The sequence below is a fragment of the Paraburkholderia sp. Ac-20342 genome (assembly GCF_017104985.1).
Taxonomy (GTDB): Bacteria; Pseudomonadota; Gammaproteobacteria; order Burkholderiales; family Burkholderiaceae; genus Paraburkholderia.
In genome coordinates, this window is the sequence record NZ_JAAGPQ010000015.1 from 1 (window position 1) to 56,091 (window position 56,091).

The 56,091-nt window shown below is 64.9% G+C and carries 56 protein-coding genes, 1 tRNA gene and 1 riboswitch (1 of these 58 only partly in view); of the genes, 30 read left to right on the forward strand and 27 right to left on the reverse strand.

What is annotated here, in order from left to right:
• Positions 1-727 (reverse strand): FAD binding domain-containing protein (locus tag G3N58_RS08325; protein WP_205998911.1); only part of this gene is annotated, 727 nt, incomplete at its 3' end.
• A 92-nt stretch (positions 728-819) separates the two neighbouring features.
• Positions 820-1,650 (reverse strand): alpha/beta hydrolase, encoded by an 831-nt coding sequence (locus G3N58_RS08330; protein WP_167043364.1) that lies wholly within the window; start codon positions 1,648-1,650, stop codon positions 820-822.
• Between the two features lie 658 nt (positions 1,651-2,308).
• Here G3N58_RS08330 and G3N58_RS08335 point away from each other — a divergent pair.
• The gene (locus G3N58_RS08335; protein WP_205998912.1) at positions 2,309-3,370 is read left to right on the forward strand and encodes a porin; all 1,062 of its coding nucleotides are present in this window, start codon (positions 2,309-2,311) and stop codon (positions 3,368-3,370) included.
• A gap of 84 nt (positions 3,371-3,454) precedes the next feature.
• Here G3N58_RS08335 and G3N58_RS08340 read toward each other — a convergent pair whose 3' ends face one another.
• Complete coding sequence (locus G3N58_RS08340; protein ID WP_205998954.1) at positions 3,455-4,417, reverse strand: LysR family transcriptional regulator; 963 nt, start codon at positions 4,415-4,417, stop codon at positions 3,455-3,457.
• A 115-nt stretch (positions 4,418-4,532) separates the two neighbouring features.
• Between G3N58_RS08340 and G3N58_RS08345 the strand changes: the two genes are divergently transcribed.
• Genes G3N58_RS08345 through G3N58_RS08370 form a run of 6 tightly spaced genes read left to right on the forward strand, consistent with a single transcriptional unit; the run spans position 4,533 to position 12,268 of the window.
• The gene (locus G3N58_RS08345; protein WP_205998913.1) at positions 4,533-5,384 is read left to right on the forward strand and encodes a fumarylacetoacetate hydrolase family protein; all 852 of its coding nucleotides are present in this window, start codon (positions 4,533-4,535) and stop codon (positions 5,382-5,384) included.
• 29 nt (positions 5,385-5,413) lie between these two features.
• Entirely contained in the window at positions 5,414-7,516 is a 2,103-nt protein-coding gene (locus G3N58_RS08350) for a hydantoinase/oxoprolinase family protein (protein ID WP_167043370.1), read from the forward strand.
• Positions 7,513-9,300: a hydantoinase B/oxoprolinase family protein gene (locus G3N58_RS08355; RefSeq protein ID WP_167283230.1), complete on the forward strand. Its 1,788-nt coding sequence runs from the start codon at positions 7,513-7,515 to the stop codon at positions 9,298-9,300. Before G3N58_RS08350 ends, G3N58_RS08355 begins: the two co-directional genes overlap by 4 nt.
• A gap of 8 nt (positions 9,301-9,308) precedes the next feature.
• Positions 9,309-9,698 carry a hypothetical protein gene (locus G3N58_RS08360; RefSeq protein ID WP_205998914.1) on the forward strand — a complete coding sequence of 130 codons (390 nt, stop codon included), beginning with the start codon at positions 9,309-9,311 and terminating at the stop codon, positions 9,696-9,698.
• A gap of 57 nt (positions 9,699-9,755) precedes the next feature.
• Positions 9,756-11,174, forward strand: coding sequence for an MFS transporter (locus tag G3N58_RS08365; RefSeq protein ID WP_167043376.1), 1,419 nt, complete (start codon positions 9,756-9,758; stop codon positions 11,172-11,174).
• Positions 11,171-12,268 carry a GTP-binding protein gene (locus tag G3N58_RS08370; protein WP_205998915.1) on the forward strand — a complete coding sequence of 366 codons (1,098 nt, stop codon included), beginning with the start codon at positions 11,171-11,173 and terminating at the stop codon, positions 12,266-12,268. Before G3N58_RS08365 ends, G3N58_RS08370 begins: the two co-directional genes overlap by 4 nt.
• On the opposite strand, the gene G3N58_RS08375 is transcribed toward G3N58_RS08370, so the two are convergent.
• The 7 genes from G3N58_RS08375 to G3N58_RS08405 all read right to left on the reverse strand — a co-directional run bounded on the left by G3N58_RS08375 (position 12,265) and on the right by G3N58_RS08405 (position 21,363).
• The gene (locus G3N58_RS08375; protein ID WP_241017037.1) at positions 12,265-13,614 is read right to left on the reverse strand and encodes a cytochrome c peroxidase; all 1,350 of its coding nucleotides are present in this window, start codon (positions 13,612-13,614) and stop codon (positions 12,265-12,267) included. The two genes, G3N58_RS08370 and G3N58_RS08375, sit on opposite strands and share 4 nt — an antisense overlap.
• A gap of 285 nt (positions 13,615-13,899) precedes the next feature.
• Positions 13,900-15,576, reverse strand: coding sequence for an alkaline phosphatase family protein (locus G3N58_RS08380; RefSeq protein ID WP_167043575.1), 1,677 nt, complete (start codon positions 15,574-15,576; stop codon positions 13,900-13,902).
• A gap of 291 nt (positions 15,577-15,867) precedes the next feature.
• Positions 15,868-16,947 carry a porin gene (locus G3N58_RS08385; protein ID WP_205998917.1) on the reverse strand — a complete coding sequence of 360 codons (1,080 nt, stop codon included), beginning with the start codon at positions 16,945-16,947 and terminating at the stop codon, positions 15,868-15,870.
• 73 nt (positions 16,948-17,020) lie between these two features.
• A complete protein-coding gene (locus G3N58_RS08390) occupies positions 17,021-18,400 on the reverse strand; it encodes an MFS transporter (protein WP_205988963.1) in 1,380 nt (459 codons plus the stop codon).
• A gap of 139 nt (positions 18,401-18,539) precedes the next feature.
• Entirely contained in the window at positions 18,540-19,592 is a 1,053-nt protein-coding gene (locus G3N58_RS08395) for an aldo/keto reductase (protein WP_205988964.1), read from the reverse strand.
• A gap of 28 nt (positions 19,593-19,620) precedes the next feature.
• Positions 19,621-20,103, reverse strand: coding sequence for an aromatic-ring-hydroxylating dioxygenase subunit beta (locus G3N58_RS08400; RefSeq protein ID WP_240159017.1), 483 nt, complete (start codon positions 20,101-20,103; stop codon positions 19,621-19,623).
• A gap of 3 nt (positions 20,104-20,106) precedes the next feature.
• Positions 20,107-21,363, reverse strand: coding sequence for an SRPBCC family protein (locus G3N58_RS08405; RefSeq protein WP_167043579.1), 1,257 nt, complete (start codon positions 21,361-21,363; stop codon positions 20,107-20,109).
• Between the two features lie 118 nt (positions 21,364-21,481).
• On the opposite strand from G3N58_RS08405, the gene G3N58_RS08410 reads away from it, so the two are divergent.
• The 10 genes from G3N58_RS08410 (at position 21,482) to G3N58_RS08455 (ending at position 28,950) form a co-directional block, all read left to right on the forward strand.
• Positions 21,482-22,426: a LysR family transcriptional regulator gene (locus G3N58_RS08410; protein WP_167043388.1), complete on the forward strand. Its 945-nt coding sequence runs from the start codon at positions 21,482-21,484 to the stop codon at positions 22,424-22,426.
• A gap of 127 nt (positions 22,427-22,553) precedes the next feature.
• On the forward strand, positions 22,554-23,555 hold the full coding sequence (locus tag G3N58_RS08415) for a 2Fe-2S iron-sulfur cluster-binding protein (RefSeq protein WP_205998918.1): 1,002 nt from the start codon (positions 22,554-22,556) through the stop codon (positions 23,553-23,555).
• Between the two features lie 55 nt (positions 23,556-23,610).
• Complete coding sequence (locus G3N58_RS08420; RefSeq protein WP_167043392.1) at positions 23,611-23,925, forward strand: non-heme iron oxygenase ferredoxin subunit; 315 nt, start codon at positions 23,611-23,613, stop codon at positions 23,923-23,925.
• A gap of 48 nt (positions 23,926-23,973) precedes the next feature.
• On the forward strand, positions 23,974-24,759 hold the full coding sequence (locus tag G3N58_RS08425; protein ID WP_205998919.1) for an SDR family oxidoreductase: 786 nt from the start codon (positions 23,974-23,976) through the stop codon (positions 24,757-24,759).
• Between the two features lie 59 nt (positions 24,760-24,818).
• Positions 24,819-25,064: a hypothetical protein gene (locus G3N58_RS08430; protein WP_205998920.1), complete on the forward strand. Its 246-nt coding sequence runs from the start codon at positions 24,819-24,821 to the stop codon at positions 25,062-25,064.
• Positions 25,065-25,118: 54 nt separating this feature from the next.
• Complete coding sequence (locus tag G3N58_RS08435; RefSeq protein ID WP_205998921.1) at positions 25,119-25,856, forward strand: enoyl-CoA hydratase/isomerase family protein; 738 nt, start codon at positions 25,119-25,121, stop codon at positions 25,854-25,856.
• Positions 25,857-26,035: 179 nt separating this feature from the next.
• Positions 26,036-26,530 carry a molybdopterin-dependent oxidoreductase gene (locus G3N58_RS08440; protein ID WP_167043400.1) on the forward strand — a complete coding sequence of 165 codons (495 nt, stop codon included), beginning with the start codon at positions 26,036-26,038 and terminating at the stop codon, positions 26,528-26,530.
• Between the two features lie 153 nt (positions 26,531-26,683).
• Positions 26,684-28,204 carry an aldehyde dehydrogenase gene (gene adh, locus G3N58_RS08445; protein ID WP_205998922.1) on the forward strand — a complete coding sequence of 507 codons (1,521 nt, stop codon included), beginning with the start codon at positions 26,684-26,686 and terminating at the stop codon, positions 28,202-28,204.
• Between the two features lie 65 nt (positions 28,205-28,269).
• The gene (locus G3N58_RS08450; RefSeq protein WP_167043404.1) at positions 28,270-28,659 is read left to right on the forward strand and encodes a DUF779 domain-containing protein; all 390 of its coding nucleotides are present in this window, start codon (positions 28,270-28,272) and stop codon (positions 28,657-28,659) included.
• Positions 28,660-28,686: 27 nt separating this feature from the next.
• On the forward strand, positions 28,687-28,950 hold the full coding sequence (locus G3N58_RS08455) for a hypothetical protein (protein WP_205998923.1): 264 nt from the start codon (positions 28,687-28,689) through the stop codon (positions 28,948-28,950).
• Here G3N58_RS08455 and G3N58_RS08460 read toward each other — a convergent pair.
• A tRNA-Leu gene (locus G3N58_RS08460) sits at positions 28,921-29,005 on the reverse strand. The two genes, G3N58_RS08455 and G3N58_RS08460, sit on opposite strands and share 30 nt — an antisense overlap.
• A gap of 356 nt (positions 29,006-29,361) precedes the next feature.
• Here G3N58_RS08460 and G3N58_RS08465 point away from each other — a divergent pair.
• From G3N58_RS08465 to G3N58_RS08475, 3 genes are all read left to right on the forward strand, one after another.
• On the forward strand, positions 29,362-30,171 hold the full coding sequence (locus G3N58_RS08465; RefSeq protein WP_167043406.1) for a phosphodiesterase: 810 nt from the start codon (positions 29,362-29,364) through the stop codon (positions 30,169-30,171).
• Positions 30,172-30,622: 451 nt separating this feature from the next.
• Positions 30,623-31,825: an MFS transporter gene (locus tag G3N58_RS08470; RefSeq protein WP_167043408.1), complete on the forward strand. Its 1,203-nt coding sequence runs from the start codon at positions 30,623-30,625 to the stop codon at positions 31,823-31,825.
• A gap of 51 nt (positions 31,826-31,876) precedes the next feature.
• Entirely contained in the window at positions 31,877-32,269 is a 393-nt protein-coding gene (locus G3N58_RS08475; protein WP_167283242.1) for a DUF1493 family protein, read from the forward strand.
• Here G3N58_RS08475 and G3N58_RS08480 read toward each other — a convergent pair.
• The 7 genes from G3N58_RS08480 to G3N58_RS08510 all read right to left on the reverse strand — a co-directional run bounded on the left by G3N58_RS08480 (position 32,236) and on the right by G3N58_RS08510 (position 35,906).
• A complete protein-coding gene (locus G3N58_RS08480; protein WP_167043412.1) occupies positions 32,236-32,649 on the reverse strand; it encodes a VOC family protein in 414 nt (137 codons plus the stop codon). The genes G3N58_RS08475 and G3N58_RS08480 overlap by 34 nt on opposite strands.
• 43 nt (positions 32,650-32,692) lie before the next feature.
• Positions 32,693-33,514: an aminoglycoside phosphotransferase family protein gene (locus G3N58_RS08485; RefSeq protein WP_205998924.1), complete on the reverse strand. Its 822-nt coding sequence runs from the start codon at positions 33,512-33,514 to the stop codon at positions 32,693-32,695.
• A gap of 43 nt (positions 33,515-33,557) precedes the next feature.
• Complete coding sequence (locus G3N58_RS08490) at positions 33,558-34,007, reverse strand: response regulator (RefSeq protein WP_205299260.1); 450 nt, start codon at positions 34,005-34,007, stop codon at positions 33,558-33,560.
• 14 nt (positions 34,008-34,021) lie between these two features.
• A complete protein-coding gene (locus G3N58_RS08495) occupies positions 34,022-34,654 on the reverse strand; it encodes a response regulator transcription factor (RefSeq protein WP_205988973.1) in 633 nt (210 codons plus the stop codon).
• Positions 34,655-34,863: 209 nt separating this feature from the next.
• A complete protein-coding gene (locus G3N58_RS08500) occupies positions 34,864-35,436 on the reverse strand; it encodes a ferritin-like domain-containing protein (RefSeq protein ID WP_205998925.1) in 573 nt (190 codons plus the stop codon).
• Between the two features lie 74 nt (positions 35,437-35,510).
• On the reverse strand, positions 35,511-35,672 hold the full coding sequence (locus tag G3N58_RS08505; protein WP_006052455.1) for a DUF1328 family protein: 162 nt from the start codon (positions 35,670-35,672) through the stop codon (positions 35,511-35,513).
• A gap of 57 nt (positions 35,673-35,729) precedes the next feature.
• On the reverse strand, positions 35,730-35,906 hold the full coding sequence (locus G3N58_RS08510; protein ID WP_167043422.1) for a DUF1328 family protein: 177 nt from the start codon (positions 35,904-35,906) through the stop codon (positions 35,730-35,732).
• A gap of 231 nt (positions 35,907-36,137) precedes the next feature.
• On the opposite strand from G3N58_RS08510, the gene G3N58_RS08515 reads away from it, so the two are divergent.
• From G3N58_RS08515 to G3N58_RS08525, 3 genes are all read left to right on the forward strand, one after another.
• Positions 36,138-37,679, forward strand: a complete 1,542-nt coding sequence (locus G3N58_RS08515; RefSeq protein ID WP_346778251.1) for a sensor histidine kinase — start codon at positions 36,138-36,140, stop codon at positions 37,677-37,679.
• Between the two features lie 223 nt (positions 37,680-37,902).
• Positions 37,903-38,040 (forward strand): entericidin A/B family lipoprotein, encoded by a 138-nt coding sequence (locus G3N58_RS08520; protein WP_167043424.1) that lies wholly within the window; start codon positions 37,903-37,905, stop codon positions 38,038-38,040.
• Positions 38,041-38,203: 163 nt separating this feature from the next.
• Entirely contained in the window at positions 38,204-40,243 is a 2,040-nt protein-coding gene (locus G3N58_RS08525; RefSeq protein ID WP_205998926.1) for an NADPH-dependent 2,4-dienoyl-CoA reductase, read from the forward strand.
• A 233-nt stretch (positions 40,244-40,476) separates the two neighbouring features.
• Here the strand turns inward: G3N58_RS08525 and G3N58_RS08530 are convergent, their stop codons facing one another.
• From G3N58_RS08530 to G3N58_RS08555, 6 genes are all read right to left on the reverse strand, one after another.
• Positions 40,477-41,406: an EamA family transporter gene (locus G3N58_RS08530; RefSeq protein WP_167043428.1), complete on the reverse strand. Its 930-nt coding sequence runs from the start codon at positions 41,404-41,406 to the stop codon at positions 40,477-40,479.
• A gap of 443 nt (positions 41,407-41,849) precedes the next feature.
• Complete coding sequence (locus tag G3N58_RS08535; protein ID WP_167043430.1) at positions 41,850-42,098, reverse strand: pentapeptide MXKDX repeat protein; 249 nt, start codon at positions 42,096-42,098, stop codon at positions 41,850-41,852.
• An 86-nt stretch (positions 42,099-42,184) separates the two neighbouring features.
• Positions 42,185-42,976: a molybdopterin-dependent oxidoreductase gene (locus G3N58_RS08540; RefSeq protein WP_167043432.1), complete on the reverse strand. Its 792-nt coding sequence runs from the start codon at positions 42,974-42,976 to the stop codon at positions 42,185-42,187.
• Positions 42,977-43,148: 172 nt separating this feature from the next.
• Positions 43,149-43,790, reverse strand: a complete 642-nt coding sequence (locus tag G3N58_RS08545) for a cytochrome b/b6 domain-containing protein (protein ID WP_167283249.1) — start codon at positions 43,788-43,790, stop codon at positions 43,149-43,151.
• A gap of 51 nt (positions 43,791-43,841) precedes the next feature.
• Positions 43,842-44,774, reverse strand: a complete 933-nt coding sequence (locus G3N58_RS08550) for a DUF1223 domain-containing protein (RefSeq protein WP_205998927.1) — start codon at positions 44,772-44,774, stop codon at positions 43,842-43,844.
• Positions 44,775-44,883: 109 nt separating this feature from the next.
• The gene (locus tag G3N58_RS08555) at positions 44,884-45,333 is read right to left on the reverse strand and encodes a hypothetical protein (protein ID WP_167283251.1); all 450 of its coding nucleotides are present in this window, start codon (positions 45,331-45,333) and stop codon (positions 44,884-44,886) included.
• 303 nt (positions 45,334-45,636) lie between these two features.
• Positions 45,637-45,755: riboswitch (TPP riboswitch) on the forward strand.
• 93 nt (positions 45,756-45,848) lie between these two features.
• Between G3N58_RS08555 and thiC the strand changes: the two genes are divergently transcribed.
• Positions 45,849-47,780: a phosphomethylpyrimidine synthase ThiC gene (thiC, locus tag G3N58_RS08560; RefSeq protein WP_167043440.1), complete on the forward strand. Its 1,932-nt coding sequence runs from the start codon at positions 45,849-45,851 to the stop codon at positions 47,778-47,780.
• Here the strand turns inward: thiC and G3N58_RS08565 are convergent.
• The gene (locus G3N58_RS08565; RefSeq protein WP_205998928.1) at positions 47,743-48,051 is read right to left on the reverse strand and encodes a hypothetical protein; all 309 of its coding nucleotides are present in this window, start codon (positions 48,049-48,051) and stop codon (positions 47,743-47,745) included. The two genes, thiC and G3N58_RS08565, sit on opposite strands and share 38 nt — an antisense overlap.
• Before the next feature lie 33 nt (positions 48,052-48,084).
• Between G3N58_RS08565 and G3N58_RS08570 the strand changes: the two genes are divergently transcribed.
• From G3N58_RS08570 to G3N58_RS08585, 4 genes are all read left to right on the forward strand, one after another.
• Positions 48,085-48,297 (forward strand): glycine zipper 2TM domain-containing protein, encoded by a 213-nt coding sequence (locus G3N58_RS08570; RefSeq protein ID WP_205988907.1) that lies wholly within the window; start codon positions 48,085-48,087, stop codon positions 48,295-48,297.
• Positions 48,298-48,528: 231 nt separating this feature from the next.
• Complete coding sequence (locus tag G3N58_RS08575; protein WP_205988906.1) at positions 48,529-48,984, forward strand: hypothetical protein; 456 nt, start codon at positions 48,529-48,531, stop codon at positions 48,982-48,984.
• 471 nt (positions 48,985-49,455) lie between these two features.
• Positions 49,456-51,054 carry an L-lactate permease gene (locus tag G3N58_RS08580; protein WP_167043448.1) on the forward strand — a complete coding sequence of 533 codons (1,599 nt, stop codon included), beginning with the start codon at positions 49,456-49,458 and terminating at the stop codon, positions 51,052-51,054.
• Positions 51,055-51,449: 395 nt separating this feature from the next.
• Positions 51,450-52,376, forward strand: coding sequence for a DMT family transporter (locus tag G3N58_RS08585; protein WP_205998929.1), 927 nt, complete (start codon positions 51,450-51,452; stop codon positions 52,374-52,376).
• Between the two features lie 612 nt (positions 52,377-52,988).
• Here G3N58_RS08585 and G3N58_RS08590 read toward each other — a convergent pair.
• Positions 52,989-53,135, reverse strand: coding sequence for a hypothetical protein (locus G3N58_RS08590; RefSeq protein WP_167043452.1), 147 nt, complete (start codon positions 53,133-53,135; stop codon positions 52,989-52,991).
• A 237-nt stretch (positions 53,136-53,372) separates the two neighbouring features.
• Positions 53,373-54,602, reverse strand: a complete 1,230-nt coding sequence (gene bamC / locus G3N58_RS08595) for an outer membrane protein assembly factor BamC (protein WP_167043454.1) — start codon at positions 54,600-54,602, stop codon at positions 53,373-53,375.
• 436 nt (positions 54,603-55,038) lie between these two features.
• On the opposite strand from bamC, the gene G3N58_RS08600 reads away from it, so the two are divergent.
• Both G3N58_RS08600 and G3N58_RS08605 read left to right on the forward strand, forming a co-directional pair.
• Entirely contained in the window at positions 55,039-55,488 is a 450-nt protein-coding gene (locus tag G3N58_RS08600) for a DUF2844 domain-containing protein (protein WP_167043456.1), read from the forward strand.
• A 41-nt stretch (positions 55,489-55,529) separates the two neighbouring features.
• On the forward strand, positions 55,530-56,091 hold the 5' end (the start) of the coding sequence (locus tag G3N58_RS08605; protein ID WP_205988904.1) for a DUF3443 domain-containing protein. It continues 707 nt past the right edge of the window; only the first 562 of its 1,269 coding nucleotides appear in the window; it begins with the start codon at positions 55,530-55,532; its stop codon lies off the right edge, out of view.

The window sequence follows — 56,091 nt, forward strand, 5'->3', positions numbered from 1 at the left end:
TCGTCGCCGCATCCGGCAGCGCGCCGCGCAGGATCGCTTCGGCGTCGACGAGTCGCGTCGGCCGGTCGGTCGCCGCGCCGACGATCACGCTCGCGTTGCCGATCCGCTCGCCCTGCATGTCGAGCACGACCGCGACGCCGAGCGCCGGCCAGTCGTGCGAGGCGCGCGTGGTCACTTTCATGTAGGCAGCCGGACGGCCGGCCTGCGCGGGCACCGTCACCTTCGAGATCAGCTCGTTGCGCGCGAGCACGGTCTCGTAGTAGCCGGTCGCGAGTTCCTCGACCGGCAGCGTGCGCTCGCCGGCGGGGCCCGTCACGGTGACGCTCGCGCCGAGCGCGCTCAGCACCGGCGGCATATCCATGTGCGGATCGGCATGCGCGAGATTGCCGCCGAGCGTCGCGACGTTGCGCACCCGCACGTTCGACAGCGTGCGCAGCGTGCGCGCGAGCAGCGGCCAGCCTTCGCGGACTTCCTGCGAATGTTCGAGCGCGGCGAGCCGCGTCAGGCCGCCGATCTGCAGTTCGCCGTTGCCGCCGATCGAAATCCGCGAATGCTCGGGCTCCACGTCCTGCAGGCTGACGAGCCGCGTCGGGCGCAGCACGCCGGCCTTCATCATCAGCATGATCGCCGTGCCGCCGCCGACCGGGCGGATGTCCGGGTCCTCGGGATCCAGAAGCGCGATCGCCTGCTGCAGCGAGCGCGGTGTAGCGAATTCGAATGGCGCCATTCGGCCCCCCTTCCTTAATGCAAATCCGGTTGTGATGCGTTTATGTGAGGCTCTGATGCGACGCGCTTATTTGACACACTTATTTGACGCACCTACGCGATGCGCTTGATCAGCGCGAGCAGTTCGTTCGCGACGAGTTCGGGCACTTCGAGCGGCGTCAGGTGGCGCGCCTTCGGCACCTCGGTCAGCGTCGAGCCGGCGATGCCTTCGTGCAGCGCACGCGCCATCGCAGGCGGCGCCGCATAGTCTTCCTCGCCGACGATCACGCAGGTCGGCACGCGCAGCTTCGCCATTTGCGCGCGGCCGTCGTAGGCGCCGAGCATCCGGCCGGTCGCGGCGAACGCGGCGACCTCGTTGCGCAGGAACGTATCGACGCAGCGCTGCACGACGTCCTTGTGGGTCGCGCGGAACTCGTCACCGAACCAACGGGTGGTCTGGAACTCGACCAGCCCGGCGAGCCCTTCCTTTTCGGCCTTCGAGGCGCGCACGTCCCAATCCTTCGGCGCGGTTTCGCCATACCAGGCCGTCGTGTCGATCAGGCCGGCCGCACGCGTGAGCTCCGGGTACGTGCCCGCGAATTCGAGCGACACGCAGCCGCCCATCGACGCGCCGGCGATCAGCACGCCGCCGAAGTCGAGCGCGGTCACGACGTCGCGCACGTCGGCGGCGAACTGTGCGACCGTGTACGGGCCGGCCGGCTTGTCCGACGCGCCGTGCCCGCGGCAGTCGAGCGCGAGCACCGCCGCATGCGGCACGAGGCGTTCGACCACCGGCTGCCAGAACGCGCGATCCATGGCGAGCGAATGAAGCAGCACGACGCGCGGCACGCCGTCGCGTTGTCCGTAGAGGCTATAGCCGATGCGCGTACCGTCGCGCACGCTCACGTGCGACGACACGGCATCGCGTTCGATTGAGGCAGTCATCGTGAGGGAATCCGTTCGGTGAGAGAGGGGAAAGTCTTCGTGGGCCTGATATTGCGGGCGCGAACCGCGCGCCGCAAACGACGATCTTTCATGGGGGGCATGAAAAAGTTTCATCGGGGAAGCGGGTGTGCCGGCGGCATCCGGCAGTTTGCTGCCCGCAACTTTCGTGGCGGGCGGCCGGTACACGAACCGTAAGCTTTGCGACGCAGGGTGAACGTCGGTCGCCAGCACGGGCCTGGCCGACGCAGCCGCCGGCAAGATGCCAGCAAGATTAGGGACGCCCGCAGCGCCCTCTCCGCCATCGAGCGCCGCCGCGCAAGCAGAACAGCCGGCTGATGCCAGCCATCTCCCCTCAGGCATATCTGACATCACCGACCTGCACCTACCCGCACGGCACGGTGATTCATAAACTGCTTTCGCTCGCCCATCGAGACGCGCATCCGGGACTCGCATGAGCGCCTGCATCAGCGCATGACCACTGCCATGCGCCGACCGGCCGTCCATCGCGAACCAGAAGACCGAACCGAAACAGACAGAGGACGCCGATGACCTCGTCGGCACCCCATCCCATCTGACGATGGCTGCCATTGCGCGAACGCTGATCCCCTTCGCGACGATGTCTTGCGTTCAAAAAATAATTAATCAGGAGACTGAATCGATGTACAGACTCGAACGAATCACGGCGCGCGGATTCAAGCGCGCAAGCTGCCTAATGGCCGCGTCACTGGCCTTGCTCAGTCATGCGGCGCACGCCCAATCCTTCTCGGGTGGATCGTCGTCAGTCGATCTGTATGGCCTGATCGGCATGTACATCGACCAGTCGAAAGTCAGCACGACACCGCATGGAACGGTTCAGGCCGGCGGCGGCGGACTGACCACGTCGTATTGGGGATTGCGCGGCCGCGAGGACCTGGGCGGCGGCAATGCCGCGATCTTCGTGCTGGAAAGCTTCTTCCGTCCCAACACCGGGCAAATGGGACGCAACGCCACCGATGGCCTGTTTTCGCGCAACGCCTACGTCGGATTCTCGACCCCATACGGCACGCTCAAGCTCGGCGAACAGACCACCCAGACCTACACCAATCAGATTCTCCTCAATCCGTTCGGCGCGTCGGTCGTCTTTTCTCCGCTCGTGGTTCAGTCGTACACCGCCGCGTACAACAATACGGTGATCGGCGATACGGTCTGGGACAATGTGGTCGGCTATTACAGCCCCTCGTTCCATGGGCTGACCGGCGCGGTGCAATACGGAGTGAGCAGCGTCACCGGCTCGCAGGGGCGCGACAATCTCGGCCTGCATCTGAACTACGAGAACGGCCCCGTGCAAGTCGCGCTCTCCGCGCAGCGTGTGCGCGCTGCGATAACCGCACCGGGCGCCGAGCAGTATCTGTATCTCGCCGGCGCGACCTACAACGCCAACTTCGCAAAGTTCTACGGCGCACTACAAACGACCAATACCACCACCGCGCAGGTCGGATCGCATACCTATCAGGCGGGCCTGTCGATTCCCGTGACCGCCGTGTCGGTGATTCTCGCCGAATGGGCCCTCACCAGACAGCGTGCGCCACATGACAACGACACGGTCCACAACACGGGATCGGTCGCCTACGATTACAACCTGTCGAAGCGCACGGACGTCTACGCGGCCTACTCGTACGACAAAATTTCGTCGAAGCCGTCCGGCAGCACCTACGGCGTTGGCATGAGACACACGTTCTGATCTCTCCGGGCCGGCGCCTCGTCTCCCACTACGCTGGAATCCTGAACAGTGCCGCCCGCGTCATTGCCGGCGGCCATCAGCCCTTCAGGAGCGAACCTTTTTGCCCTTACCGCGCTCGACGGATTGGCGCTTGACCGGCTCGGTGAGCTGGTGCTCCCAACTGGCAATGATCGATTGAACCGCGTCGGCCACCACACGGCAGGCCGCGGAAAATTTGCCGTGGCGCGGCAGCGCCAGCACGACATGGCGGCAAAGGTCCGGCTTGACGACCTGGCAGACCTGCAACTGCCCGCGCTGCACTTCCGCGGCAAAAGCATAAGGGCCGAGTACCGCATACAAACCCGGCGTATTAGCCACCAGTTCCTTCTGCGCGGTGAGCGAGTCGGCCTCGACCACGGCTTCCAGCCGGAAGCCGAGACCGCGCGCGGTTTCGTCCAGCGCCTGGCGCCACTGGCCGGGCCGTCTCGGCAAAACGAGCCGCAAATCGCGCAGGCGGATGAAGTCGAGTGTGGCCTCGCGCGTCAACGGATCGCCCGGCGCGGACACGAGGTAAGTGTGGGCCTCGCACAGCAGTTTCTCTTCGCGGCCACTCGGGCGCCGGAAACGGAACAGGATCGCCAGATCGACCGTGCCGCCGTCCAGCATGCTATCGAGCTCCGCCCCCTGGGCTTCCGCGATGCTCAGGCGAATCCCGGGATGCTGGGCCTGCAGCCGCGCAAAAAGACGTGTCATGAGCGGATGCGCGGCCGACGGCAGGATACCGAGCCGCACCTCGCCCATCACGTGACCGGCATCGGCCCGCATCTCTTCGGTCAACTGTTCCGTCTCGTGCAGCCAGATGCGCAGCCGGGCGGCCGCGCGCTCGCCGAGTTCGGTCAGCACGACGCCGCGGCCGGTGCGGTGGAACAGCCGCCCCCCGCAATTCGCCTCGAAGTCGGCAACCTGCCGGCTGATGTGCGACTGCACGGTCTGCCGGCGCGCCGCCACCTTGCTCAGGCTGCCGGCATCGGCCACTTCGAGAAACAGGCGAACGCTGTCGAGGTTCATCGGGCCCACCTTCATCGGATATCACTCTCCAAGCATATCTGTCATCTCCGATCTCTGTCTAGGCGGAAGACGGGCGGATTTTTATAGTGCTTCCAACACTACGAAGGAGACAACCTTGAAACTCGCCAGCTTCCTGCTCGACGGCCGTGCCACCTATGGATGCGTAGAGGGCAGCGACCACCTCGTCCCGCCCCAATCCTTCCTCGACCGGCACCCCGACCTGCGCGCCGTGCTTCACAACGATGCACTGCAAGCACTCCAGCAATGCGCCACCGGCCAGGGCCGCCGCGTGGCCGCCAGCGCCACGCAGCCGCTGCCGGTGATCCCCAACCCCGGCAAGGTGATCTGCGTGGGCTTGAACTACAAGTCCCACGTGGCCGAGACCAAACGCGCCGACAGCGAGCACCCCTCGCTGTTCCTGCGCTTCACGGACACGCTGGTCGCCCACGACGACGCCGTGCTCCGCCCGTCGTTCTCGGAGCGCTTCGACTGGGAAGGCGAACTGGCCTTCGTGATCGGCAAGGGCGGCCGCTACATTCCCAAGGCGCAAGCGTTCGACCATATCGCCGGCTATGCGTGCTTCAACGACGTGTCGGTGCGCGACTGGCAGCGCCACACGCATCAGTTCACGCCCGGCAAGAACTTCCCCGGCACCGGCGCATTCGGCCCTCACCTCGTGACGGCCGACGAAGTGCCCGACGTCGCCGCGCTGACGCTCGAAACCCGCGTCAACGGCAACGTGATGCAGCACGCCAGCATCGGCGACCTGATCTTCGACATCCCCGTTCTCGTCGAATACATCTCGACCTTCACGCCGCTTTCGCCCGGCGACGTGATCGCGACCGGCACGCCCGGCGGCGTGGGCGATCGCCGCGAGCCCCCTGCGTACATGAAGGACGGCGACACCGTCGAAGTCGAGATCACCGGCCTCGGCATCCTGCGTAACCGCGTCGCCGTTGCGAACTGACGCGCCTCATCTCCAACCTGGTCAACATCATGGCAAAGACATCCGATGCGGCAAGCGCCGCAGGCGGCAAGCTGCGTATCGCCGTCGACATCGGCGGCACCTTCACCGACATGGCCGCCTTCGACGAAACCACCGGCAAGCTGCTGTTCGGCAAGGCGCTCTCGACTCACGGCGAACTCGTCAAGGGCATCCAGGCCACCATCGACAGCGCGAATATCGACTGGCGCGACGGCCACCTGTTTCTGCACGGCTCCACGATCGCAATCAACACGCTGCTGGAGCGCAACGGCGCCAACACGGCGCTGCTGATTACGGAAGGCTTCCGCGACATCTACGAAATCGGCCGTGTCAACCGGCCCGACGCCTATAACCTGTTCTTCAACAAGCACCAGCCGCTCGTGCGCCGCTCGCTGCGCTACGAGGTGGCCGAGCGCCTGCGCGCGGACGGCAGCCTGCACAAGCCGCTCGACGAAGCCGCCGTGCGCGAACTCGCGCGCGAATTGCGCGGACAGAACGTGGAAGCCGTCGCGGTGCTGCTTCTGCACTCGTATCGCAACCCGGCGCACGAACAGCGGGTCAAGCAGATCCTGCAGGAAGAAATGCCGGGGGCGTTCGTCTGCGCCTCGCATGAGCTGAGTCAGGAATACCGCGAGTTCGAGCGCGTGTCGACCGCGGTCGCCAATGCCTATGTCGGTCCGCGCGTCTCGGCCTACCTGGGAGAACTGGAGAATCATCTGTCCGGCAAGGGCTTCGACGGCGACTTCTATATCGTGCAGTCCACCGGCGGCCTGTTCCCGGTCGAGCATGCCAAGGTCGGCTGCGTACGCATGCTCGAATCCGGGCCGGCCGCGGGCGTGATCGGCGCTCAGGCGCTGTGCGCGCAACTCGGCATGGGCGACGCGATCGCCTTCGACATGGGCGGCACCACGGCCAAGGCCGGCGTGATCAGCGAGGGGCGGCCGCTGACGACCGGCTCGGCGCTGATCGGCGGCTACGAGCGCGCCCTGCCGATCCAGATTCCGATGATGGATATCCACGAAGTCGGCACCGGCGGCGGTTCCATCGCCCGTGTGGAAACCGGCCATGCGCTGCGCGTGGGCCCGCAAAGCGCGGGCTCCATGCCTGGACCGGTGGCCTATGGCCGGGGCGGCGAGGAACCGACCGTGACCGATGCCAACCTGCTGCTGGGCCGGCTCGATGCCGAGCACTTTCTCGGCGGCGAACTCAAGCTGGACCTCGCAGCCTGCACGCGCCAGATGGCCGGGCGCGTCGCCGGCCCGCTGGGGCTCGAACCGACCGAGGCAGCCGACGGCATTCTGCGCATCGCGGTGACGCAGATGTCGCATGCGGTGAAGGCCGTGACCACCGAGCGCGGCCTCGACGCCGGCAGCTTCACGATGGTGGTGTACGGCGGCGCGGGTCCGCTGCATGCCTCGGCCATCGCACGCGAGATCGGGATTCGCCGCGTGCTGATTCCATACGCGCCCGGTTACTTCTCCGCCTACGGCATGCTGTTCTCCGATCTCCGCTACGACTACGTCCGCTCGGTGTTCCGCAAGCTCAACGACGTCTCGTTCGATGAAATCGAAGCGGCCTACCGGAGCATGGAAGACGAAGGCCGTGCCGCGCTGGCGCAGTCCGGCGTGCAGGCCGACGGCATCGTCATCGAGCGCGCGGCCGACATGCGTTACGTGGGCCAGGAGCATGCGGTGACGGTGGATCTGCCGATGGCCTTCTTCGAATCCAGAGACCGCGCGGCAATCAAGCGGCAGTTCGACGAACTGCACAAGGTGCGCTACGGCACCTCGGCACCGAAGGAGCCCGCCGACCTCGTGAGCCTGCGCGTGACGGTGCTCGGCACCATGAAAAAACCGCCGAAGCACAGCGTCGAACAAGGCACGGCAACGCCGGACGCGCTCGCGGTGCGCGCGGTCAAGCCGGTGTATTTCCGCTCCACGGGCTGGGCCAGCACGCCGGTCTATATCCGCGACCGCCTGCTGTCGGGCAACGAGATCGCGGGCCCGGCATTGATCGAGGAGCACGCCTCCACCACCGTCGTACAGCCCGGCGACTCGCTGCGCGTGGACGAACTCGGCAACCTGCAAATCGCCATCGGGAGCGACAGAACATGAGTACCCCCAACGAATCGAAAACCGTCGATCCGGTCACCGTCGAGATCATTCGCAACGGCCTTTATGCGGTCACCGAGGAGATGAAGACCAACCTGACCCGCACCGCCTACAACCTGATCATTTACGAAGCACTCGATTTCACGGTGGGGCTGTTCACGAAGGAAGGCGACACGGTCTCGATCGGTCTCGGGCTGCCGATGTTCATTCGCGGCATGTCCGAGACCGTGAAAGCCAAGATCCGGCACTTCGGCTACGAGAACATCAAGCCGGGCGACATCCTCGTCACCAACGACGCCTATACGACGGGCAGCCATCTGAACCACTTCACGTTCACGATGCCGGTGTTCCACGAGGGCCAGCTCGAAGGCTTCACCTGCTGCATGGCGCACTGGCTCGACGTGGGTGGCACGCTCGGCAACGTCACCACCGACATCTTCAGCGAGGGGATCCAGATCCCCATCATGAAGTATCAGCGCGACGGCGTGGTCAACCAGGACCTCGTGGACATCATCGCGATGAACGTGCGTCTCGCCGAGCGCGCGCTCGGCGACCTGCGCGCGCAGATCACCGCGATCACCACGGGCGAGCGCCGCTACGTGGAACTGCTGCAACGCTACGGCGCCGACGCGGTGAACAGCTCGATCCGGCAGATCATGGATTCGAGCGAGGCCGTCGCGCGCAAGAACACGCTGTCGATTCCCGATGGCGTGTACGAGGCCGAATCGTTCATGGACGACGACGGGCTCGAAATCGGCAAGCGCATCCCGATCCGCGTAAAGGTCGTGGTCAGCGGCGACGAGATGACGGTGGACCTGTCGGACGTCTCCAAACAGGTGCGCGGCTTCTACAACTCGGGCTTTACCACCGGCATCGCCTGCGCCCAGGTGGCCTACAAGTGCCTGACCACGCCGACCGATTACCCGGTCAACGACGGCAGCTTCCGGCCGCTCAAGGTCATCATGCCGATGGGCACGGTCATCAGCGCCGAGCGGCCCTACCCGATGCGCGTATGGATGACGTTCCCGATGACGGTGATCGACACCATCTTCAAGGCGCTGGCGCCCGCGATTCCGGACCGCTCGATTGCCGGCCACCACGCGGACCTGGTGTTCCCGAACATCCACGGCATTTCGCCGGAAGACGGGCGGCTCTTTATCGTCGGCATCGGTCCGCTCGGCGGCGGCTGGGGCGCCAAGAGCAAAGAGGACGGCGTCTCGGTGACGGTCTGCATCAACGACGGCGATACCCACAACAGCCCCACCGAGCAGCTCGAAGCCAAGTACCCGGTGCTGGTCGAAAAGTACGAGATCCGCCAGGACTCGGCGGGCGCCGGCAAGCATCGCGGCGGACTGGGTGCGGAGATGGTCGTGCAGGCGCTCTCGCCGTTCACCGTCACGACGCGGATCGATCGCGTGCACTGCAAGCCGTGGGGGCTCGAAGGCGGCGGCGACGCGATGGGCAACGGCCTCGCGGTGCGCCACAAGGGCGAGTGGAAGACCGACCACGCGAACGCCAAGATCTTCAACGTGCGGCTGGAACGCGGCGACGCGTACAAGATGCTGTCGGGCGGCGGCGGCGGCTTCGGCGACCCGCTGGAACGCGAGGTGGACAAGGTGGCCGAGGACGTGCGCGAAGGCTACGTCAGCGCGCGGGTGGCACGCGAAGTCTACAAGGTCGCGCTGGACTCCAACGGCGGCGTCGATCACGAGGCCACGAGCGCGCTGCGCAGCGGCACCGGCCACGGCGTCAACGGCTCGACCGACCTTCCGTGGGCCGGACAGTGAGTGCCGCCGTGACCGATGACCTGTCCGCGCGCGCCGGCCGTCTGCTCGACCTGTGGAGCGCCCTGGCCTTGCGCCATGTCGCTCTCGGCGCGGCCTGCGCGTGCGGCGCCGGCGGCGTGAGCCTGCGGCTGGAAGACTTCGAACTCGACATCGTGGACTACCTGCAGGACGGTGGGGAGCGCTGCGACGAGGCCGAAGTCGCGGCCTGGTTCCGCGCTCGCCAGAGCAGCGCGGATGCCACGGGTGCCACGGATGTCGGTACGCAACCGTTACGTCAGTTGCTCGAAGACGTACAGGAAGCACGCGTTCCGCCCCCCGTCGCCGACTGGCTGATCCCGCGGCTCGAACGCACCCTGCACTCGTTCGCCGAGCTGCACGGATCGGGCACGGCCGGCTGACCTCGCCGAAGCACACAAAAAAGCGCGGGGCACGCGCCTCGCCAAGGAGACAACTTCATGAAAGCGGACGCGATCGCCGCGGTGTCGGGCCTGACCGACGCGCAGCGAACAGCCCGGTTGCTGTTTCGCATCGAGAATGTGCCATTCTGCCGCTGGCACACGAGGGCGCGCATTGTCATGGGCAGCGCCACCTTCTTCGACGCCTTCGACGCGCTCTCACTGGCTTTCGTGCTGCCGGTGCTGGTGAGCTTATGGCATCTGAACCATGCGCAGGTGGGCTTCCTGATCGCGGCGGGCTATGCGGGCCAGGTGATCGGCGCGCTGTTCTTCGGCTGGCTCGCCGAGCGGGCCGGACGCGTGCCCGGCATTTCCATCGCCGTGGCGCTGATGTCGGCGATGAGCATCGCCTGCGCCTTCGCCGGCAACTTCCCGATGCTGTTCGCGCTGCGCTTCCTGCAGGGCATCGGCGTGGGCGGCGAGGTGCCGATCGCCGCGGCCTATATCAACGAGCTGTCGCAGGCCAAGGGGCGCGGGCGCTTCTTTATCCTGTATGAACTGATCTTCCCGCTGGGCCTGCTCGCGGCGGCCCAGGTCGGTTCATTCGTGGTGCCGACCTTCGGCTGGCGCTATATGTTCCTCGTGGGCGGCATTCCCGGGCTGCTGATCCTGCTGTTCATGGTCCGGTTGCCGGAATCGCCGCGCTGGCTGGCGGCGCGAGGCCGCTTCGAGCAAGCCGACGCCGTGATCGCGGGGCTGGAATCCAGCACGCCGCGCCGCAGCCTCGACCCGCAGCGCGATCACGCCGAGATCGAGGCGCGCCTGCAAGCGCTGATCGACGTGCAACAGTCGAGCACGCCGCAAAAGGGATCGTGGAAAGAAATGTTCTCGCCGGTGTACTTACCTCGCACGCTGGTGGTGTGGGTACTGTGGGCCTCGTCGTACTTCGTCGCCAACGGCATCAACAACTGGCTCCCGACGCTGTACCGGACCGTGTATCACCTGCCGCTGCAGCAGTCGCTGCGCATGGCCTCCATCACCAACGTGCTGAGCACCTGCGCGGTGCTGGTCTGCGCGCTGCTGGTGGACCGCGTGGGCCGCCGCCGCTGGACCGGCGCGTGCTTCCTCGTCAGCGGCGCGCTGCTCGCCCTGCTGGCGGCGCTCGGCGCGAGAAGCCCGTGGTCGGTGGCGATCCTGGCCTCGTCGGCCTATGCGGTGATGGGCACCACGACCGTGCTGCTCTACCTCTACACGCCCGAGATCTATCCAACCCGGATGCGCGCCATCGGAACCGGCCTGGCCACCTCCTGGCTGCGCGTGGCTTCGGCGGTGGCGCCGGTCGTGGTGGGCGTGGTGCTATCGGCGCAAGGCATCGGCGTGGTGTTCCTGATGTTCGCGGCGGCGACCGTGGTGGGACTGCTGACCTCCAAATACATGATCGAAACCAGCAACCGTGCGCTAGAGGAGATTTCGCCATGAGCCTGCCGGGCGGACACTTTTCGGCTTTGCTGGCCACCTCGCCGGCCGCGGGCGAACGGATTCCGGTGACGGTCCTCACCGGCTTTCTCGGCAGCGGCAAAACCACCCTGCTCAACCGCCTGCTGGCCCTGCCGGACCTGCACGGCACGGCCATCATCGTCAACGAGTTCGGCGAGGTCGGCATCGACCACGACCTGATCGCCAGTACGACCGAAGATACCGTGCTGCTGGCGAACGGCTGCCTGTGCTGCGCGGTGCGCGGCGATCTGGTCGAAGCACTCGTGCGCCTCAGCACGCGCAACGAGCCGGCGCTGCGCCAGGTGCTGATCGAAACGAGCGGCCTGGCCGACCCCGGCCCCATCCTGCGCACGCTCATGGGCGACGCGGCGGTGCGCGAGCGTTTTGCGCTGGCCGGCGTGGCCTGCACAGTCGACGCGATACTGGGCTCGGGGACGCTCGAACGCGAGCCCGAGGCCGCGCGGCAAGTGGCGGTGGCCGATGCGCTGTTTCTCACCAAACTCGACCTGCTGAATGGCGCACCGCCCGCCGAACTGCTGGAACGCCTCGCGGCGCTGAACCCGCAGGCTGCGTGCCACGCCGATCCGGTCACGCAGCCGCACGCGCTGCGCGGGCTGATGCGCGCCGCTTCTTGTTCCGATTCTTGTTCCGATTCTCGCGCCGACTTCGGAACCGCCCCGGCGGAACAGGCACCGTTTTACCGGTTGGCCGCCCGCCCGGCGAATGCGACATCCGATGCGCCACCGACGCACCGCGACGACATTCGCTCGTTCGTCATCGTGCGCGACGAGCCACTGTCACGCGAAGGCTTCGCCCACTGGCTCGATACCGTGATCGCCCTGCGCGGCACGGACCTGCTGCGCGTCAAAGGCATCGTGCATCTTGCCGAACACCCCGAACAACCGATGGTGATCCACGGTGTGCAGCACCTGTTCCAGCCGCCGCAACTGCTGCCGGCATGGCCGGGAGCGGACCGGCGCACGCGCATCGTCTTCATCACACGCGGCATCGACGCGCAGGCCCTGGACGAATCGCTGAGTGTGCTGGCGCGGCGTCGCACACGCACCTCGCGCTAGTTGCCCGACGGCTTATACCCGTCGGTCAGCGTCTTCATGAAAGCGATGATGTCGCGGATATCCTGGTCCGTCATCGCCGGTTTGTCGCCCATCTTGCGGTCGAACGGCGCGTCCGTCACGTCGACGTTGGCCTGGTACTTCACCGGAATGTCGTCGTATTTCTCGACCTTGCCCGCGGCATTCTTCGGGTAAATTCTGGCCGGATTCGTATTGCGCAGGTTATAGAAATCCATCACCTGCCTGAGGTCGTGATAGACGCCGTTGTGGAAGAACACATGGCGCGTCGCGACGTTGCGCAGCGTCGGCGTGAGGAACATCGCGCAATACTGCGTCTGCTGCGCGATATCGGTACGAAACGGGCCGCAGACCCCGAGGTCGTAAAACTTCGGATTCCTGTTGGCGGGCAGTGCCCGGTTGCGCGGCACGCCGAGCGCTTCGTATTGCGTGTCGGTAAAGAGCGGCGGCAATCCGTCCTTGGTCGGCTGGCTCAGATGGCAGCCCGCGCAGTTCGCCTTGTCGGGATCGTTGAAAAGCTTCAGCCCGCGCAACTCGGCCTGACTGAGGCGAGCCTTGCCTTCGAGCCAGTAATCGTACTTGCTCGTGAATTCATGAAAGGACGCGTCCTCGAACTCGTAACGGCCGATGGCGAACATTGCTTCGGAAAGCGCGAGTTCGTGGTTGCTGAAGAGGTTGGCGCCAAATAGCTGCCTGAGCGTGCTCGCGTATTTCGAATGTTCCAGCTTGGCCACGATCTGGTCAGTACTGCTGTTAGCCATTTCAACGGGATTCAGCATCGGCCCGTCTGCCTGCTGCTGCAGCGAGTCCGCGCGGCCGTCCCAGAACAGGCCCCCTTGCGGCACTATCGCCGGCGCGGCGGGCGCGACGCCCGCCGTTTTCGTGGCGCGCTGCACGCCCTGTGCGGCGCTGGCCGCATCGTTCAAGTTGACCGCCGTATCCACGTCAGCCTGATCGGGCCCAATGCTGAACGGCGCCTGCCGGTAGAGATAGGCCAACGAGGGCGGTGGACGGTAGCCGGCCAGATTCATATGCGGGCCACCGATCTGCGCCGACAGGCCGTTCGGCGGCCCATACGCATGCTGCGCGCTATGACACGAGGCACACGACTGTTTCCCCGATGCAGAAAGCGATGGGTCGTTAAAGAGTTGCTTGCCGAGCATCGCGACCGCGCTCAGCGGCGCCTCGGCCGGACGCACCAGATGCACGGGGTGAGGATTGTCCCCCGTGAAATTGGCCACGGCTTCGCCGGCGCTTGCAGGCATCGGCCCGGGATTCGAGACCGCATGGGCGGCTGCCGCGAACACACCCGGCACGACAAGGACGGCCATTGATAGTAGAAAGCGACGTACGGTCCGCGGCACATCCGCCGGGCCCGGTTGTTGGTTTGCCTGCAGATTGGACACCGATACGGAGTTCGAACGAAGACTCATGGTGAGGATTCTGGCGTCGACAAATAGAAAATCGAGCCAGCGAACAGACTGGCTCGAAGTGGGGAACGGCAAGCGCTCGTCATGCCGGTCGCGGACCTGCGTCGAGCGCGACCGGCCGAAGTCCGATCGTCCTGCACGGCTGCCCGATACCGTCATATCGGTATCAGGGCAGCCTGCACAGCGTCAGATCTTGGGTGCCTTGTCGACGACGAGGCCCGTCTGCGGATCGAGGAAGAGCGGGTGCTTGTAGCGGCCTTCGCCACGGCGATCGAAGTCGAACATGCCCATGATGCTGCCCGCGCTCGCATCGAACGAGCCGCCGCCGAGACGTTGACCGTCAAGCCAGTTGTCTTCGATGAAGCGGACCACCGACGTCTGGTCGATCTGCGTATGGTCGACGAAGTTCTGCTTCGCCCACGGCGAGATCACGACGAACGGAATGCGCGTGCCCGGACCACAGCGGCCGTTCACGGGCTTGTTGTTCACACCGTTGCGCGCCGAACCCGTGCCGCAGATTCCCGAGCCATTCAGCTGATCGGCGACCGAATCGAACGACGCGCTCGTCGGCAACGTATAGGCATGGTCGTACCAGCCGTCCGAGTCGTCCCACGCCACGATCACGGCCGTATCGTCCCAGTCCTTCTGCTGCTGCAGGAAGTTGACGACCTTCGTGACGAAAGCCTGCTCGTCGAGCGGGTCCGAATAGCCGGCGTGAGCGTCCTGGTAGGCCGGGGCCTTGAGGAAGCTGACCGCCGGGAAATTACCCGCGCTCACCGAGTTGAAGAAGTCGTCGGTATCGTACTGGTGATTGGCGGGGTCCGGCGTGCGACCGTCCTTCTCCGTGCTGTGACCGATCGCCGCCATCGAACTCGGGCGCAGGTGCTGCGGATTCGACGTCGACGCGAAGTACTGGAACCAGTTGTGGTGCGGAATATAGTCGGCCGTCGCCGCGCCGACGACCGGCGACATCGTGCTGCGCAGGCACCCGGTCGTGCCGTTGCTGTTCACCGTGGAAAGGTTGAAGCCGCCCATGAAGCCGCCCCAGGTGATGTTGCGCGTGTTCAGCAGGTCGCCGATATTCTTGCCGGTCATCATGGCGGAATCGGTCTTGCTCGAACAGGTGTCGTAGCCCGGGTCGACGTCGTTGATCATCGTGAAGCCGTTCTGGCCGTCATTGACGTAGTACGAGCCCGCGACCGAGGGCTGCTTCGTCGTCGCCACGATCTTCATGCCATTGGTCTGCCCCGCGACCACTTCGAGCGCACCCGGTGTCGAGGGACCGTAGGTCGACGTGTAGGCGTTGTCGCTCATCGCGAAGCGTTGCGCGTAATTCCACAACGCGGTCACCGTGTTGCCGTCGAAGTAGCCCATCACCTGGCCCTTCGTGCCGAATGCGCCGATCCCGCCGGTCGTGCCATTGCCCGTGTATTCCGGGAAGAGATCGGCCGCGCCGTTGTCGTAGGCCTGCTGCTCGGCCGTATAGGCGTGGTTCTGGTCGGCCGTGGCCGCCTGCGTGCGGTCGAGACGGAACGGATTGAATGCCGCCGTGCCGTTACCCGGATTCGTGGCGTTCGGGTTGTTGGTCAGCAAGGCGCCGGACAGACCGTTCACCTGCGGCGTGCCGGCCTGCGCGTGAAATGCCGGCTCGCCCGGCAGGTTGGCCGCCTGCGGGTAAGTCGCGAAGTAATGGTCGAACGATACGTTCTCGCCGTAGATCACGACCAGATGCTTGATCGGGGTAGCCGTGCGAATCTCGTCATGCCGGTCATTCCGGCCATGATCGTCGTTATCGCCCCATGCAACGGTCGATGCGAATGCCGAGACGGAGAGTAAACCAAGTGCTAGATGGCGCCATTGCATGTCGTGCTCCTCGCTGAATTCGTATTGATTGGGGATGACCACGAAGCCTGCGCGGGCAACGATCAGATTCGCACCGGCGTACACCGGTGTGCGCATGTCATCGGGATGCGGGGACTACGCGGCGAATAGATTAGAGCATCGGGATATGAAGGCTCGGCGTCCGATCCCTTGCAAAAAGATTTCGTTGAAATGATCGGACAAAATCGATCAGGTATCCGATGCGTCGCATCGGCGGCTTCCACCGCCGTCCCGGCCTGGGGAAATCCCTTGTATTCGCCCGATGCATACCCGTTAAAAGAAGTGATGCACGCCGATACGAAACGCGGTCTGATTCGGGCTATCCGACGGCGCAAGCAATGGCATCGCCGCATTGCCAACGCCATCGGCATGCTGATAGGTCACCTGTGCATACACGACGGTCCTTTTGGAAAGGGCGTAGACGTTGCCGATACCCAGTTCGGCATAGCGCGTGCCCGAGAGCCACGAAAGGTAACCGCCGACCGTCACGGTATTGGCCGCCGTCGCGTGATAGTCCGCGCCGAGTTCCGCGGTTCTCATGCGAGCCGATTGGGTGTCCGTCGAAAGATTCACCTGTGTCAACACGCCGTGCAGGTCGAATCTGGGTGTGGCCTTGTAGAACGCCGACAAGCCGAAAATATCCTGCTTTCGCGCGACGAAGGTCTGCCCCCCCGCCAGCGGCTGCCCAAGAAACGACGTCAGGCCGAGCCCCGATACCAGCGCAATCGCGTGATTGCGCCAGCTGCTGTAGACGGCCGACGCACGCAACGGCCCCTGGGCATAGACGATATCCGCGCTTACCACCCGGCCCGGTTGCGTGGTGGAATCGGCGAAACCGTACAGCGTGCTCGCGCTGAATCCATCGAACGACGGCGTCGTGTACTTCACGGAGTTGTTGATCGAATCGCCGACGATTCCCAGATTGTCGAGATTAGCCGGATGAAACAGATAAAACGTGTATTGCAGGCTGCCATTCGAGTTGACGCGCAACGCGTCCGCGGCGAGATCCAGTTGACGGCCCAGCGTCAGCGTACCGAAACGGGAACTGGATAGTCCGACCCATGAAAAGTGGCTGAACGCCTGACCCGCAATCGTCCCTTGGCCCGTATTCGACTTGAAGCCGTTTTGCAAGGCGAATAGCGCCTTCAGGTCGCCGCCCAGATCTTCCACGCCACGCAGTCCGAAGAAATCGGGCACGGCAACCGGGCCAAGCGTCGCAGTGCCATGTCCCATGTTGTTGGTGTTGTAGGTGATGCCTTCATCGATGCTGCCGTAAAGCGTGACACTGCTTTGCGCATAGGCGCCGGTTGCCAGCATGCTCGACGCAAGGAGCGTCAGAGTTCGTTTTCTCATTGTCCAAGGTCTCCTCTTCTATTGTCTGAAGCACCGGCTTGCATCCCTGTGAGCGGTGCGGAGCGACGGCGCGTTACACGTCCTCGGGCAGCGGTTTGCCAACGGTTTCCGGCAAGAACGGCGTGAGCGACAACCCCACGAGATAGATGAAGCCCACCGTCACGGCGGCGTGGCCGTAGCCGCCGAAGCGCGCGATCAGCGTGCCCGCGACGAGCGGGCCCGACCACGCGAGCAAACGCGGCACGTTGAAGCAGAACGCGATCGCCGTGCCGCGGATGCGTGTCGGATAGAGCTCCGGCAGCCAGGTCGGCATCCACGTGTACTGACCGAGGCTGAAGAAGCCCGTCACGGCCGAGACCAGCAGCAGCATCCCGATGTCGTGCGTCCACATGAACAGCACGGGCGTCATGACGAGCGCCATGCCGAAGAACAGGAACGTCACGCGCTTGCGGCCATAGGCATCGGCGAGAAAACCGAGCCCGATATAGCCGGCAATCGCGCCGACGTTGTACGCCATGCCCGCGAAACTCGCCCAGCGCGCCGCGGACAATCCCGCGTGCGCAGCCACCGAACCGATATAAGGCGGCACCCAGGTGGAAATGCCCCACCAGCCGAGCGTCGTCGTCAGCGACATGAATACCGCGATCAAAGTACGGCGCCGCAAGGTCGGTTCGGAGAACAGATCGACGAGCGTAAAGCGGCTCAGCGCCTGTTCGTGGCTCGATACCGCGCCGCCTTGACGCTTGAGTCCACGGATTCTCTTGCGATCGTCGTTGACGCGCTCCCACTGCTCGGACTCCGGAATATTCGAGCGCATCCACAAGGTGACAAGGCCGGGCAGCACGCCGAGCAGGTACATATAGCGCCACGCAAGCTCGCCCGCCTGACTCATGAAGAGCCACACCAGCGACGCGACGAAAAAGCCCATGCCGAGCCCGCACTGCATGAGCCCCGCTCCCTTGCCGCGATGGCGGTCCGGCCAGAGTTCGGCCGTCATCGCCGTGCCCGTGGCCCACTCCGAACCCATCGCAAGACCGACGATCAGGCGCAGCACCACGAACGACTCCCAGTTCCACGCGAATGCGCTCAGGCCCGTGGTCAGCGAATAGGCGAGAATCGCCAGCATCATCATCCGCTTGCGGCCGATGTAATCGGTCAGCACGCCGCCGACCAGACCGCCCACGCCCCAGCCCAGCAGCGTCAGCGCGATCACGAGGCCCGCATAGAAGGGAATCTGCGCCTGCATCGCCGGCTCGAGCAACTGGCGCAGCGCGATGCCGACCGTCAGGATCAGTGTGTAGGTTTCGTAGCCATCGAACAGCCAGCCGAGGTTCGACGCGCATAGCGCATTCCACTGCTGACGATTGAGCGAGCGATACCAGGCTTGCGGCGCCGCGCCGCCCGGCGTGACACCGGACGGGCGTTGCCCGGGTGACCCTGCGGGGTGTTGCATCGATTGTCTCCTTGATTCTTTTTATGTCGCCCACGTAGGCGGGCTGCGCCGCAAGCGGCCCCACGCGAAGCATCGACGGGATCGTGTCCTTTCCCGCGGTGCGTGGTACGTGGTATGCGGTGCCGTTGCGGTCAAGCCGTCAGCTATGACCGATCACAGGATGCGGCTCATAAGGCGCTTCGAGTTCCGCGATCTCGTCGGCGGACAGATTCACGTCGATTGCCGCGACGGCGTCCTCCACATGAGCTTGCTGCGTTGCGCCGATCACGGGTGCCGTCACGTTCTTGTGCAAAAGCCAGGTGTACGCGAGCGTCGCGTGACTGAGGTTTCGGCGCGCGGCAAGCTCGCCCAGTCGGGTCAGCACACGCGCATCGCTGTCCCGGCAGTAGTACTTCTGCGCGACGTCGTCGGTTCTTGCCCGCAGGGTCGCCGCGTCTTGCGTCGAGTCTTGCGTCGAATCCTGTACCGCCGCGTCCGTCTTGCGGCGGCCGGAAAGAAATCCGCGCGCGAGCGGACTCCACGGGATCACCGCGACACCCTGATCGCGGCACAGCGGAATCATTTCGCGCTCTTCCTCGCGATACGCGAGGTTGTAGTGGTTCTGCATGCTGACGAACGGCGTCCAGCCGTTCTCGCGTGCGATCTGCTGAGCCTTGGCGAACTGCCATGCCGCCATGCTGCTTGCACCCAGGTAGCGCACCTTGCCGGCCTTCACGATGTCGTGAAGCGCTTCCATGGTCTCCTCGAGCGGCGTCTCGTAGTCGAAGCGATGGATCTGGTACAGGTCGATATAGTCGGTCCCGAGCCGTGCGAGGCTCTGGTCGACAGCATGCAGGATGCGCTTGCGCGACAGGCCGTCCGAGTTGGGTTGCTTCGGCGGTTTCGTCCCGCCCGCGGCACCGCCCTTGAACGCCATCTCGACGGGATAGAACACCTTCGTCGCGATCACCGCTTCGTCGCGGCGGCAGAATTCGCGCACGAATTGGCCCGTCAGTACTTCGGACTGTCCCGCCGAATACATGTCGGCGGTATCGAAGTAGTTGATCCCGAGTTCGACCGCGCGTTGCACGATCGGACGCGATGCGGCTTCGTCGAGTATCCACGGCCGCCATTGCGGCGTTCCATAAGACATCATGCCCAGCGCGATGCGGGAAACGGCGAGGCCGCTGTTGCCCAGCTTGACGTATTTCATCGTGACGTTTCCTTCGGAGCCTGCCGGCTCAGATCGGGTAGATGATCGAGTTGCGAATCCACTCGCTGTCGAATACGCAGGCGCGCGTCCTGAACTTCAGGCCGTCCGGCGTGCGCGCGAGCGTGTCGATGTAGCGGCCCACGTTGAAGAGTTCGGAAAACGTGTCGCGCTTCGTACGTAGCACGAGATAGTTCGCCTCGGCGTGAATCTCGTTGGCGTCGGCGGAGAGAATGCGCGGCGCCGAGACGATGTGCCGCTGATAGTAGGGATCGTGATAAAGCGTTTCACGCACCCCGTAGACGCGATCGCGCAGCATGCCCTTGCCTTCGAGCCACATGATGCAAAGCGGCAGCTTCGCGTCGAAGTTCTCGCGCGCCTGAATGCGATAGTCGCAGTCGTCGACGAAGAAATCAGGCCAACGATCGAACTCGCCCGCATCGACGCACGCGCTGTATTCGCTGTGCAACGCCATCACGTCGAGCAGGTCCATTTGCGGATTGGTGTGCTGCATGGGTCAGATCTCCATCAACTTGCGCCAGTACGCGTACATGCCACGCAGCACGTTCTCGGTAATCGTGTGGGTCGATTCGCTCCAGTCGCGTCCGCCCTGCTCCGCAATCGTCACGCGCCCGCTATCGCCGCTGTCGTACGATTCCTGGCAGAACTCGAGCACTTCGCCGTCGTCCGCGGAGACGTAGCCCGCCGGGCCGAACATGTTGGCCTGGCGCATCCGGCGCGTCTCCATCTCGGCGTCGTCGTCTTCGAAGCCGAAGTGCGTCCAGACGAAATCGAACGCCCCCGTGCCGCGCGGAATGATCTGCCGCATCGACATGCTGTTCGACTGCTGCTGCACGATCAGATTGGGAAAGAGCGTCAGCATCACGACCGTGGGGCCGTTCCACCAGTCTTCCTGCGCGATGTCGATAATGCGTTCGTCGTTCAGGTGCATGTCGTCCTTGAAGCTGTGCAGGCCTTCGCTGACATCGCCCTTGCCCGTCGCCTCGCGGGTCGACTCCATCGCGCCGTGCCGACCATGTGCATCCGTCACGATGCGCGACTTCTGATCGCCGCGAATCAGGCCGAACATCAGAAACCAGGTATGCAGGAGACCGACGTGATACGGGTCCTTGATGTTCTCCTGCATCAGCTTCCAGTTGCCGGGAATGCGCTGGCGCGCGTGACCGTGAATCTTCAGCTTGCGGCCGTCGAACGTGCGGTCGAAGTAAGGCAGGATCTGCGGACCGAGATAGTCTTCGAGCGGCTCCACGTCGTGATCGAACGACGCGAATATCACGCCGTGACGTACCGCGACCTTGAGCTTGTTCAAGCCGTGATTGGCCGGTTTGAAATCGGCCGGCATGCCGCCGCGTATTTCGCCGTCCTTCTTGAGTCCGCGTCGAAACGGCACGCCCGTCAGATTGCCTTTGAGGTCGTACGTCCACTGGTGATACGGGCACAGGAACTCTTTGCGGTTGCCGGTGCGTTCACGGCAGAATGCCGCGCCGCGATGCGCGCAGATGTTCTCCACCGCGCTGACGGAACCGTCTTCGTTGCGCGCCAGAATGACGGAGCGCTCGCCGACCCAGGTGCGCTTGAAATCACCGTGGTTCGGCAATTCGGCTTCGAGGCCGACGTAGTTCCAGTGCTTGCCGTAGAAGATTCGCTCGAGTTCGCGGCGATAAACCGACTCATCGGTATAGACCCAGAACGGGATGCGGCTCGATCCTTCGTCCTTCCATTTATGAACGAACGAAATCGGAACGGATTCCATGCTCATGCGTTGTCTCCTGTCGTTGTTGCTGGAAACATGATCGGCGAGAGCTCGCCGCCGACCAATAAAGGCCCGCGAATGCACGATATAATCGCCAGCAATATCGGGGGCGAGACTGATGGAATTACGCAATCTGGATCTGAACCTGCTGCTGGTACTTGCCGAACTCGTGCGGGAAAAGAGCGTCTCGAAGGCAGCGGAGAATCTCGGCATGTCGCAGCCCGGCATGAGCAATGCGCTGAACCGGCTGCGCGCGCTGCTCGGCGACGATCTGCTGCTGCGCACGGGCCGCGGCATGCAGCCCACGCCCTACGCCGAGCGGCTGGCCGGCCCGCTCAACGAAGCGTTGCGGCTGATTCAGGGCGTCGTCAACCTGGAGATGGATTTCGATCCGGCGACGAGCGATCGCAGCTTTACCATTGCGATGACGGATATCGGCGAAATCGACTTCCTCGCGAACCTGATGCGCGCGCTCGAACGCTTCGCGCCGAACGTATCCATCAGCACGGTCCGCAAGGACGAGTCCAATCTGAAGGACGAGCTCGAAACGGGCGCCGTCGATCTCGCCATCGGCTGGCTGCCCCACCTCAACACCGGCATGTTTCAGCGCCGCCTCACGTCGAGTCAGTACGTTTGCGCGTTCCGCAAGGGCCATCCGCTCGACAAGGGCGGCGTGACGCTCGAAGAGTTCGGGCAGGCCGATCACCTCGTGGTGCTGGCCGCGCATACGGGGCACATGATGATCGAACACGATCTGGAGCGCCTCGGCGTGCGCCGCAACGTGAAGCTGCGGATTCCGCACTTCGCGGCAGTGGGCCATATTCTCAGCGAGACGGATCTGATCGCGACACTGCCGGGGCGCCTCGTGAACCGCAGCATCGTGCCGTTCGATCTCGCGTGGGCGCCGATGCCCATCAAGCTCGAAGCGATCCCGCTCAACGTATTCTGGTCCGCCAAATATCATCGCGACCCCGCCAATCAGTGGCTGCGCTCGATGATGTTCGACACGTTCAGCGAAGGCGCGCCGCACGTGCCGACCGAGCAGACCGTGCCGCTGCCGTGATACGGGCCGGTGCACCGGGTCACGCACATATTCAGCGTGCGAATATCGTCCATTCCGGGCACGTAGTTCCTGCCTGACAGTCTCCCGCTTAAGATCGCCAAAAACAGATCTAGAGGCGGAGACATTCATGCAGTTGCACGTGCAACCCACCGGACAGTCGATCGGCTTCGCATCCGGCGACAATCTGCTCGACACCTTGCGGCAGGCGAGCGTACCGATTTCCTATAGCTGCTCCGCGGGCCGCTGCGGCACCTGCCGGTGCACGCTGATCGACGGGTCGCTGCAAGTCGGAAGCGAGCGCATCGACTCGCCCTCGCAAACCGTGCTCGCGTGCCAGGCCTCGCTGACGGGCGATTGCACCATCGCCATCCCCGAGCCCGACGAGATCGTCGTGCATCCCGCGCGCATTCTGAAGGGCACGGTCGAGTCCATCGAGGCGCCCGTGCATGACGTGCGCATCGTGCGTTTTCGCACGAACCGCCCGCTATCGTTTTCGCCGGGTCAATTCGCGACGCTGCAGTTCGGGCCCGGACTCGAACGGCCCTATTCGATGGCTTCCGTCGAAGGCGACAATCTGCTCGAATTCCACATTCGCATCGTCCCGGGCGGCACCGTCAGCCGGCATGTCGCTAACGTGCTGCGGCCCGGCGATACCGCGCGGATCGGCGGCCCGCTCGGCACCTCCTATCTGCGCCGCACTCACGACGGCCCGATCATCTGCGTCGGCGGCGGCACGGGGCTCGCGCCCGTGCTGTCGATCACGCGTGCTTCGCTCGAAGCCGGCAATCGCCGGCCGGTCCATCTGTACTTCGGCGTGCGTTCCGAAGAAGACCTGTATGGTGCACAAACGCTTGCCGATCTGCAACGACGCTATCCGAATCTGCTCGTGCAAATCGTCGTCGCGAGCGGTCCCGCGCAGGAAGGGCATCGCGCGGGACTCGTTCCCGACGCGATCGCCGCCGACTGGCCGGACGCTCGTGACCTGCTCGATTTTCGCGGCTACGTGTGCGGTTCGCCGCCGATGGTCGACGCCGTGACGGCGGCGCTCGTCGCGAGAGGGCTCGATCCTTCGCGCATCTACGCCGACGCTTTCTTCACGCAACCCCCAATCGCCACGCAACCGGCGTGACATCACTCATCCCAACACACAGGTTCAACACAGGTTCAATCAGGAGAACATTTCCATGACAGAAGGCTGGATCGACGTAGCGGCGCAAGCCGATCTGCGCGCCGACGACGTCGTCGCCGTCAAGGCGGGCGGGCGCGAAATCGCACTGTATTCGATCGACGGTGAGGTGTACGCGACCGACAACATCTGCACACACGGACATGCCCGGCTGTGCGACGGTTTTCTCGAAGACGGCGAAATCGAGTGCCCCTTGCATCAGGGACGCTTCGACGTGCGCACGGGCAAGGCGATGTGCGCGCCGTTGACCGAAGATCTGCGGGCGTTTCCGGTCAAGATCGTCGACGCGCGCGTGATGGTGCAGATCGAATGAATCGCGGTCGCGGTTGAAAAAAACAAAGCACGTCCCCCAGGAGACAGCATGGAATTGAATCTGAAGGACAAGGTCGCGATCGTCACCGGTGCGAACCGCGGCATCGGTGCCGGCGTCGCGCGCCAGCTCGCACAGGAAGGCATGCAGCTCGCGCTGGTCGCACGCGATGCCGCGAAGCTCGACGCGACCGCCGCCGCCTTGCGCGAACACAGCGGCGTCGACGTGCTGACCGTCGCTTGCGACCTGCGCGAGCGCACGGCCGCGTCCGCCGTGGTCGAGCAAACGCTCGCCCGGTTCGGGCGTCTCGATCTGCTCGTGAACAACGCGGGCGCGACCCAGCGCGGCGACTTCTTCGAATTGACCGACGACGACTGGCAGGATGGTCTCGCGCTCAAGCTGCACGGCTACGTGCGCATGACGCGCGCGGCATGGCCGCATCTCGCGCAGACGCAGGGCACGGTCGTCAACATCGTCGGCGTCGGCGCATGGACCGGAATCGGCGAGTTCACGATTGGCGGCGTCGTCAATGCCGGGCTGATCAACTTCACGAAAGCGATGGCCGATATCGGCAAACGCGATAGCGTCCGCGTGTGCGCAGTCAATCCCGGGCGTATCAGAACCGACCGCCTTGAACGCAACATCCAGCGCATTGCCCAGAACGCCGGCGTGACCCCCGATGTCGCCACGGACCGGTTGCTCAAGGAATGCGGCATCAACCGCTTCGGCTCTCCGGACGAAATAGGCCAGGCGGTGGCATTCATGGCATCGGCGGCGGCATCGTTCGCGCAGGGCTCCATTCTCGATATCGACGGCGGCGAAACGCGCGCCATCTGACAAACAGAGGCCGGCGGCGCTCGCGCACCGCCCTTCTCCCTTCTCCACCAGGAAGAACGATGGATTGGCACCTTGAAACGGGAAGCGGTATCGGGCAGCAACGCGAAACGCGGCCTGCGCAGAATGACGGGCTAGCCGGCTTTCACGATGACGGCAGGCTCCCGGCAGACGACGATGACGTGCACGACACGCATAACATCGCCGGCTTTATCGAACTGTTCTATCTCTGGCGCTGCATGAACGGAACGCACGAAGCGTCGATGTCGCGGTTCGAATTATCCGCAACGCGTCTCGTCGCGCTGTAACGGCCTACCTTGCAAGCACGGCTTGCCGTGCACGAACCTCTCGAGCGTGAGCAGATGAATCTCATCACCGAATTCAGCGTCTCCAGAATCGGCAGCGAATGCCGTATTGCGTTTGCGCAGCCCGACAGCGGCAATACGCTGAGCCTGAACGGATTGGGTGCGCTAGCGGATTCGATTCGCGCCGCGGGTCGCGACCCCGCCGTGAAACTCATCCGGATCAGCGCGACAGGTGCCAGTTTTTGCGGCGGTCGAGCAGCGAATCCGCCCTCGCAACCGGTCGCGAGTCCGGAGCAGTTTCGCCGCGCGATTGCCGATCCGATCCTCGGCGTCTACCGCGCATTGCATGAAAGCGAGATTCCGGTGCTGGCCGAGGTGCAGGGAGACGCTCAGGGTTTCGGTTGCGCGCTCGTTGCGGCCTGCGATCTCGCCATCGCATCGGCAGAGGCTCGCTTCAGTCTGCCCGAACTGCGGAAGAACCTGCCGCCCACTTTAGTGTGGTCGGTGCTGCGACATCGCGTGCCCCCCAAAGCGGCGGCGCATATGATCTATCTGACCGACACCATCGATGCAAAGACCGCTCGCGAATGGGGCCTCGTCGCGGAAGTCGTGCCGGCCGGCACGCTTGCCTCGCGCGGCGATGCCATCAGCGCGTCCATCTGCTCGCGTGACCGGATTGCCCTGAGCGCGCTCAAGGCCTACTTCCGCGAAATCGTGATACCCGATTTTTCCCTGGCAAGCGAAACGGCGGGGCTGATGCTCTCTTGCGCAATGACTTCGATACGCCGCGACTGATCTCCCCTTGATCTTCCCCTACATGCGCGGCGCCCCTGTTCGGCGCACGGCGCAATGCATAAACGGCACGGCATAACCACCATACTCCCGCGAAAATGACGAGGATGCGCAGCCCAGCGTAATATACGGTCAGTTATAGCGAGCGGTTCGCTCGCCTGGTCTGCCTCGGAGAGTTCCAGATGAATGCTGCGCAAACCGACCACGCCTCTGCCGATGTCGCCTCTTCCACGGGCACGCTCTTCCTCACCGGCAATGTGGTTCGCCCCCTGACGCTCTCGCTCGATGATCTCCGGCAATATCCGGGCGTGACCTGTGCTCCGTTCGATCTGCGCTGCTACACCACGAACCGCTTTATCCGCACCGTTGCGCCGTATCGCGGGGTCCTGCTGACCGATCTGCTCAGGCAGGCCGAACTGCGCTGCGACGCGGATGGCGACTTCAAGCGCATGATCTTCATCGCTGTCGGCCACGATGGCTACGCGGTCACCTTCTCGTGGCACGAACTGTTCAACACGCTGGTGGGGCGGCAAGTCGTGGTTGCGTACGAGTGCGACGGCGTTCCGCTCGATCCCGATGACGGCGCCCCCATCCTGTTCTCGGGCGCGGATCTTCTGCCCGCGCCACGTCACGTCAAACGCCTTCTCCGGATCGAAACCCGCGTATTGAGGCCCTGACGCCGCTGACGGCAAGCCTTGCCACCCTCCGGCGACGCTTCCGTTGTGCGTCGCAAAATCGAAACTTCGAATCCTTACTGTGGAGAGGCGTAATATTTCTCAGGATATAACGGAGCGGTACACCTGTCCCGTCGACATGCGAGGAATACACCCATGAACCACGCAGAACTGCAGTACCTCACCACCGAATATCCCTTCCGCAAGCAGTACGAGAACTTCATCGGCGGGCAGTGGCTCAAGCCCGTCGGCAACGAGTACTTCGACAATATTTCCCCGATCACGGGCGAGCCCTTCACGTCCATCCCTCGTTCGCGCGAAGCCGACGTCGAACTCGCGCTCGACGCCGCGCACAAGGCCAAGGACGCCTGGGGCCGCACCTCGGCGGCAGACCGCGCGAATCGGCTGAACCGGATCGCCGAGCGCATCGAGGCCAATCTCACGCGGCTCGCCGTGGCGGAGACCATCGACAACGGCAAGCCATTGCGCGAAAGCATGGCGGCCGATATTCCGCTCGCGATCGATCATTTCCGCTATTTCGCCAGCGCGGTCCGTGCCCAGGAAGGCGCCATTTCGCAGATCGACGACGACACGGTTGCCTATCACTTCCACGAGCCGCTCGGTGTGGTGGGCCAGATCATTCCGTGGAATTTCCCGATCCTGATGGCGACGTGGAAGCTCGCCCCCGCGCTCGCGGCCGGCAACTGCGTCGTGCTCAAGCCCGCCGAGCAGACTCCGGCCTCGATCCTCGTGCTGATCGAATTGATTCAGGATCTGCTGCCGCCCGGCGTCGTGAATGTGGTGAACGGCTTTGGTCTCGAAGCCGGCAAGCCGCTTGCTTCGAACAAGCGCATCTCGAAGGTGGCCTTCACGGGTGAAACCACCACGGGCCGGCTCATCATGCAGTATGCGAGCCAGAACCTGATTCCCGTGACGCTGGAGCTCGGCGGCAAGAGCCCGAACATCTTCTTCGCCGACGTGATGGAGCACGACGACAGCTTCCTCGACAAGGCGCTGGAAGGGTTCACGATGTTCGCGCTCAATCAGGGAGAAGTGTGTACGTGTCCGTCGCGCGTGCTGATCGACGAGAAAATCTACGACCGCTTCATGGAACGCGCGCTCAAGCGTGTTGGCGCGATCGCGCAGGGACATCCGCTCGATCCGAAGACCATGATCGGCGCACAGGCGTCGCGGGAACAACTGGAGAAAATTCTCTCGTATCTCGATCTCGGCAAGCAGGAAGGCGCGCAATGCCTGACGGGCGGCGAGCGCAACGCGTTCGAAGGCGAATTGAAGAACGGCTACTACGTGAAGCCCACGGTGTTCCGCGGCCACAACAAGATGCGGATCTTCCAGGAAGAGATCTTCGGGCCGGTCGTGTCAGTCACGACGTTCAAGACCGAGGAAGAAGCGCTGCACATCGCCAACGACACGCTGTACGGCCTCGGCGCCGGCATCTGGACACGCGACGGCACGCGCGCCTATCGCTTCGGCCGCGCGATCCAGGCGGGCCGGGTGTGGACTAACTGCTATCACGTCTATCCCGCGCATGCTGCATTCGGCGGCTACAAGCAGTCGGGCATCGGACGTGAAAACCATAAGATGATGCTCGACCATTATCAGCAGACGAAAAATCTGCTGGTGAGCTATAGCGACAAGCCGCTCGGATTCTTCTGAGTGACGGTCCCGGCCTCGCCGCCGCATGATGCACGGCGAGGCGCCATCGCCAGGGAGTACTCGCCATGGCCGACGAAGTGCCGCGTGTCGTCGCAACGCCCGCCGCGATCGCGCTGATCGAACAACTCGTCGCCGAGCACGGTCCCGTGCTGTTTCATCAATCGGGCGGCTGTTGCGACGGCAGTGCGCCCATGTGCTTTCCAGCCAATGAGTTCATGGTGGGCGGCTCGGACGTGAAACTCGGCACCCTTGCGGGCGTGCCCTTCTACATGAGCGAATCGCAATTCGAGTACTGGCAGCACACACAGCTCATCATCGATTGCGTGTCCGGCAACGGCGGCATGTTTTCGCTGGAACGCCCTACGGGTCTGCGCTTTCTCACGCGATCGAGGCTCTTTGACGATGCCGAATCGGCATGGCTCGCGGCGCATCCGGCCGAACGGGCGGAGAGCTAGCGTGTCTGGGGCGCGTCAAGCGGAAACATGGCGGTAGAAACTAGCGACTGGCGGATCGACACAATCGTCCATAGGCTGCACTGCTTTGTCGCCGAACGCGGTGACGTCCGTCGATATCACGCGCACAAAAAATTGGCAGCGGCGACGGGAAAGATCGGGCAAGAGAGAAAGAGACCGGAAAATCCGGTTCAGGGCAAAAAAAGCCGCACCAATGAGACAGGGCTTGCGCGGGTCGAATCGGCGAAACCCTTGCTGGCATTGTGGTGCCGGGGACGGGACTTGAACCCGTAAGCCGTGAGGCGGCGGATTTTAAGTCCGCTATGTTTACCAATTTCATCACCCCGGCAGGGGTCGCGACCACGCGCGGTCGCGAATTCTACCATTGCGTGACGGGCGCACCAAAAAGCGCAGCGGGCGAACCCTATCCGCTCGCCAATCCACCTGCAATCCGCCGGCAATCCAGCCGTATTCTCACGACAAACCCGCCGCTCCATCCGGCTTTCCGGCTTCATCCGCCGGTCACAAACGCTCCCGATAGTGCGAAGTCGATTTCAACGCGGCAGCAGCACTCGCGCCGGCGGGGTCCGCACATCGGCCGCAACGACGACACCTGCCGCAAGTCTCGATCGAACCGCACGCGCCGATTGCATTATCGTAATGGAAGCGGCGCCGGCTTCCGGCGCGCCACACCGAGGATTCCCCATGCTACTGGCTCAAATCAGCGACCTGCACATCAAGCGGCCCGGCGAGCTCGCCTACCGCCGCATCGATACCGCGCCGTATCTCGCGCGCTGCGTCGCCGCGCTCAATGCGCTCGTGCCGCGTCCCGACGCGGTCATCATGACCGGCGATCTCGTCGATCAGGGCGACCCGCAACAGTACGAACACCTGAAGACGCTGCTCGCGCCGCTCGACATCCCCTACTTCCTGCTAGTCGGCAATCACGACGAACGCGGCGCGTTGCGCGCGGCGTTTCCCGAGCGCGCGGAACTGCACGGCGGCGGAGAGTTCGTGCAGTACGCGCTCGACGTCGGCCCGCTGCGCGTGATCGCGCTCGATTCGCTGGTGCCGGGCGCAAGCGGCGGCATGCTGTGCGATACGCGGCTCGCGTGGCTCGCGCAACAGCTCGACGCGGCAAGCGGCAAACCGGTCGTGGTCGCGCTGCATCATCCGCCGTTCGCCTGCGGTATCGAGCACATGGACGAGATGCGGCTCGATCCGGCGGCATCGGACAAGCTCGCCGCGTTGATCGCGCGTCATCCGAACGTCGAGCGCGTGATCTGCGGACACGTGCATCGGCCGATGTACGTGCGCTTCGGCGGCACGATCGCGTGTGCGATTCCGGCGCCCGCGCACCAGGTCGCGCTCGATCTGCGCGAGGATGCGCCGTCGATGTTCGTGATGGAGCCGCCCGCCTATGCGCTGCATCGCTACGATCCGGCGACCGGCATCGTGACGCATCATGCGTATGTCGAGGCCGCCGACGGGCCTTATCCGTTTGATGACGTTTGATGACGTTTGATGACGTTTGATGATGTTCGACGACGACGGCGGCGAGTCGAGCGACCGAGGTCGGCGCTCTGATGCACCGGGATTCGATGCGTCGCTTCGATGCGTCCTTTCGATGCCGGGTCCCGATGCTTCAAATCGACGCTTCAAATCGATACGTCATCCCGATGCGCCGACGCGAGCGCACGACAATCGAGCCCTTGCCGCGCGTCATGGAAGCGTCATCGGAGCGACGTCCGAAACAGTCCGCAACGACCCGAAGCGGGATCGCGCGCCAGCCTCGCGCCCCGGCTTTAGCGCCCCCGGCTCCGGCGCGCCGTGGCCCGCTCGTGTCCGCGCGGCCCGTGTCTCGCCCAGGACCGTGGGCCGCCCGTCAGCACGATCCGCCTCGCTCCGGTATGATCGGCACGCTCGAGGACCGCGCATGGGCCGGTCCGTTGCTCCTGCCTGAGTCATGTCCACTCCCGACGCCTCCACCTCCGCTCCCGCCTCCGCCCGCTCGCTGCGCGGCCTGTTGCTGCTGCTCGCGACGATCGCCGGCATCTCGGTCGCCAACATCTATTACAACCAGCCGCTGCTCGACAACCTGCGCCAGTCGTTTCCGGGCGGCGCCTCGTGGGTCGGCGCGGTGCCGGCCGTCACGCAGCTCGGCTACGCGGCCGGCATGCTGCTGCTCGCGCCGCTCGGCGACCGCTTCGACCGGCGTCTGCTGATCCTGCTGCAGATCGCCGCGATGTGCATCGCGCTCGTCGTCGCGGCAACCGCGCAGACGCTCTCCGTGCTGATCGTCGCGAGTCTCGCGATCGGCGTGCTCGCGACGATCGCACAGCAGGCCGTGCCGTTCGCGGCAGAACTCGCGCCGCCGGCCGAGCGCGGCCAGGCGGTCGGCACGGTGATGAGCGGCCTGCTGCTCGGCATTCTGCTCGCGCGGACTGCGGCGGGCATCGTCGGCGAATACTTCGGCTGGCGCGCGGTGTTCGGCATGTCGGTCGTCGCGCTGCTGGTGCTCGCGGTCGTGATCGTCCTGCGTTTGCCGAAGAGCCAGCCGACCTCGACGCTGCCGTACGGCAAGCTGCTCGTGTCGATGTGGCATCTCGTGACCGGACATCGCGCGCTGCGCGAAGCCTCGCTGACCGGCGCGGCGATGTTCGGCGCGTTCAGCATCTTCTGGTCGGTGCTCGCGTTGCTGCTCGCGGGCGCGCCGTTTCATCTCGGACCGCAGGCGGCGGGACTGTTCGGCATCGTCGGCGCGGCCGGCGCGATGGCCGCGCCGCTCGCCGGCAAGTTCTCCGACCGGCGCGGACCGCGCGCGGTCGTCACGCTGTCGATCGTGCTCGTCGCGATTGCGTTCGTCGTGTTCGGCGCATCGGCGAAGAGCCTCGTCGGACTCGTAATCGGCGTGATCATTCTCGACGTCGGCGTGCAGGCCGCGCAGATTTCGAACCAGTCGCGCATCTACGCGCTGAAGCCCGAAGCGCGCAGCCGCGTGAATACCGTGTACATGGTCGCGTATTTCATCGGCGGCACGCTCGGCTCGGGCGTCAGCGCGATCGTCTGGCCCATGTTCGGCTGGATCGGCGTGAGTATCGCGGGCCTCGTGTTCGCGGCGCTGGCCGCGTGGAATCATTTGAGTTTGCCGGCGCGGGCCGGGCATTGATTGCGGGCTGCGCGCAAGGCTGATGAGCCATTGGCAGGAAGACCGCCTGTAATGAGCGATGCGTGGCTCGATTTCGATCAATTCATACGGGAAATGCGAACACCCGCTGCGTTGCCTCTCGACGAAAAGCTGACCCGAGACATGGACCTCTATCACGATCTCGATTGGGAACCCGCGAAGATCGTAGAGACGATGCGCGCGTGGTCCGAACGGTTCCGTGTCGATCTGCGGGATTTCAACGTGACCTGCTACGTTCCATCGGCAGCCATGCGCAAACGCGACGTCGCGGCAACGACATTGAAATCCCTGTTTAGCGCGAGGGCACGCGAATCACTCGGTGGCCGCGCGCTCACGCTTGGGATGCTCGAAGAAGCGATGAAGCGGGGATGGTGGCAACAGGACTCGGCCTGTCACGGGACTCGACTCGCTGACGGAGCCGCATGACACACGGCCTCGACGCGGTTGCCAGCGGGGTCGACGAGAAACGCCGCGTAGTAATCCCGATGGTAGTGAGGCCTTAGTCCCGGCTCTCCGTCAGACCGTCCGCCCGCCGACAGTCCGGCCTGGTAAAACGCGTCCACATGCTCGCGGGACGGCGCCTTGAAACACCAATGGCGTTTGTTCGGCGTTATTTCGCCGGGGTCCAGATATATCGCCAGACAGGTTGATACCGTGTCGTCCCCGCTGCAGCGCTCGCCGTAACCGAGCGCAGTGGGCTCGTCATAAACCTTGCGCGCCCCCAGAGCGGCCATGACGGCATCGTAAAAGGGTCGCGCCGTCTGAAGATCCGGCACGCCAATCGACACGTGATCCAGCAGTTGCATGGCATTGGCTCCGTGAAATGCACACTCGTTTATATCTGAAGATTCACTCGACGATGCCGAGCGCGGCTGCCGCGAGCTTGCCTATTTCGAGTCTGCTGCCTGCATCGTCGCCATCTTCGCCGTCTTCGAGCATCCAGACCGTCGATAAACCCGTCCACGCAAGCACCCACTGCAGAAGTCGCCGCGGCTCGATACCGGCGACATCGGCAACCAACTCGATACGGCGCCGGAAGATGCCCGGTGCCAATGCGCTCTCGCCGTCGGGGTTGCAGAAGAGGTTGGCATAGTCGAACGCGCGCTCGCCGTACAAACCTTTGGGATCGATCGCGAGCCAGCCGGACGGTCCGAAGTCGAGCACATTGCCGTGGTGAATATCGCCGTGCAGAACCGTGACGTCGCGCGGTGCCGCCAGCAGTTCGCGCGCGGTCTGGGCGCAGAGCCCGACAATCCCACCATGCGCGGGGCCCGCGCACAACAGCGCATCGAACCATTGCGTCAACGGAACCAGCGCGGGAAACGGCGTGTGAAGCGGCGCGGCGCGCGGCCGATGCAACTGCGAGACCGTTGCGCATAAGATGCGCGTGGCGTCGTCATCGCGGCCCTGTTCGACCATTTGCACGAGCGAAGCGGAACCTTGCGCACGCGCCATCAGCAAGGCTTCACCGTCGTGAGCCAGCACCGGCGCCGCGCCCTCGCCGCCCCACCACACCATCAGGCGGCTGCCCGCCCGTTCCTCGGCCTCGGACGACAGCTTGAGGATGGCGGCCACCCCGTATTGACGGACCGGGAGCAGGTTGCCGCTGCGCGAGGTAAACGGATCGCCATCGATCGTCAGATTCCAGCGCTTCAGGTATTGCTCGAACATGGAGGCCCATTCGGTTCGTCAGGTTTTGCCGGGGTTCCATCGCTCATCGTCCGGCCGTGCGCGGATCGCCGCGCCCCAACGCATACTCCTGCAACGCATCGAGCACGCGGTCGAACTCGAACGATTTGTCGTAAAAGTGGCGCACGCCGTACTGCTCGCAGCGCGCGCGATACGCAGGCAGCGCGTGATTGGTCAGCACCGCGGCGAACATCGCATCGATCAGCCCCTCGCGCTGCAAGTATGCGAGCACCGGCACGCCCGAGCCCTGCTTCAGTTGCAGATCGATAATCACCGCGTCGAAGGTTTCGTCGCCGAGCAGCGCGATCGCCTGATCGGCGGCATCGGCGTAAGCGGCCACCCGCAGCAGACCGGACGAATCGATCGCCTCCACGAGGCTGCGGCGGATCAGCGGCGAATCCTCGATCAGCAGCACGCGCAGCGGCGCGCGGCGGGCGGGCTCGGCAACGGACTTCGGTTCGCGGTTCATCGGCATGTCTCGATCGTCCCTCATTCGATCAAACCGTTCTTGATCGCGTAATACGTGAGGTCCGCGTTGTTCGCGAGCCGCATCTTCTCCAGCACGCGCGCGCGATACGTGCTCACGGTTTTCACGGACAGATGCAATTCCTCGGCGATCTCGGTCGGCAAGCGTCCGGCCGCGAGCTTGCAGAAGATCTGGAATTCGCGCTCCGACAGCGCTTCGTGCGGCCGCCCCGCGGCGGGCTTGTCGAGATTGTCGGCGAGCGTATCGGCAACCGCTTCGGACAGGTAACGATGTCCGCGCGCGACCGAGCGGATCGCCCGCACGATCTCCTCGGGCTCGCAGTCCTTGTTCAGATAACCGTTCGCGCCGGCGCGCAGCAGATTGATCGCATACTGGCTCTCGGGGTAGCCGGAAAGAATCAGCACGCCCTGCTCGGGGCGCACCTGCCGGATCACGCGCAACGTATCGATGCCGTTCTTGTCCGGCATCGCGATATCGAGCAGCACCACGTCGAATGCCTGCTCGCGCACGAGATTGATGGCTTCCTCGCCGGTGGCGGCCTCGGCGGCCACGCACATATCCGGCTCGTCGGCGACGAACTGTCTGAAACCGCCTCGGACGATCGCATGATCGTCAGCTATCAGCACTCGAATCATCGGTTGGGTGTCCGTGCAAAGGAGATCGCTCCGAAACGGACATTGTAATGACCAGGCACGTGGCCTGGCCGAAATACGCGGACGGGTTCATGCACCTCACCGCCTTGCATCCCTCGCGCCGGATCGCGCGAATTCATGCTGACTCACGCGACCCGGCCCACCCGCGCGCCCTTGTTGCAGCCATCGAAGCTGCCCATCCACACTATCCGCTAATCGCGTCCCTCGAGCAGATCGGCCATATCGTCGGCATGCTCTTCCTCGACCGCGAGGATTTCCTCCAGCAGACGGCGCGTGGTCACGTCCTTCTCGCCGAGATAGCGCACGATCTCGCGATACGTATCGATCGCGATGCGCTCGGCAATCAGGTTCTCGCGAATCATGTCGGTCAGGCTCGCGCCCTCCTTGTACTCCGAATGCGCGCGCTTCTTCAGGCCGTCCGGCGCGAAATCGGGTTCGCCGCCGAGCTGCACGATACGCTCGGCGATGCGGTCCGCGTGGTCCTGCTCCTCGGCCGCATGCTCGGCGAACTCGACCGCCACCGCTTCCGAATTGATGCCCTTCGCCATGAAATGATGGCGCCTGTAGCGCAGCGTGCAAACGATTTCGGTCGCGAGCGCATCGTTGAGCAGCTTGAGCACGATCTTGCGATCGGCACCGTAGGTCGCGGTAACCGGACCGTCCGAGATGTGCTTGCGCGCGTCGTCGCGAATCTTCTGCAGGTCCATCACGAACGGACCGTCGGACTGGGCAGCCCCGCTCTGGGCGGCGGATTGTTTCGTCATCGAATTTCTCCTTGGACTGTTGTGGGGAAATGGCACGTCACGTACGAATTGAGCACGAACCGCGCCCGCTTCGGCTACGTTCGGAACACGCCGAGCAGCAACGTGACCACGAATACGACCAGAAAGATGTAGAACAGAATCTTCGCGATCTCGGCCGCACCCGCCGCGATGCCGGTAAAGCCGAACACTGCGGCGATGATCGCAATCACGAAGAAGACGATGGCATAGTGAAGCATGACGGTTCTCCCTTGTATCGACGTTGGGTCTGCGAAGCAAATCGCTCGCCCGCCGCGCTAGTCGACTATCTTTTTCGTTATCACGAAGCCGAGCACGAGGAACACCACGCACAGCACGACGAACACGAAGAACAGGAACTTCGCGATGGCCGCCGCGCCGGCCGCGATACCGGTAAATCCGAGAAGACCGGCGATCACGGCCACGACGGCAAAGAACAGCGCCCACTTCAACATGATGGCTCCCTCCTGAAACGAAACGTTGAGCGAATGGTCGGGTCCATCGTATCGGGCGGTGCGCGCAGGCGCACTCCGACGCTCGCCGTTTTTCGTGTGAGAATCCGCTTACATCGGCTTACGTCCGCGTTACGCGAGCCGCGCTGCGCCGCCGGGCGAGTGCGATATCGAGGCCGATATCGAAGTCGCTGTTGAAGCCGATCCCGATCCGAGGAGCCGAATGTGTCGAACGTGCAGAACGCACAGAACGCGCCGGAACTGAGCCGCCCTCGCGTCACGGCGCGGCTCGCCGACTGGATGCGCAAGCGCAGTTGGGCCATCGCGATGACGGTCGCGATCGTCATCACGGTGGGCGGTCTCGTGATTCTCGAAACCGCACGCCAGCGCATCGCGGCCGAGTACGAAACCGCGCTCGAAGCACGCGACGTCACCGTGCGGCTCAGCACGCTCGCGAGCGAACTGTCGCGGCTCGCCGCGCAGCAGAATCATTTTCTGCTGACGCAGGACATGGCTTCCGCCGAGGCCTTTTGCGCGAGCGCCGCGCGCATCCGCGAGAACACGCGGCAACTGGAGCGCTTCTATCGCGACAGCCGCGCCGACAGCGCCGAGCTTGCGAGTTTCACGCAGATCGTCGCGCTGATCGACGCGCGCATCGGTGCGGGCGCAACTGTGCTGCAACAGGCGGTGCCGCATCGGCTCGATCTTGGCGCCTGCGGGCCGGCAGCCAGGCTGAATCCCGCCGGCGCGTCGCTGATCGACAGCACGCTCGCGCTGCTGCGCGACGACGAGGAGCGCCGCGCGCAACATGCGCTCGCCGCGAGCCGCGCCGATCAGCGGCTCTCGACGCTGTGCGCGGCGGGTCTTTCGGCGCTGAACATCGTGCTGTTCATCCTGCTGTTTCGCGATCTCGGCATCCAGATCGACCGGCAGACGCGCGCGCAGCGTCAACTGATTACGCAGCAGGAAGAACTCGACCAGCTCGTCAACGAGCGCACGCGTCAGCTCGAAGCGCTCGGCTGGCACCTGCAGGCGGTCAGCGAAAACGAAAAGACGCAGCTCGCGCGCGAACTGCACGACGAACTCGGTGCGATTCTGACCGCGTGCCGGATGGACGTCGCATGGGCGCGCCGCAAGCTCGAAGACAGCGAACCCGATCTCGCCGACAAGCTCAGGCGCGCGCTCGCCAATCTCGACCAGGGCATCGCGCTGAAGCGGCGCATCATCGAGGACATGCGGCCCACGGTGCTCGCCAATTTCGGGCTCGTCACGGCGCTGCGCACGCTCGCCGACGAAGCCGCGCAGCGCAACAACTGGACGCTCGACCTGCACCTGCCCGCCGACGACGTCCAGCTCGACGAGCAGACCGAGATCGCGCTCTTTCGCGTCGCGCAGGAGTCGCTGACGAATGCGGCGAAGTACGCGCGGGCCTCGAAGGTATCGATCGCCTTGCGGGTCGACGACGGCCAGGTCGCGCTGCATATCGGCGACAACGGCGTGGGCATCATGCCGGCCGACCTGACACGCACGCATACGCACGGCCTGCTCGGCATGCGGCAGCGCGTCGCCGCGCATGGCGGACGCTTCGACATCCGGCGCGGCACGCCGGGCGGCACCGAGATCGACGTGGTGATGCCGAGCGTCAGCACGGCGACGCCGTCGGTCGATCTGCCGCAATCGGCGGCAGTGGCCGCGCCCGGGTCGGCCACCCCAGCCACGCCGGCCGCCGCGCCGCCCACGTCGCCAGGCCTCGTCGGGCAAGGCCCTGCGGCATGAGGCGTGCCCCGCTGTAGGACGACGCCGACGCAAACACCGGAGCCCGCCTACAACAAAATCGCCGCGCGACCGACAGCGCGCGCTCCGCCCTTTTCTTACCATGCAGTCATGGCTGGTGCGAGGCCGGTTCGAGACTGATTCGGGACCGGATCGAAACCTGTTCGACCGGCATGGCGCCGGTCGGCCGACATCAACCGATGCATTCTCGACAAGGAGAACTTTCATGACTCGACTGATCGCTTTGCTTGTGCTTGCCGGAACGGCGATGCTTGCCAGCGGTTGCAACACGGTGGCGGGCGCCGGCGAAGACATTTCGAAGGGCGGCAACGCCATTACGAACTCCGCGGAACAGAACAAGTAAAAGAACCCATAAATGGAGGTTCGGGCAGGGTCAGGATGAGCCCGCCGCGGGAAACCGCGGCGGGCTTTTTCATGCCTCGCGGAATTTAGAATTTTTCCTCGGCGGCCTGGCCCGGCGCGCGGTGTATCGTGCGAGCGGCTCCCCTACTTACACGGTCCCCCGCATGTCTTACCCCCACCTGCTCGCCGAACTCGACCTGGGCTTCACGCGCCTGCGCAATCGCGTCGTGATGGGTTCGATGCATACCGGCATGGAAGACCGCTTCTGGCATTACCCGCAACTCGCCGCGTATTTCCGCGAGCGCGCCAAAGGCGGCGTCGGACTCATCATCACGGGCGGCATTTCGCCGAATCGCGAGGGCTGGCTGCTGCCGTTCGGCGGCACGCTCAACTCGGTATTCGATCTGCGCAATTATCGGCTCGTGACCGAGGCCGTGCATGCCGAGGGCGGCAAGATCGCGCTGCAGATCCTGCACGCGGGCCGCTATGGCTACCAGCCGTTCGTGGTCTCGGCGTCCGCGCTGAAGTCGCCGATCTCGAAGTTCAAGCCGCGCGCGCTCAGCCTCGCCGGCATCGCGAAGACCGTGCGCGATTACGCGCGCTGCGCACGGCTCGCGCAACGCGCGGGCTACGACGGCATCGAGATCATGGGCAGCGAAGGCTATCTGCTGAACCAGTTCCTCTGCCCGCGCACGAACCGGCGTACCGACCGGTACGGCGGTAGCATCGAGAACCGCATACGGCTCGCGCGCGAGATCGTCGAACGCGTGCGCGCGGTGTGCGGCGAGCGCTTTATCGTCGTGTACCGGCTGTCGCTGATCGATCTCGTCGAAGGCGGCAATACGTGGGACGAAACCGTGCAGGTCGCGCGGGCGCTCGAAGCGGCCGGCGTGACGATCTTCAATACCGGTATCGGCTGGCACGAGGCACGCGTGCCGACCATCGTGACCTCGGTGCCGCGCGCGGCCTTCGCCTCGCTCTCCGCGCGCCTGAAGGCCGCCGTCAACGTGCCGGTGATCGCGTCGAACCGCATCAATACGCCCGAGGTCGCCGAGACGCTGCTGGCCGACGGCTCGGCCGATCTGGTGTCGATGGCGCGGCCGCTGCTCGCCGACCCCGAGTTCGTGCTGAAGACTGCCGAAAACCGCGCGCACGAAATCAATGTCTGCATCGCCTGCAATCAGGCCTGCCTCGATCACACGTTCAGGAATCAGCGCGCGAGCTGTCTCGTGAATCCGCGCGCGGGACGCGAAACCGAACTGCTCTACCGGCCGCTCGCAAGTCCGCAGTCCGCGCGTTCGATCGCGGTGGTCGGCGCGGGACCGGCCGGTTTGTCGGCGGCGACGGTGGCGGCTTCGCGCGGCCATCGCGTGACGCTGTTCGAAGCGAGCGACAGGCTCGGCGGCCAGTTCAACCTCGCGATGCGCGTGCCGGGCAAGGAAGAGTTCAGCGAGACGATCCGCTATTTCCAGAGCCAGTTGCAGCGGCATTGCGTCGACGTGCGGCTCGGCACGCGCGCCGATGCCGCGCTGCTCGCCGCCGGCGCTTACGACGACGTGGTCGTCGCGACCGGCATCGTGCCGCGGCGGCCGTCGATCGCCGGCATCGACGGGCCCAATGTGCTGTCCTACGTGGACGTGCTGCGCGGGGCGCCGGTCGGCGCGCGCGTCGCGGTGATCGGCGCGGGCGGCATCGGCTTCGACGTCAGCGAATTCCTGCTGCATCGCGCGGGCGAGCCCTTGCCGATACCGCGCGATGCGTGGCTCGACGAATGGGGCGTCGATCTCGCGGTGCGCGAGCGCGGCGGGCTCAAGCCGCCGTCCGCGCCACAACCGGCGCGGCAGATCTGGCTGCTACAGCGCAAGGCCGGCAAGCTCGGCGCGGGACTCGGCAAGACCTCGGGCTGGGTGCATCGCGCGACGCTCGCCAGAAACGGCGTGCAGATGCTCGACGGCGTCGAGTATCGCGAGATCGGCGCGCGCGGTCTGAAGATCGCGCGCGCGGGTGCCGACGAGTGGCTCGAGGTCGAGACGATTGTCGTGTGCGCGGGGCAGGAATCGTTGCGCGAGTTGCTGCCGTCGACGCCCGGCGGCACGAGCGACGGTAGGCCGCGTTATCACGTGATTGGCGGCGCGAAGCTCGCGACCGAGCTCGATGCGAAACGCGCGATCCGCGAGGGTGCGGAACTGGCGGCGCGGCTTTGAGGGTGGTGAGGCAACTCGAAGGCCGAGGGGCGTATGGCGATCGGGTGTGCTGTGCGCCACCGCTGACTCTACGGTCAGACCCGCGGTCATCCCCCGCGGTCGTACCCCACCACCGTGCTCCACCGCCCTATGCTCCCCACCCGCAACGCACGCCACACGCAAAGACATGCGCGGCGCATTGCACGGAATTTACGTCAAGCACGCTCGCGTGAACGTGAATCCCGTCCCACACCTCACGCGCGCCCCTTCTTCCGGTAATCGAACCAGAACGACAAGCCGACGCTCACGAGAATCACGATCGTCGCGACCACCGTGTAGCGCGTGACCGGCTCGCCAAGCAGCAACGCACCGAGCGCGACCGCCACGACCGGATTCACGTACATGCAGCTGCTTGCGATGATCGGGCTCGTATGGCGAATCAGGAAACCGTACGCGACGTACGCGGCCATCGTGCCGATCAGCATCAGATAGAGAAACGCGAGCAGCGGCAGCACATGCAGTTCGAGCATGCGCTCGCCCGAGATCCACGCGACCAGCGTCGAAACCGCGCCACCGAGGCCGATCTGCAGCGCGGTCGAGAGAAACAGGTCCGAGGGCAGCTTCAGTTGCCCGGCCAGATGCGCGCCGCCGGCCCAGAACAGCGCGCCGCACAGAATCGCGAGACTGCCGCCGGCCGAACCAGGCGTGGTGTCGCCGTGGCTCAGAATCGCAATGCCGACGAGCCCGAGCGCAACCGCGAACCATTCGCCGCGGCCGATCTTGCGGCCCGCGAGCGCCGCGATCACGCTCGCGAAGAGCGGCACGGTGGCGACCATCACAGCCGCGGTGCCGGTGCCGACGGTGCGCATCCCGTAGGCGAGCATGCCGCTCGACAAACCGACGAGCATCGTGCCGACGAGCCCGGCGTTGCGGATTTCAGCGAAGCTCGGCGGAATCGGCTTGCGGCGCACCGCGAGCACGAACAGGCCGAGGCCGGCGAACAGGTTGCGCAAGCCGGAGAGCAGGAGCGGCGGAAACGAGCCGAGCGAGACGTGCACGGCGAGGTAGGTCGAGCCCCACACGAGATAGACGACGGCGAGTGCGAGCGCGATCTGGCCATTGTGCGAGCGCGGCGCACGGATCGGCCAGTGACGCGGAGAAAAAACGGAACGGGGCGACGACATGCGTTCAGCCCGCCTGCATCGTCGAGCGTATCCACGGGAAAAGCCTCGCGCCTGCGCTGCCCTCCCTCGTGCGGGACGGCGGACGCCACATCGGCGATGCGGTCTGACGGGCGAAGCTGGCGGACATGTCGATGGAGCGAAAAAGCGATGCGGATGGCCCCCGCGGCCCGTGGGCCGATAGCGCCAATGTGCCCAATGGGGCCGCGATCCGCGGCGACGCTGCAAGCGCCGCGGCCGGCACGCGCCGAATGCGGCGCGCACCGCATTATGCAGTAAGCGCACACTGCATCGCTCGGGAGAATCGTAACTTTTTGGCATCGTTACAACAGAAAAAAGCCGGGCGCATCAACCCGGCTTTCTTGCTGCTTTTTTGGCTGCTTTTTACCGGCTTTTTTCGCCTGCCGCGCCGGGACCGCCGGCACGGGTCAGGCGCGCCCGGGACCTCAGTTGGCCATCGCGCCCGACGCCTCGTGCTTCATGCCCATCGCGCCGCCATCCTTCTTCATTGCGTCGTGTTTCATGGCGTCTTTTTTCATGCTGTCCTTCGACATGCTGTCTTTGGACATCGAATCTTTCGACATCGCGTCCTTCGACATCGAATCGTGGGACATCGCCCCGCTCGCCTGAGCGAAGGCGGCGCCGCTGCCCGCCAGCATGGCGAGCGTGATCGTTGCGATTACGAACTTTTTCATGGGATAACTCCGTTTGTCAGTGGGTGGGGGTAAATCAAGCGAAACCGGCGCGGGCCGGCGTATTTCCGAAGCCGCCGACGCGTGCGTCAGGAGCCTCCGAACCAGTTGTAGCCCTGGTCGACCCAGTAGCCGCCAGGGTAGGTGTTGGTGACGAACATCTCGACGATGTGTTTCGGATTCTTGTAGCCGAGCTTGGTCGGCATGCGCAGCTTCATCGGGTAGCCGTACTTCGCGGGCAGTTGCTCGCCGTCGTACGAGAACGTCAGCAGCGTTTGCGGATGCAGCGCGGTCGCCATGTCGATGCTTTCGTAGTAGTCGTCCGCGCATTTGAAGCCGACGTATTTCGCGCTCGTATCCGCGCCGATGCGCCGCAGAAAATCGCCGAACGGCGTGCCGCCCCAGCGGCCGATCGCGCTCCATCCTTCCACGCAGATATGCCGCGTGATCTGCTCGGCATGCGGCAACGCATACAGCTCGGGCAGGGTCCAGACGCGCTGGCCGGTGACGAGGCCGCTCACCTTGAGGCGGTAGTCGGCGCCGTCCACGTGCGGCACGTCGTCGATGCCGTAGAACGCGTTGAACGGAAACGGCCGCGTGATCTGCGCCTCGGTGTAGGTCGGCGCGAGTTGCCGCGGATCGAACAGCGCGGCCTGCGCGCGGTCGTTCAGGCGCGAGACGGCGGTGAGGAAGCGGTTGACCGAGGCGTCGTCGGTCAGCGAGCAGCCGGTCAGCATCGACAGACCGCCGAGCGTCAGCAACTGCTTGCCGAACAGACGCCGCGACGGCATCGCGAGCTCGCGCTTCGCATCGAGCAGGATCGAGGCGCGGTCCAGCCGCTGGAGGCCGCGTTGCGTGGATCGATCATCGGGCTTGGTCATGATTCGCCATCCGTAACGTTGTGCATGCTGTGGTTCGGGTGTGTCGGGTGTGTCGGGTGTGTCGGGTGTGTCGGGTGTGTCGGGTGTGTCGGGTGTGTCGGGTGTGTCGGGTGTGTCGGGTGTGTCGGGTGTGTCATTGCGGGTTGTCCGGGAGCCTGCGCTTGCATGCGGCTCAGCGGCCGCGCAGCATCGCGAGCAGCGAGCGCGGCACGAGCGCCACCATCGCCAGATGCACGGCGAGGAACGCGGCCAGCAGCGACATCGCCGTGAAATGGACGATGCGCGCGTTGTCATAGCCGCCCATCAGCTCGCGCAGCAGCGGAAACTGCACCGACTTCCAGATCGCGAGCCCCGACAGCACCAGCACGATCAGATCGACGATCGCGAACAGATAGGCGAGCTTCTGCACCGCGTTGTAGTCGCGCAGATCGGCATGCGAGAGCCGGCCGCGCAAGGCGGCGACGAAGTCGCGCAGCACCGCGCGCGGCGTCAGCGGCAGAAACTTGCGCACGAGGCGGCCGCTCGCGAGATTCAGCGCGAGATAGACGAGTCCGTTGAACACGAGCAGCCACATCGCCGCGAAGTGCCATTGCAGCGCGCCGCCGAGCCAGCCGCCGAGCGTGATCGCGGTCGGAAAGCTGAAGGCCGGGAAAATCGGCGAGGCGTCGTAAATGCGCCAGCCCGACAGCATCATCACGATGGCCGCGAGCGCGTTGAGCCAGTGCGTGACGCGCACCCACAGCGGATGGATCGCGCGGTGCCGGTTCGGCGTCGCGGGGGGCGCGCTGTCGCGCAAGGTGTGGGGCGTGGACATGGGGCTCTCCTGAGGCGGATGGGGCAATCCGGAGTGGTGGCTGGATGGTGTTCAATGGCAGGCGGCCAGTTCGGTGGCTTGCAGCACGTCACCGGTCGCGTCGTTCTCGACGAAGGCGACCACGCCGAAGCGGTCGTTGGCGTTGGCGTTGGCGTTGGCGTTGGCGTTGGCGTTGGCGTTGGCGTTGGCGTTGGCGTTGGCGTTGGCGTTGGCGTTGGCGTTGGTGCCAGCATCGGCCGGCGCGTCCTCGATGCGGATGTCCTGCCTGATCCGCGCATGGCCCGCGACGAGCGGTATGGGACCGAGCCACTGCCGCACGACCCGCTCGTGATGCAGCGTCGCGCCGCGGTTTTCGCCGGCGCCGACCTGCGACATCAGCGAGTTTTCGTAGACCGCGAGATAGGCGCTCAACGGACCGGCAGCGGACGCGGCCTCGCTGCGGAATCGCGCATCGACATCGAACGCGCCGGGCATGCGCGGCGTCAACGCAAGCGCGATGCTCGCCTGCGCCGGTTCGGCGACGAGCCAGTCGATGCGGCTCGCGAAGCTGTCGCGCCGCGACCAGTCGCGCAGTTCGTGACCCGCGACGAACACTTCCGGCGTATAGACCGTGTGAGCGCCCGCGAGCTTCGTCAGCGTCTGCTGACGTTCGGTGAAGCGAGGCTGGGCAAAGCGGTCGGTCCAGCCGAGGCTGTTCCAGTAATCGACATGCAGCGCGAGCGGCACGATGCCCTGCGCGGCCGCGCCGCTTTTCCATTGACCGAGCCAGCGGTCGGCGGGCGGACAGCTATCGCAGCCTTCGCTGCTGTACAACTCGACGAGCGCCACGCGATGCGCGGGACTGTGCGCCGCGCAGGCGGCAGCGGCTGCGTAGGCGCGAGTGCTGCCGGCGCCAGCGCTGAAAAGGAAGATCGCCAGCGCGAAAACTGGCGCGAAAGATAAAACCCAATATCGAAGCGTTGAACGGCTGCGCGCGGTCGACATGACGTGCTCCACAAGGAATCTGCACGTTGGTCGAACCGCGCCGCCGGTTATGACAGCCTGTTTTTATTTTTTTTCGACAGCGGCTGGCAGGCGCCACGGACCTCGCGGCTTACTCGTAGCTGACGACCACCGTGACACGCGTGTCCACGTCGGCGCGCTGCGCCGAGAGCGACAGCACGCCGCCCAGTTGTCCCACGTCATAGCGGCCATCGCGAGCCGCGGTCACGCGCCCGCCACCGTCGACGAAACGCGCCGCCACGAGATCGCGCGAGCGTGCATCGCCGTTGACCTCGAGCGCGACATCCACGCCGCCGCCGACGCCCGGCGACGCGCCGAACGTCACCGTGCGCGCGAGCCCCTGCCCCGCCACCGCCGCCCCGCCGGCGCTCGCGACGGTGGGCACGGCATCCGCGCTGATTTCCAGCTGCGGCGCCACGACCATCCCGACGAACCGGATCACCCCGCCCGTTGCCGCCGACGCCGCCAGCGGCGCGGCCAGCAACGCCGCTACCGCCGCCTTCCTGCCGAACGCCGGCCACCGCCCTGTTTCCGCTTTCATGCACACCTCGCTTTTTTGTCAATCGGCGCGAGTCGCCTCGCGCCATTCGCGCGCCGCCCCGCGCGAATCGCCGCGCCGGACAGCCGCCTTGCCGCACCTGGCTGGACGGCAATGGGTCGACCCGCTTGAACCGAGCTTTAACGGAATTTTTCGAGATAAGCCGCGGGCGTTTTTTCGCTGTCGGCCATCGCTGTTCAATACGGTGTCAGAACAAGAATAGGATATGTCTGATTGCAACCCAATCCCTCGCTTGATCTATCTGGATGGGTTGCCAAACAGCGGGCGGCCGGTGTATCGTGTGCGCTGCTAACGCGGGGGTCCTGCGTGGCACGGTGTCTGGAGGTCCGTGCCACGTGGGTGAGAAATACCCTTTGAACCTGATCTGGATAATGCCAGCGCAGGGAAGCGTACGGATCTCGCACTCCAGCTGCACCGCCTCATCTCTCGCGATTTCCGACCTCTTCCGTCTCGGTCTCCTGCTTAGCCGCCCCACATTGCTTAGCATGGAGATTTGCATGAACGCCAACCCGAAGTTCCTGTCCGCCGACGCCCATGTCGACGAAGCCGCCGTCGCGCCGCTGCCGAATTCCCGCAAGGTCTACGTGACCGGCTCGCGCCCCGACATCCGCGTGCCGATGCGCGAAATCTCCCAGGCCGATACGCCTGACAGCTTCGGCGGCGAAAAGAACCCGCCGATCTACGTCTACGACACGTCGGGCCCCTACTCCGACCCGGACGCGAAGATCGACATCCGCGCGGGTCTGCCGGCGCTGCGCGAGGCGTGGATCGAAGAGCGCGGCGACACCGAGCCGCTCACCGGCCTGTCGAGCAGCTTCAGCCGCGAACGCGCCGCCGATCCGGCCACCGCGCAGTTGCGCTTCCCGGGCCTGCATCGCACGCCGCGCCGCGCGGTCGCCGGCAAAAACGTGACGCAGATGCACTACGCGAGGCAGGGCATCGTCACGCCGGAGATGGAATACATCGCGATCCGCGAGAACCAGCGCCGCGCCGAGTACCTCGAAAGCCTGAAGACGAGCGGCCCGAACGGCACGAAGCTCGCCGCGATGATGGGCCGCCAGCATCCGGGCCAAGCGTTCGGCGCGAGCGCGTTCGGCCCGAACGGCCTCGCTGAAATCACTGCGGAATTCGTGCGCGAGGAAGTCGCGCGCGGCCGCGCGATCATTCCGAACAACATCAATCACCCGGAAAGCGAGCCGATGATCATCGGCCGCAACTTCCTCGTGAAGATCAACGCGAACATCGGCAACTCGGCCGTGACGTCGTCGATCGGCGAGGAAGTCGACAAGATGACGTGGGCGATCCGCTGGGGCGGCGACACGGTGATGGATCTGTCGACCGGCAAGCACATTCATGAAACGCGCGAGTGGATCATCCGCAACAGCCCGGTGCCGATCGGCACGGTGCCGATCTACCAGGCGCTCGAAAAGGTCAACGGCAAGGCCGAAGACCTGACGTGGGAAATCTTCCGCGACACGCTGATCGAACAAGCCGAGCAAGGCGTCGACTACTTCACGATCCACGCGGGCGTGCGTCTGCAATACGTGCCGCTCACGGCCAACCGCATGACCGGCATCGTTTCGCGCGGCGGCTCGATCATGGCGAAGTGGTGTCTCGCGCATCATCGCGAGTCGTTCCTCTATGAGCACTTCGAAGAGATCTGCGAAATCATGAAGGCCTACGACGTGGCCTTCTCGCTTGGCGACGGCCTGCGTCCCGGCTCGATCTACGACGCGAACGACGAAGCGCAGCTGGGCGAGCTGAAGACGCTCGGCGAACTCACGCAGATCGCGTGGAAGCACGACGTGCAGGTGATGATCGAAGGCCCGGGCCACGTGCCGATGCAGCTCATCAAGGAGAACATGGACCTGCAGCTCGACTGGTGCGACGAAGCGCCGTTCTACACGCTCGGGCCGCTCACGACCGACATCGCACCGGGCTACGACCACATCACCTCGGGCATCGGCGCCGCGATGATCGGCTGGTTCGGCACCGCGATGCTCTGCTACGTGACGCCGAAGGAACACCTCGGCCTGCCGAACAAGGACGACGTGAAGACCGGCATCATCACGTACAAGCTCGCCGCCCACGCCGCCGACCTCGCGAAGGGCCATCCGGGCGCGCAGGTGCGCGACAACGCGCTCTCGAAGGCACGCTTCGAATTCCGCTGGGAAGACCAGTTCAATATCGGTCTCGACCCGGACAAGGCGCGCGAATTCCACGACGAAACGCTGCCGAAGGATTCGGCCAAGGTCGCGCATTTCTGCTCGATGTGCGGCCCGCACTTCTGCTCGATGAAGATCACCCAGGACGTGCGCGAGTTCGCCGCGCAACAGGGCGTGACCGACGACGAAGCGCTGAAGAAAGGCATGGAAGTGAAGTCGATCGAGTTCATGAAGCAAGGCGCGGAGATTTATCAGCGTCAGTGAGCGGTTTCGCTCGCGGCACATTGTGTTTCGTGTCGCTGAACTGAACGCGCCGCTTGGCAAGCGCAGCATCGAAGCCCGCCTGAATGGCGGGCTTTTTTCGTTGCGTCTGCCGGAAGAGCGGGCACGCCCCGTGCTGAATCGGTATGCAGAAGGAAAACATCCGCTGACGAAAGCGGCGCTTTGCCGCCAGGCTCGCGCAACCGGCGCCGACGCGCGCGGCCGCGATCGGGGGCGAGGACAGGGAGAGCCCCACTGCCACGAACAGGTTCAACGAACAGGTCCAACGAATCCCGGAGTCTGCATCATGAAAACGACCCATCGCATCGGCACGCTTGCCGCTATTGCAACCGTCGTCGCCAGTCTCGCGGCTTGCGGCGGCATGTCTGCGCGTACGCGCGATACGGCGATCGGCGCGGGCGTCGGCGGTGCAGCCGGCGCCGTGATCGGCGGCAGCGGCTTATCGACGCTCGGCGGCGCGGCGGTGGGTGGGGTGATCGGCAATCAGATCGGCAGGTGATCCGCCCGATAGCATCCGATAGTACTCGATAGCACCCGGCGATTCGTACAGGATACCGAATTATCTTCGGGCGCCTGCGACAGCAACGGAAACCTCAGCGCTTGCCTCGGGCAGACGCTGAAATGAACTGAAATACGCCGTTACGGTTTTGCCACAGCGCTTCCATCGCAAAAGCGTAAGCTCCTCTGAATGACGCCGCGCATGGCGGCGTCGGTCATCGAGGAGCGTGTCATGAAGCCTTGCGTCGTCAACACCATTCGCTCGGCACGTCCGTGGCCGCCGCGCGAATCTACACCGTCCATCCGTACCCTCTCGCCTCTCCCGCGTCGCGTCGCCATGCTCGGCGGCGCGGCCATCGCGCTCGCCTTGTCGGGCTGCTATTACCCGGCCGGCTACTATCCGGGCGGGTACTACTCGTCGTACTACGCCACGCCGGCCACGGCCCAGCAGGGCGTGCCGGACGATCCGTCGAATCCGTCCTCGGCCCAGCAGCAGGCACAGCCGCAAACGGCACCGCAGAATTCGTCGCCGGGTTACGCCGTCGCCGCGCCGCCGCCCGTTTATGTCGCGCCTTATCCCGCGTACTATCCGCCGCCTGTTTATCCGTACCCAGCCTATTACGGGCCGTCGATTGCGATCGGCGTCGGCGGATATTGGGGCGGCGGGTGGGGACGGCACTGGCATTGAAGCAGTTTGGAACGCCGGGCCATGTCAGGCGCCCGGCTCCCAACCATTGAGCAGGCGCGTGGACGCGATCCGCCGTCCATGCGTCAGTCGCCCACGCCCCCGCCGCTTTTCATGCGCTGCCGGCGCGGCGTACTGTGCGCGCCAAGCGCGCTTTCGCTCATGCGCCCTCGCCTGGAAGGCGCCTTCCTTCACGCTCTGCCTCGCGCGCCCATCGAGCGCGATTCATCTTCTCCCCCGGCGCCCGACATGCGCCATGCGTGAGCCATCGCACCACGCCATTCCGAACGCCCGTACTTTCCCGGCTTGACGCGGCCGCGCAGCGCTCTATTCTTGGGGAAGCCACATGCAGCACCCGCTTAAATCAGGCGATGCCCGGTACGCCCGTTTCACCGGGGTGCATCTACCTGCTACCGCGACGCGCCCGTCACGCGCAGTCCACGCGTCGATCCCAACAACAACGAAGGAGACGTGATGTTTCATCAACTACTCACTCCAGTCGGCAACTCGCTGTTCCCCTCGTTTCTCGTCGCCGCGCTGCCGATCATCGCGGTGCTCGCGCTGCTCGGCTGGGCCCGCAGGCCGGCCTGGCAGGCGTCGCTCGCGGGCCTCGTCATCGGTCTGGTCGTAGCGATTTTCATCTGGCAGTTTCCGGTCGGACTCGCGTTCAACTCGGTGGCCGCGGGCGCCGTGTTCGCGTGCTGGCCCGTCATGTGGATCGTCTTCACCGCGATCCTGCTCTACAACATCGCGCAACGCTCGGGACGATTCGCGGCCTTTCGCCTGTGGATGATCGACAACCTGCCGAACGACCGGCGCATCGTGCTCGTGGTGGTCGGCTTTTCGTTCGGCGCGCTGCTCGAAGGCATTTCCGGCTTCGGCACGCCGGTCGCGATTACGAGTTCGCTGCTCATCATGCTCGGCTTCCCGACGCTCGAAGCGCTTACCTTCACGCTGATCTTCAACACCGCGCCGGTCGCGTTCGGCGCGCTCGGCGTGCCGATCACGGTGCTCGGCGCGGTCACGCATCTGCCGTCCGATGCGCTCGCGAAAATGGTCGGCCGGCAGTTGCCGTTCTTCGCGCTGCTGCTGCCGTTCTACGTGATCGCCGTCTACGCGGGCTTTCGCAACATGCTGCGCGTGTGGCCGGTGCTGCTCGTGTCGGGCGCGAGCTTCGCGCTCACGCAGTTCGTCGCGTCGAACTACGTGAACTACAGCCTGACCGACGTGCTGTCGTCGATGGTCTCGCTGATCGTCACGATCGCGTTCCTGCGCGTCTGGAAGCCCGCCGTCGATCCGAAGTTCGCGGTCAACGTCGACCGCATCAACGAGGTGCGCGGCAAGGTCGGCGGCGCGCAGGGCTGGTATCCGTGGATCATCGTGTCGGTCGTCGTGATCGTCTGGACCGTCGCGAAGATCTTCACGATCGGCGACGTCAAGGTGCCGTGGCCCGGTCTCGACAAGGCCGTCTTCATCACGCTGTACAACACGCCGTACGGCGCGGTGTGGGACTTCCAGCCGCTCGCGACCGGCACCGCGATTCTCGTCGCGGCGCTCATCACCGCGTTCATCGTGCGGCTGTCGCCGGGCGAATTCGGCAAGGCGATCGCCGATACGTGGGTGCAGACGCGCATCGCGATTCTGACGGTCGCGACCATCGTCGGCCTCGCCTATCTGATGAACTATTCGGGGCTCACCTACACGCTCGGTCTCGGCGTCGCCTCGGTCGGGCCGTTCTTCCCGCTCGTGTCGGCGTTCCTCGGCTGGGTCGCGGTGTTCCTGTCGGGCAGCGATACCTCGGGCAACGCCCTGTTCGGCAACCTGCAGGTGGTGGCGGCCAACCAGCTCAACCTGAACCCGGTGCTGATGGCGGCGACCAATTCGTCGGGCGGGGTGATGGGCAAGATGATCTCGCCGCAGAACATCTCGACCGGCGTCGCGACGACCGAACTGAAGGGCAAGGAAGGTGTCGTGTTCGCGAAGACCTTCAAGCATTCGATTCTGCTGACGGTGCTGCTCGGCGTGCTCGTGTGGGCGCAGCAGAATTTCCTGCAGTGGATGATTCCGCATTGACGCTGCATTAACGTTGCCTTGAGGTTGCATTGAGGTGGCAGCGACGCCGCGTCGAGGTTGACCGGCGTTGCGTCCACGTCTGGCTCTGGCGCTGCGTCGAAGCGGATGCGCTTCGGCCGCGGCCCCCTGAGACTGTGGTTTACCTCATGTTTTTTCACGTGCCCGCCGGTTCGGCACGGGCACGGCCGGCCTCTCCGCCCGTCGTATCGTAGTTTTTCTCACATATCGGTGAGAATTGCTCGTTTTGCGCGTGCCCGCGCAACGCTTACGATCGGGTTCACCGGACGCCCCCCTCTCCCGCATCTTGCCGTTTCATTCCACGCTGAAACGTTTCGCACGATCGCGCTGTTACGATGCTCAGGCGTCCCGACTCAACCGCGCGCGGCGCCCTTCCAATGAAAGCCAGAAACCTGTTGCAACTGATGATTCTCGCCGCCCTGTGGGGCGCGTCGTTCCTGTTCATCCGCATCGGCGTGAACGACTTCGGCGTGGCGCCGCTGATGGCGTTGCGCGTCGGCATCGGTGCAATCTTTCTCACCATCGTGCTGCTCGCGCGACGGCCGCTGCAACAGTCCGCCACGCTGCTGCGCACGCGCGCGCTGCCGTTGCTGGTGGTCGGCATCCTGAATTCGGCGGCGCCGTTCTGCCTGTTCGCCTATGCCGAGCTGACGCTGTCGGCGGGCGTGACGTCGGTGATCAATGCCAGCACGCCGCTGTGGGGCGCGCTGGTCGGTTTCCTGTGGCTGCGCGATCGCCTGAGCACGCTACGCACGCTCGGTCTCGCGGTCGGCTTTCTCGGCGTGCTGATGCTCGTGTGGGACCAGATCGTGGCGCCCGACGGCTCGCCCGCCACACCTGCGACCGTGGCGCTCGCGGCGGCGGCCGCGCTCGGCGCGACGCTGCTGTACGGCATCGCCGCGAACTATACGAAGCGCTACCTGACCGGCGTCGATGCGCTGACCATCGCCGCCGGTACGATGCTCGGCGCGACGATCGTGCTGCTGCCGCTCGCGGTGATCGACTGGCCCGCCGCGCCGATCTCGCTGCGCGCATGGGGCGCCGTGATCGGGCTCGGCGTCGCCTGCACCGGCATCGCGTACATGATGTTCTTCCATCTGGTCGCGGTCATCGGGCCGGCGCGCACAATTACCGTGACGTTCGTGATTCCGGTGTTCGGCATTCTGTGGGGTGCGCTGTTTCTCGGCGAGGCCGTGTCGCCGGGCATGCTCGAAGGTTGCGCTGTGATTCTGCTGGGTACCGCGCTGGCAACGGGAGTCGTGAAGCGTCTGCCGTGGACAGGAACGCGGCGCGCCGATACCTGAGCGCCATGGGTACTGGTGCGGCTTCGCCGGGCGGCCGGGCGGCAGTTCCGCAGGCCTACGCCTAGCCGGCCCCCCCCCCCGTTTCCGCACGCCTTCGACGTCCGCAGCCTCTTTTCCTGCCCGCGCGGTGTCAATCGCCCCGCCGCTTCGGCCATCCGGCGCTACGTTGCAAATCCTGAGTACGAAAAAATAGCCCGCACTCCCTGGGAGTGCGGGCAAAAACCGTCGCCCTACGAGGATAGGCGACGGGGCCACCGGGGCCGCGCGCAACGCGCAGGCCGTTATCGGGCTCGGTACCGGTTCGCACGCCGGCACCGCAATGATTTGAAACGCAAGTGGAATCCGCCGCGCATGCGCATCGGGTATCCCATCCGGCCCCATGAGTCTTATAAAGCAGCTTGCGTGCCAGCTATGAGAAGCCCTCGCAGATGCCCGCAACTGTCTGATTTATATTGATATTTTTCTTTCAAACAGAAAGGAAGCGAAGCATGGCCGGCAAGGCGGAGAACTTCGCGGGTTACGTCACCAACGTAACGTCACGTTACGTGCGCTGCACACGGCGAAAACGCCGGCATCGCGGACGTGCATGGACGGATGCGGGGCCGGTCGACGCTACAGCCGCCTCGCCCGCGCCGATGCGATTCGTCGTAGCGGCCTCCCGCGCTCGCGTGGCTCGGGAACGCTCAACACCGCGCCGCACATCAAGGCAAGAACGAGCAGGCTCACTGCCCACATCCAGTAAGGGATCACGTCGAACATGGCTGGCTCCGCTCCTGGCCGGTGACTGTCGCTGTCAGGATCAAAAGCAAAAGCCATGCGCGGCTCGACCGGTTGCGCAGGACGACGCGGCGAGCGCGATGAACCGCGAGCCGCCGCATACGACGGCGACGCAACGGCAAACGGACAACGGGACGGCAAACGAACGGACGAAAAAAAACCGCCCGGGATTCACCCGGGCGGTCTTCCGAATCGGCGGCCTCGCCGCGCGAACGTCGCTCAGTGCAGCTGGTCGGCCATCAGACTCATGATCTGCTTCGCCTGCTGGCTGTCGTCGATCTGCCCCTTGTCGTCGACGACGGCGACACGCGTCTGGTTAGGCGTCACCGCGCGCACGTTCACGCGATACTCCTTGGCGACCTTTTCCTTCTTGCCGTGGAACACCTGGCTCCAGAAGCCCTGCTCGGCCGACGACAGATCCTTCGGATCGACGTAGCGCACGAAGTAGAGGCCGCGGGTCGCGTCGCGGTCGTTGACCGTGAAGTTGCTGCGATCGAGCGCGAGGCCCACGCGCAGCCATGCGCGGTCATACGGCTCGCCCAGCGTGAGTTCCGTCGACGAAAACTGCGCCGAGGTATTCTGCGCGTCCGGATCGGGCATCGGCTGCTGCGCCGCGAGCACGACGTTCTGCGCCGCGGTTGCAGCCGCCGCCGACTTGGCGCCCGCCGTGGCCGCGTTCGGCGCGGTTTGCGCGCCCGCCGGCGACAGCTCGGCGTTCGGCGTGCCGGCCGCGCCGCGCGAATCGGCCAGCGCGAGCGATGCCATCAGACGCTTCAGATATTCCTGCTCGAGCGCCGGATCGTTCGGCTTCGGCTGCCATTGGCTCGAATCGTTGTTCGCACCCGTGACCGCCTCGCGCATGCCCTTCTGGCTCACGAACACGTAGGTGCCGCCGTTCGGCGCCGCTTCGAGACGCGTGCGGAACTTGTTGCGCTCGGAGCTTACGTAGCTGTTGCCCATCGCCTTCGACAGCGTGTTGCGGATCAGGCCGTCGTTGATCTGCGCGTGGGTTTCGTTCCAGTCGGTTTCCATCACGCCCTTGTCGCGCTGGTCGACGACGAGCAGGAAGCCCTGCTCCTGCCAGAAGCGACGGATTTGCGGCCAAGCCTGATCCGGCGTTCTGTTGTCGAGCACGAGCCAGCTTTCGGTGCCGTCGCGCTGGATATGCATGCCCTGAACCGGCGGCACGACCACCACGGAATTGCCCGCCGGCGCCTGTGCCTGCACCTGCTTCAGTGTGGACAGCGAGGTTTCGCCACCCTGCGGCGGCAGCGAGCGCTGATCGGACGTCTCGTCGATCATGTTCGGCGGTACCGCGAGCGATACCTGCTTCGACCGGGAGTCGCTCTTGTAGTCGATTTTGTTCGGCGACGAGGTGCCGCAGCCGGCAACCAGCCCGCCCGCCATCAGCATTACTGCAAACCGCCTGGTAAGACGAAGATCAGTCATGTTCGGGGAATCCTTCCGCTACGCCACGGCAAGTTTCCGTGGATCAACCCAACATTTTACCGGTCCCGGGCAAGCGTGTGCAAAAACTGGGGTTTGCCCGCAGGTTGGTCCACCCATCGCACCGGCGGCGTCTCGTTCTGGATGTCTGTGCGCCATGCCTCTTTCCCTAAAAAAATTCGCGTTTTTTCCCGCCTATTTGCTTTGTCATCGGGTAAATTTAACGGTCGCTAACAGTCATGAGACGGCGTTAAGAATGTTCTTACGTCGTGGTTAAACGCTTGTTCTGAAAGGGCTTTAAGCAATACATCCCGCTTTATTTTGAGATTGCGTGTGGCGGCGCCTGACAGGGCACGTCACAGGAAGCCAAACCCGGCTGTTATTTTTCATTCGTATCTCAATAAAGCCCGGGCGCCCCCGCCCGCAAGGCATACACGCCATGTTCAAAGCCCGTTTTTATCCGTCCGCGCGTGCGGCGGCGCTCGCGCTCATCGCGTGCTGCGCCAGCACCGGCGCCTATGCCGAACTCGGCGGCGCGATGCCCGCCCAGGCGGCCTCGCGCACGATCCTCAACGGCGCGCTGCGCGTGCGCACGATGACCGACGCCGGCAACACGACCCTCAACGAATACGCGACCAGCACCGGCCAGATCGTCGCCTACACGTGGCAGGGCCCGACCATGCCGGACCTGCACGCGCTACTCGGCCAGTACGCCGGCTCGTATCAGGCGGGCGCGGCTGCGGCGTCCGCGAACGGCAACCTGCATGCGTCTCGGATCGCGCGGCCCGACGTGATCGTCGAATCGGGCGGCCCGATGCGCAGCTACGTCGGCCGCGCGTGGCTGCCGGCGGCCTTGCCGGCCGGCGTCACGGCCGACGATCTCCAGTAACGCGCAGCCGCCCTTCAGCCCCACCCGATGCCCACCCCGCCATGAAATCCGCTCTCCGTGTCTACGCCCTCGCCCTCGTCGTCTGCGCGGCCCTTGCCGCCTGCGGCGGTGGCGGCGGCTCGAACAACGCGTCGTCCACCCCGTCCGGAACCGGCTCGTCAGGCGGCACGCCGTCTTCGCCCAGCAGCGCCGGCACGTCGAATTCGAATCAGAACACGAGCGTGCCGCAATCGAACGTGGCGAACGTGCAGCCGGTCACGGTCGGCGTATCGCCCGGCATGACGCGCAACATGCTGACGACGAGCGTCACGATCTGCCAGGCCGGCACCAGCAATTGCGCGACGATCGACGACATCCAGGTCGACACGGGCTCGAACGGCCTGCGCATTCTCGCGTCGGCGCTGCCCGCGGGCTTTACGTTGCCCGCGGTGGCATCGGGCGGCGGCATGGCAAGCGAATGCGCGGTGTTCGGCAGCGGCTACGCGTGGGGCTCGGTGCGCACCGCCGACGTGCGCATGGCCGGCCAGCTCGCCGCCGCGATTCCCATGCATCTGATCGCCGATCCGGCGCTGCCCGCCGCGCCGACCGACTGCGCAAACGCGG

Coding starts and splice junctions, on each gene's coding strand:
- G3N58_RS08330 (WP_167043364.1), bottom strand. CDS start 1,650: ATGACTGCCTCAATCGAACGCGATGCCGTGTCGTCGCACGTGAGCGTG.
- G3N58_RS08335 (WP_205998912.1), top strand. CDS start 2,309: ATGTACAGACTCGAACGAATCACGGCGCGCGGATTCAAGCGCGCAAGC.
- G3N58_RS08340 (WP_205998954.1), bottom strand. CDS start 4,417: ATGAACCTCGACAGCGTTCGCCTGTTTCTCGAAGTGGCCGATGCCGGC.
- G3N58_RS08350 (WP_167043370.1), top strand. CDS start 5,414: ATGGCAAAGACATCCGATGCGGCAAGCGCCGCAGGCGGCAAGCTGCGT.
- G3N58_RS08355 (WP_167283230.1), top strand. CDS start 7,513: ATGAGTACCCCCAACGAATCGAAAACCGTCGATCCGGTCACCGTCGAG.
- G3N58_RS08365 (WP_167043376.1), top strand. CDS start 9,756: ATGAAAGCGGACGCGATCGCCGCGGTGTCGGGCCTGACCGACGCGCAG.
- G3N58_RS08370 (WP_205998915.1), top strand. CDS start 11,171: ATGAGCCTGCCGGGCGGACACTTTTCGGCTTTGCTGGCCACCTCGCCG.
- G3N58_RS08375 (WP_241017037.1), bottom strand. CDS start 13,614: ATGGCCGTCCTTGTCGTGCCGGGTGTGTTCGCGGCAGCCGCCCATGCG.
- G3N58_RS08380 (WP_167043575.1), bottom strand. CDS start 15,576: ATGCAATGGCGCCATCTAGCACTTGGTTTACTCTCCGTCTCGGCATTC.
- G3N58_RS08385 (WP_205998917.1), bottom strand. CDS start 16,947: ATGAGAAAACGAACTCTGACGCTCCTTGCGTCGAGCATGCTGGCAACC.
- G3N58_RS08390 (WP_205988963.1), bottom strand. CDS start 18,400: ATGCAACACCCCGCAGGGTCACCCGGGCAACGCCCGTCCGGTGTCACG.
- G3N58_RS08395 (WP_205988964.1), bottom strand. CDS start 19,592: ATGAAATACGTCAAGCTGGGCAACAGCGGCCTCGCCGTTTCCCGCATC.
- G3N58_RS08400 (WP_240159017.1), bottom strand. CDS start 20,103: ATGCAGCACACCAATCCGCAAATGGACCTGCTCGACGTGATGGCGTTG.
- G3N58_RS08405 (WP_167043579.1), bottom strand. CDS start 21,363: ATGGAATCCGTTCCGATTTCGTTCGTTCATAAATGGAAGGACGAAGGA.
- G3N58_RS08410 (WP_167043388.1), top strand. CDS start 21,482: ATGGAATTACGCAATCTGGATCTGAACCTGCTGCTGGTACTTGCCGAA.
- G3N58_RS08415 (WP_205998918.1), top strand. CDS start 22,554: ATGCAGTTGCACGTGCAACCCACCGGACAGTCGATCGGCTTCGCATCC.
- G3N58_RS08420 (WP_167043392.1), top strand. CDS start 23,611: ATGACAGAAGGCTGGATCGACGTAGCGGCGCAAGCCGATCTGCGCGCC.
- G3N58_RS08425 (WP_205998919.1), top strand. CDS start 23,974: ATGGAATTGAATCTGAAGGACAAGGTCGCGATCGTCACCGGTGCGAAC.
- G3N58_RS08430 (WP_205998920.1), top strand. CDS start 24,819: ATGGATTGGCACCTTGAAACGGGAAGCGGTATCGGGCAGCAACGCGAA.
- G3N58_RS08435 (WP_205998921.1), top strand. CDS start 25,119: ATGAATCTCATCACCGAATTCAGCGTCTCCAGAATCGGCAGCGAATGC.
- G3N58_RS08440 (WP_167043400.1), top strand. CDS start 26,036: ATGAATGCTGCGCAAACCGACCACGCCTCTGCCGATGTCGCCTCTTCC.
- adh (WP_205998922.1), top strand. CDS start 26,684: ATGAACCACGCAGAACTGCAGTACCTCACCACCGAATATCCCTTCCGC.
- G3N58_RS08450 (WP_167043404.1), top strand. CDS start 28,270: ATGGCCGACGAAGTGCCGCGTGTCGTCGCAACGCCCGCCGCGATCGCG.
- G3N58_RS08455 (WP_205998923.1), top strand. CDS start 28,687: ATGGCGGTAGAAACTAGCGACTGGCGGATCGACACAATCGTCCATAGG.
- G3N58_RS08465 (WP_167043406.1), top strand. CDS start 29,362: ATGCTACTGGCTCAAATCAGCGACCTGCACATCAAGCGGCCCGGCGAG.
- G3N58_RS08470 (WP_167043408.1), top strand. CDS start 30,623: ATGTCCACTCCCGACGCCTCCACCTCCGCTCCCGCCTCCGCCCGCTCG.
- G3N58_RS08475 (WP_167283242.1), top strand. CDS start 31,877: ATGAGCGATGCGTGGCTCGATTTCGATCAATTCATACGGGAAATGCGA.
- G3N58_RS08480 (WP_167043412.1), bottom strand. CDS start 32,649: ATGCAACTGCTGGATCACGTGTCGATTGGCGTGCCGGATCTTCAGACG.
- G3N58_RS08485 (WP_205998924.1), bottom strand. CDS start 33,514: ATGTTCGAGCAATACCTGAAGCGCTGGAATCTGACGATCGATGGCGAT.
- G3N58_RS08490 (WP_205299260.1), bottom strand. CDS start 34,007: ATGCCGATGAACCGCGAACCGAAGTCCGTTGCCGAGCCCGCCCGCCGC.
- G3N58_RS08495 (WP_205988973.1), bottom strand. CDS start 34,654: ATGATTCGAGTGCTGATAGCTGACGATCATGCGATCGTCCGAGGCGGT.
- G3N58_RS08500 (WP_205998925.1), bottom strand. CDS start 35,436: ATGACGAAACAATCCGCCGCCCAGAGCGGGGCTGCCCAGTCCGACGGT.
- G3N58_RS08505 (WP_006052455.1), bottom strand. CDS start 35,672: ATGCTTCACTATGCCATCGTCTTCTTCGTGATTGCGATCATCGCCGCA.
- G3N58_RS08510 (WP_167043422.1), bottom strand. CDS start 35,906: ATGTTGAAGTGGGCGCTGTTCTTTGCCGTCGTGGCCGTGATCGCCGGT.
- G3N58_RS08520 (WP_167043424.1), top strand. CDS start 37,903: ATGACTCGACTGATCGCTTTGCTTGTGCTTGCCGGAACGGCGATGCTT.
- G3N58_RS08525 (WP_205998926.1), top strand. CDS start 38,204: ATGTCTTACCCCCACCTGCTCGCCGAACTCGACCTGGGCTTCACGCGC.
- G3N58_RS08530 (WP_167043428.1), bottom strand. CDS start 41,406: ATGTCGTCGCCCCGTTCCGTTTTTTCTCCGCGTCACTGGCCGATCCGT.
- G3N58_RS08535 (WP_167043430.1), bottom strand. CDS start 42,098: ATGAAAAAGTTCGTAATCGCAACGATCACGCTCGCCATGCTGGCGGGC.
- G3N58_RS08540 (WP_167043432.1), bottom strand. CDS start 42,976: ATGACCAAGCCCGATGATCGATCCACGCAACGCGGCCTCCAGCGGCTG.
- G3N58_RS08545 (WP_167283249.1), bottom strand. CDS start 43,790: ATGTCCACGCCCCACACCTTGCGCGACAGCGCGCCCCCCGCGACGCCG.
- G3N58_RS08550 (WP_205998927.1), bottom strand. CDS start 44,774: ATGTCGACCGCGCGCAGCCGTTCAACGCTTCGATATTGGGTTTTATCT.
- G3N58_RS08555 (WP_167283251.1), bottom strand. CDS start 45,333: ATGAAAGCGGAAACAGGGCGGTGGCCGGCGTTCGGCAGGAAGGCGGCG.
- thiC (WP_167043440.1), top strand. CDS start 45,849: ATGAACGCCAACCCGAAGTTCCTGTCCGCCGACGCCCATGTCGACGAA.
- G3N58_RS08570 (WP_205988907.1), top strand. CDS start 48,085: ATGAAAACGACCCATCGCATCGGCACGCTTGCCGCTATTGCAACCGTC.
- G3N58_RS08575 (WP_205988906.1), top strand. CDS start 48,529: ATGAAGCCTTGCGTCGTCAACACCATTCGCTCGGCACGTCCGTGGCCG.
- G3N58_RS08580 (WP_167043448.1), top strand. CDS start 49,456: ATGTTTCATCAACTACTCACTCCAGTCGGCAACTCGCTGTTCCCCTCG.
- G3N58_RS08585 (WP_205998929.1), top strand. CDS start 51,450: ATGAAAGCCAGAAACCTGTTGCAACTGATGATTCTCGCCGCCCTGTGG.
- G3N58_RS08590 (WP_167043452.1), bottom strand. CDS start 53,135: ATGTTCGACGTGATCCCTTACTGGATGTGGGCAGTGAGCCTGCTCGTT.
- bamC (WP_167043454.1), bottom strand. CDS start 54,602: ATGACTGATCTTCGTCTTACCAGGCGGTTTGCAGTAATGCTGATGGCG.
- G3N58_RS08600 (WP_167043456.1), top strand. CDS start 55,039: ATGTTCAAAGCCCGTTTTTATCCGTCCGCGCGTGCGGCGGCGCTCGCG.